This is a genomic window from Rhizobium sp. 01N424, assembly GCF_056399485.1.
The window spans coordinates 114,511-172,181 of record NZ_JBFTRK010000003.1 but is presented as its reverse complement, the minus strand read 5'-3'; the positions used below and the strand labels follow the sequence as shown (position 1 = coordinate 172,181).

The 57,671-nt window shown below is 60.5% G+C and carries 48 protein-coding genes and 1 tRNA gene (2 of these 49 only partly in view); 20 read left to right on the top strand and 29 right to left on the bottom strand.

Annotated features, from left to right (window positions below):
* Together pyc and AC1DNK_RS11280 are read right to left on the bottom strand one after the other, a co-directional pair.
* Positions 1-3,279: the 5' portion of a pyruvate carboxylase gene (gene pyc, locus AC1DNK_RS11285; protein WP_477941109.1), read on the bottom strand. The gene continues 186 nt to the left of window position 1, outside the view; the window shows 3,279 of its 3,465 coding nt (coding positions 1-3,279); its start codon is at positions 3,277-3,279; its stop codon lies off the left edge, out of view.
* A 119-nt stretch (positions 3,280-3,398) separates the two neighbouring features.
* A complete protein-coding gene (locus tag AC1DNK_RS11280; protein WP_477941106.1) occupies positions 3,399-4,139 on the bottom strand; it encodes a LuxR family transcriptional regulator in 741 nt (246 codons plus the stop codon).
* Between the two features lie 315 nt (positions 4,140-4,454).
* Here AC1DNK_RS11280 and AC1DNK_RS11275 point away from each other — a divergent pair, with 315 nt between their 5' ends.
* Together AC1DNK_RS11275 and AC1DNK_RS11270 are read left to right on the top strand one after the other, a co-directional pair.
* Positions 4,455-6,218, top strand: a complete 1,764-nt coding sequence (locus AC1DNK_RS11275; RefSeq protein ID WP_477941104.1) for a glucan ABC transporter ATP-binding protein/ permease — start codon at positions 4,455-4,457, stop codon at positions 6,216-6,218.
* Between the two features lie 281 nt (positions 6,219-6,499).
* On the top strand, positions 6,500-6,853 hold the full coding sequence (locus tag AC1DNK_RS11270) for a VOC family protein (protein WP_112385919.1): 354 nt from the start codon (positions 6,500-6,502) through the stop codon (positions 6,851-6,853).
* Between the two features lie 53 nt (positions 6,854-6,906).
* Here AC1DNK_RS11270 and AC1DNK_RS11265 read toward each other — a convergent pair whose 3' ends face one another.
* The 15 genes from AC1DNK_RS11265 to AC1DNK_RS11195 all read right to left on the bottom strand — a co-directional run bounded on the left by AC1DNK_RS11265 (position 6,907) and on the right by AC1DNK_RS11195 (position 28,823).
* On the bottom strand, positions 6,907-8,115 hold the full coding sequence (locus tag AC1DNK_RS11265) for an OpgC family protein (protein WP_477941101.1): 1,209 nt from the start codon (positions 8,113-8,115) through the stop codon (positions 6,907-6,909).
* A gap of 97 nt (positions 8,116-8,212) precedes the next feature.
* Positions 8,213-16,738 (bottom strand): glycoside hydrolase family 94 protein, encoded by an 8,526-nt coding sequence (locus AC1DNK_RS11260; RefSeq protein ID WP_477941099.1) that lies wholly within the window; start codon positions 16,736-16,738, stop codon positions 8,213-8,215.
* Positions 16,739-17,069: 331 nt separating this feature from the next.
* Complete coding sequence (locus AC1DNK_RS11255) at positions 17,070-17,231, bottom strand: DUF1328 domain-containing protein (RefSeq protein ID WP_112386069.1); 162 nt, start codon at positions 17,229-17,231, stop codon at positions 17,070-17,072.
* Positions 17,232-17,385: 154 nt separating this feature from the next.
* Entirely contained in the window at positions 17,386-17,895 is a 510-nt protein-coding gene (locus tag AC1DNK_RS11250) for a Dps family protein (RefSeq protein WP_477941097.1), read from the bottom strand.
* 182 nt (positions 17,896-18,077) lie between these two features.
* A complete protein-coding gene (locus AC1DNK_RS11245; protein WP_310296505.1) occupies positions 18,078-18,242 on the bottom strand; it encodes a hypothetical protein in 165 nt (54 codons plus the stop codon).
* A 136-nt stretch (positions 18,243-18,378) separates the two neighbouring features.
* A complete protein-coding gene (locus AC1DNK_RS11240; protein WP_112385923.1) occupies positions 18,379-18,567 on the bottom strand; it encodes a hypothetical protein in 189 nt (62 codons plus the stop codon).
* A 158-nt stretch (positions 18,568-18,725) separates the two neighbouring features.
* Positions 18,726-19,475 (bottom strand): ABC transporter ATP-binding protein, encoded by a 750-nt coding sequence (locus AC1DNK_RS11235; RefSeq protein WP_112517966.1) that lies wholly within the window; start codon positions 19,473-19,475, stop codon positions 18,726-18,728.
* Positions 19,472-20,305 (bottom strand): ABC transporter ATP-binding protein, encoded by an 834-nt coding sequence (locus AC1DNK_RS11230; RefSeq protein ID WP_477941095.1) that lies wholly within the window; start codon positions 20,303-20,305, stop codon positions 19,472-19,474. The genes AC1DNK_RS11235 and AC1DNK_RS11230 overlap by 4 nt, the downstream gene beginning before the upstream one ends.
* Positions 20,302-21,237 (bottom strand): ABC transporter permease, encoded by a 936-nt coding sequence (locus AC1DNK_RS11225; protein ID WP_477941094.1) that lies wholly within the window; start codon positions 21,235-21,237, stop codon positions 20,302-20,304. Before AC1DNK_RS11225 ends, AC1DNK_RS11230 begins: the two co-directional genes overlap by 4 nt.
* Entirely contained in the window at positions 21,234-22,301 is a 1,068-nt protein-coding gene (locus AC1DNK_RS11220; RefSeq protein ID WP_477941092.1) for an ABC transporter permease, read from the bottom strand. Before AC1DNK_RS11220 ends, AC1DNK_RS11225 begins: the two co-directional genes overlap by 4 nt.
* 18 nt (positions 22,302-22,319) lie before the next feature.
* A complete protein-coding gene (locus tag AC1DNK_RS11215; protein WP_477941091.1) occupies positions 22,320-23,963 on the bottom strand; it encodes an ABC transporter substrate-binding protein in 1,644 nt (547 codons plus the stop codon).
* Between the two features lie 47 nt (positions 23,964-24,010).
* Positions 24,011-25,069 carry a dipeptidase gene (locus tag AC1DNK_RS11210; protein ID WP_477941088.1) on the bottom strand — a complete coding sequence of 353 codons (1,059 nt, stop codon included), beginning with the start codon at positions 25,067-25,069 and terminating at the stop codon, positions 24,011-24,013.
* 156 nt (positions 25,070-25,225) lie between these two features.
* Positions 25,226-26,251, bottom strand: a complete 1,026-nt coding sequence (locus AC1DNK_RS11205; protein WP_112385930.1) for an ABC transporter permease — start codon at positions 26,249-26,251, stop codon at positions 25,226-25,228.
* A 34-nt stretch (positions 26,252-26,285) separates the two neighbouring features.
* Entirely contained in the window at positions 26,286-27,827 is a 1,542-nt protein-coding gene (locus tag AC1DNK_RS11200) for a sugar ABC transporter ATP-binding protein (RefSeq protein WP_477941085.1), read from the bottom strand.
* A gap of 66 nt (positions 27,828-27,893) precedes the next feature.
* Positions 27,894-28,823 (bottom strand): sugar ABC transporter substrate-binding protein, encoded by a 930-nt coding sequence (locus AC1DNK_RS11195; RefSeq protein WP_112540410.1) that lies wholly within the window; start codon positions 28,821-28,823, stop codon positions 27,894-27,896.
* 324 nt (positions 28,824-29,147) lie between these two features.
* Between AC1DNK_RS11195 and AC1DNK_RS11190 the strand changes: the two genes are divergently transcribed.
* The gene (locus AC1DNK_RS11190) at positions 29,148-29,657 is read left to right on the top strand and encodes a DUF1993 domain-containing protein (protein ID WP_477941083.1); all 510 of its coding nucleotides are present in this window, start codon (positions 29,148-29,150) and stop codon (positions 29,655-29,657) included.
* A gap of 5 nt (positions 29,658-29,662) precedes the next feature.
* Here the strand turns inward: AC1DNK_RS11190 and AC1DNK_RS11185 are convergent, their stop codons facing one another.
* The 5 genes from AC1DNK_RS11185 to AC1DNK_RS11165 all read right to left on the bottom strand — a co-directional run bounded on the left by AC1DNK_RS11185 (position 29,663) and on the right by AC1DNK_RS11165 (position 34,513).
* Positions 29,663-31,183 carry an alkaline phosphatase family protein gene (locus tag AC1DNK_RS11185; protein ID WP_477941081.1) on the bottom strand — a complete coding sequence of 507 codons (1,521 nt, stop codon included), beginning with the start codon at positions 31,181-31,183 and terminating at the stop codon, positions 29,663-29,665.
* 8 nt (positions 31,184-31,191) lie between these two features.
* Positions 31,192-32,175, bottom strand: coding sequence for a UDP-glucose 4-epimerase GalE (galE, locus tag AC1DNK_RS11180; RefSeq protein WP_477941078.1), 984 nt, complete (start codon positions 32,173-32,175; stop codon positions 31,192-31,194).
* 240 nt (positions 32,176-32,415) lie between these two features.
* Entirely contained in the window at positions 32,416-33,327 is a 912-nt protein-coding gene (locus tag AC1DNK_RS11175; RefSeq protein ID WP_477941076.1) for an EAL domain-containing protein, read from the bottom strand.
* Positions 33,263-34,159: a GGDEF domain-containing protein gene (locus tag AC1DNK_RS11170; protein WP_477941075.1), complete on the bottom strand. Its 897-nt coding sequence runs from the start codon at positions 34,157-34,159 to the stop codon at positions 33,263-33,265. Before AC1DNK_RS11170 ends, AC1DNK_RS11175 begins: the two co-directional genes overlap by 65 nt.
* 264 nt (positions 34,160-34,423) lie before the next feature.
* A tRNA-Ser gene (locus AC1DNK_RS11165) sits at positions 34,424-34,513 on the bottom strand.
* Positions 34,514-34,814: 301 nt separating this feature from the next.
* Here AC1DNK_RS11165 and rplU point away from each other — a divergent pair.
* The 4 genes from rplU (at position 34,815) to AC1DNK_RS11145 (ending at position 36,805) form a co-directional block, all read left to right on the top strand.
* Complete coding sequence (rplU, locus tag AC1DNK_RS11160) at positions 34,815-35,132, top strand: 50S ribosomal protein L21 (protein WP_112385937.1); 318 nt, start codon at positions 34,815-34,817, stop codon at positions 35,130-35,132.
* 37 nt (positions 35,133-35,169) lie between these two features.
* A complete protein-coding gene (gene rpmA, locus AC1DNK_RS11155) occupies positions 35,170-35,439 on the top strand; it encodes a 50S ribosomal protein L27 (protein ID WP_112385938.1) in 270 nt (89 codons plus the stop codon).
* Between the two features lie 125 nt (positions 35,440-35,564).
* Positions 35,565-36,221, top strand: coding sequence for a GNAT family N-acetyltransferase (locus AC1DNK_RS11150; RefSeq protein WP_112385939.1), 657 nt, complete (start codon positions 35,565-35,567; stop codon positions 36,219-36,221).
* Positions 36,222-36,256: 35 nt separating this feature from the next.
* The gene (locus AC1DNK_RS11145; RefSeq protein ID WP_477941405.1) at positions 36,257-36,805 is read left to right on the top strand and encodes a GNAT family N-acetyltransferase; all 549 of its coding nucleotides are present in this window, start codon (positions 36,257-36,259) and stop codon (positions 36,803-36,805) included.
* A gap of 41 nt (positions 36,806-36,846) precedes the next feature.
* On the opposite strand, the gene AC1DNK_RS11140 is transcribed toward AC1DNK_RS11145, so the two are convergent.
* Positions 36,847-37,710 (bottom strand): endonuclease/exonuclease/phosphatase family protein, encoded by an 864-nt coding sequence (locus AC1DNK_RS11140; RefSeq protein WP_477941072.1) that lies wholly within the window; start codon positions 37,708-37,710, stop codon positions 36,847-36,849.
* Positions 37,711-37,793: 83 nt separating this feature from the next.
* Here AC1DNK_RS11140 and obgE point away from each other — a divergent pair, with 83 nt between their 5' ends.
* From obgE to AC1DNK_RS11120, 4 genes are read left to right on the top strand one after another with little or no spacing between them, the layout of a single operon-like run.
* Positions 37,794-38,876, top strand: a complete 1,083-nt coding sequence (gene obgE / locus AC1DNK_RS11135) for a GTPase ObgE (RefSeq protein WP_112385941.1) — start codon at positions 37,794-37,796, stop codon at positions 38,874-38,876.
* Positions 38,863-40,032: a glutamate 5-kinase gene (gene proB, locus AC1DNK_RS11130; protein ID WP_477941071.1), complete on the top strand. Its 1,170-nt coding sequence runs from the start codon at positions 38,863-38,865 to the stop codon at positions 40,030-40,032. Before obgE ends, proB begins: the two co-directional genes overlap by 14 nt.
* Positions 40,025-41,308, top strand: a complete 1,284-nt coding sequence (locus AC1DNK_RS11125; protein ID WP_477941070.1) for a glutamate-5-semialdehyde dehydrogenase — start codon at positions 40,025-40,027, stop codon at positions 41,306-41,308. The genes proB and AC1DNK_RS11125 overlap by 8 nt, the downstream gene beginning before the upstream one ends.
* A gap of 37 nt (positions 41,309-41,345) precedes the next feature.
* Positions 41,346-41,930, top strand: a complete 585-nt coding sequence (locus AC1DNK_RS11120) for a nicotinate-nucleotide adenylyltransferase (protein WP_310296530.1) — start codon at positions 41,346-41,348, stop codon at positions 41,928-41,930.
* A gap of 266 nt (positions 41,931-42,196) precedes the next feature.
* Here the strand turns inward: AC1DNK_RS11120 and AC1DNK_RS11115 are convergent, their stop codons facing one another.
* Positions 42,197-42,982: a class I SAM-dependent methyltransferase gene (locus AC1DNK_RS11115; protein ID WP_477941069.1), complete on the bottom strand. Its 786-nt coding sequence runs from the start codon at positions 42,980-42,982 to the stop codon at positions 42,197-42,199.
* Between the two features lie 312 nt (positions 42,983-43,294).
* On the opposite strand from AC1DNK_RS11115, the gene modA reads away from it, so the two are divergent.
* From modA to modC, 3 genes are all read left to right on the top strand, one after another.
* Positions 43,295-44,086 carry a molybdate ABC transporter substrate-binding protein gene (modA, locus tag AC1DNK_RS11110; protein WP_477941067.1) on the top strand — a complete coding sequence of 264 codons (792 nt, stop codon included), beginning with the start codon at positions 43,295-43,297 and terminating at the stop codon, positions 44,084-44,086.
* A gap of 90 nt (positions 44,087-44,176) precedes the next feature.
* Positions 44,177-44,878: a molybdate ABC transporter permease subunit gene (gene modB / locus AC1DNK_RS11105; protein ID WP_477941065.1), complete on the top strand. Its 702-nt coding sequence runs from the start codon at positions 44,177-44,179 to the stop codon at positions 44,876-44,878.
* Positions 44,875-45,942, top strand: a complete 1,068-nt coding sequence (gene modC, locus AC1DNK_RS11100) for a molybdenum ABC transporter ATP-binding protein (protein WP_477941064.1) — start codon at positions 44,875-44,877, stop codon at positions 45,940-45,942. The genes modB and modC overlap by 4 nt, the downstream gene beginning before the upstream one ends.
* Here modC and AC1DNK_RS11095 read toward each other — a convergent pair whose 3' ends face one another.
* A complete protein-coding gene (locus AC1DNK_RS11095; protein ID WP_310296539.1) occupies positions 45,943-46,320 on the bottom strand; it encodes a winged helix-turn-helix domain-containing protein in 378 nt (125 codons plus the stop codon).
* 199 nt (positions 46,321-46,519) lie between these two features.
* Between AC1DNK_RS11095 and rsfS the strand changes: the two genes are divergently transcribed.
* The 6 genes from rsfS to AC1DNK_RS11065 all read left to right on the top strand — a co-directional run bounded on the left by rsfS (position 46,520) and on the right by AC1DNK_RS11065 (position 52,243).
* Positions 46,520-46,966 (top strand): ribosome silencing factor, encoded by a 447-nt coding sequence (gene rsfS, locus AC1DNK_RS11090; protein WP_112385950.1) that lies wholly within the window; start codon positions 46,520-46,522, stop codon positions 46,964-46,966.
* 118 nt (positions 46,967-47,084) lie between these two features.
* Positions 47,085-47,567, top strand: a complete 483-nt coding sequence (gene rlmH / locus AC1DNK_RS11085) for a 23S rRNA (pseudouridine(1915)-N(3))-methyltransferase RlmH (RefSeq protein ID WP_112517861.1) — start codon at positions 47,085-47,087, stop codon at positions 47,565-47,567.
* Positions 47,568-47,696: 129 nt separating this feature from the next.
* Entirely contained in the window at positions 47,697-49,112 is a 1,416-nt protein-coding gene (locus AC1DNK_RS11080; RefSeq protein ID WP_477941403.1) for a murein hydrolase activator EnvC family protein, read from the top strand.
* Positions 49,102-50,424, top strand: a complete 1,323-nt coding sequence (locus AC1DNK_RS11075) for a S41 family peptidase (RefSeq protein ID WP_112385952.1) — start codon at positions 49,102-49,104, stop codon at positions 50,422-50,424. Before AC1DNK_RS11080 ends, AC1DNK_RS11075 begins: the two co-directional genes overlap by 11 nt.
* 79 nt (positions 50,425-50,503) lie before the next feature.
* Positions 50,504-51,700 (top strand): divergent polysaccharide deacetylase family protein, encoded by a 1,197-nt coding sequence (locus AC1DNK_RS11070; protein ID WP_477941062.1) that lies wholly within the window; start codon positions 50,504-50,506, stop codon positions 51,698-51,700.
* Positions 51,701-51,709: 9 nt separating this feature from the next.
* Positions 51,710-52,243: an RNA pyrophosphohydrolase gene (locus AC1DNK_RS11065; RefSeq protein WP_477941060.1), complete on the top strand. Its 534-nt coding sequence runs from the start codon at positions 51,710-51,712 to the stop codon at positions 52,241-52,243.
* Between the two features lie 606 nt (positions 52,244-52,849).
* On the opposite strand, the gene bfr is transcribed toward AC1DNK_RS11065, so the two are convergent.
* The 4 genes from bfr to AC1DNK_RS11045 form a co-directional block, all read right to left on the bottom strand.
* On the bottom strand, positions 52,850-53,341 hold the full coding sequence (bfr, locus tag AC1DNK_RS11060) for a bacterioferritin (RefSeq protein WP_148194370.1): 492 nt from the start codon (positions 53,339-53,341) through the stop codon (positions 52,850-52,852).
* On the bottom strand, positions 53,307-53,699 hold the full coding sequence (locus tag AC1DNK_RS11055) for a (2Fe-2S)-binding protein (RefSeq protein WP_477941059.1): 393 nt from the start codon (positions 53,697-53,699) through the stop codon (positions 53,307-53,309). Before AC1DNK_RS11055 ends, bfr begins: the two co-directional genes overlap by 35 nt.
* A gap of 91 nt (positions 53,700-53,790) precedes the next feature.
* Positions 53,791-57,246 carry an error-prone DNA polymerase gene (locus AC1DNK_RS11050; RefSeq protein ID WP_477941058.1) on the bottom strand — a complete coding sequence of 1,152 codons (3,456 nt, stop codon included), beginning with the start codon at positions 57,244-57,246 and terminating at the stop codon, positions 53,791-53,793.
* Positions 57,243-57,671, bottom strand: the final stretch of a protein-coding gene (locus tag AC1DNK_RS11045) for a Y-family DNA polymerase (RefSeq protein ID WP_477941402.1). It continues 1,011 nt past the right edge of the window; the window shows 429 of its 1,440 coding nt (coding positions 1,012-1,440); its start codon lies off the right edge, out of view — the gene reads right to left on this strand; its stop codon occupies positions 57,243-57,245. Before AC1DNK_RS11045 ends, AC1DNK_RS11050 begins: the two co-directional genes overlap by 4 nt.

Genomic DNA, 57,671 nt, shown 5'->3' with positions numbered 1-57,671 from the left:
ACCCGGCATCGGCGCGCCGACATGGGCGGCATTGCCCGGCTCCGCCTTGCGGCGGGCAGCAGCACCCGATGCGCCATGGGCGCGATCCGGAACCTTGATGCGGCGCGGCTGGCCGTTGAGTTCGAAGAACACGGTGACCATGCCCTGGCTGTCGGTGCCGCTCATCGCCTGATTGACGACGACGAGCGTCTTGCCCTTCTCGATATCGGCAAACAGCTCCTCGCCATCGCCAAGACCGTAGAAATAGGCAGGCGTTGGTAGTACCGAAACCGGGCCGTAAGTGTCCGACGCCAGCGCAAAGTCGGTGAAGACCTTCGGATACATCAGATAGGAGGCAAACTCGAAGTCGGTGACCTCGCGCTCCAGCTTGGTCTCGATCGTCTTGCGCTCCGCATCGAGATCGGCCTCTGCAAGCAGCGAGCCCGGGCGGACCGTATACGGCTTGTCGCCCTTCAGCGCCTTCTTCTGCAGCGCTTCAGGCCAACCAGACGGCGGCTGGCCGAGATCGCCCTTCAGCATCGAAACGACAGATTCCGGGAAGGAGACTTCCTTGTCCGGGCTGACGACATCGGCGACCGTCAGATCCTGCGAGACCATCATCAGCGCCATATCGCCGACGACCTTGGAGGACGGCGTCACCTTGACGATATCGCCGAACATCTGGTTGGCGTCGGCATAGGCCTGCGCCACGCGATGCCAGCGGGTCTCAAGCCCGAGCGAGCGGGCCTGTTCCTTGAGATTGGTGAACTGGCCCCCCGGCATCTCGTGGAGATAGACTTCCGATGCCGGTCCCTTGAGATCGCTCTCGAAGGCCGCGTACTGGTGACGCACCGCTTCCCAGTAGAAGGAGATGCGGCGGATCCATTCGGGATCGAGGCCCGGATCGCGCTCGGAACCACGCAGCGCTTCGACGATCGAACCGAGGCAGGGCTGCGAGGTATTGCCCGACAGTGCGTCCATCGCCGCGTCGACGGCATCGACACCAGCATCGACGGCCGCAAGAACGGTCGCGGCAGCGATACCCGACGTATCATGCGTGTGGAAATGGATCGGCAGGCCGGTCGCTTCGCGCAGCGCCTTGAACAGCACCTTGGCAGCAGCAGGCTTCAAGAGGCCCGCCATATCCTTCAGCGCGATGATATGCGCGCCGGCCTTTTCGAGCTCGACGGCCAGATCCGTATAATATTTCAGGTCATATTTCGGGCGCGCCGAATTGAGGATGTCACCCGTATAGCAGATCGCCGCTTCGCAGAGCTTGTTCTCTTCGGCAATGGCATCCATCGAGACGCGCATGTTCTCGACCCAGTTCAGGCAGTCGAAGACGCGGAACAGATCGATGCCGCCCTTTGCCGCCTGACGGACGAAGTATTTGACGACATTGTCAGGGTAGTTGGTGTAGCCGACGCCGTTGGCGCCGCGTAGCAGCATCTGCAACAGCAGGTTAGGCGCTGCTTCGCGGACCTGCGAAAGCCGCTCCCATGGATCTTCGGTCAGGAAGCGCATGGAAACATCGAAGGTCGCGCCACCCCAGCATTCCAGTGAGAGCAGATTCGGCAGCGCATGCGCATAGGTGCCGGCAATGCGGGCGATATCGTAGGTGCGCATACGGGTCGCCAGCAGCGACTGATGGCCGTCGCGCATCGTCGTATCGGTCATCAGCACGCGCTTTTCATTGCGCATCCATTCGCCGAACTTCTTCGGCCCGAGCTTGTCGAGCAGCTGCTTGGTGCCGTCAGGGATACCACCGCCATTCGTGTAGGGCACGACGGGCTCGGCAATGTCGGCTGATGGCTTCGGCCGGTCCTTGGCCTCAGGATGGCCGTTGACCGTCACATCAGCCAGATAGGTGAGCAGCTTGGTGGCGCGGTCCTGACGCTTGACCTGCTGGAAGAGCTCCGGGGTCGAGTCGATGAAGCGCGTCGTGTAGCTGTTATCCTTGAAGCTCGGATGCGTGATGATCGCTTCGAGGAAGGTCAGGTTGGTGGCGACGCCGCGGATACGGAACTCGCGCAGCGCGCGGTCCATGCGGGAAATCGCTTCCGACGGGTTCGGCGCCCAGGCCGTGACCTTCACCAGCAGCGGATCGTAAAAGCGGGTGATGATGGCGCCCGAATAGGACGTGCCGCCATCGAGGCGAATACCGAAGCCCGATGCCGAACGGTAGGCAGTGATGCGGCCGTAATCCGGGATGAAGTTATGCTCCGGATCCTCGGTGGTGATGCGGCACTGCAGCGCGTGGCCGTTGAGCTTGATGTCTTCCTGCTTCGGAACGCCAGACTCCGGCGTGCCGATCGCGAAGCCATCGAGGATATGGATCTGCGCCTTGACGATATCGATGCCGGTGACGACTTCGGTGACCGTGTGCTCGACCTGGATACGCGGGTTGACTTCGATGAAGTAGAATTTGCCGGTATCGGCATCCATCAGATATTCGACGGTGCCGGCACCGATATAGTTGGTGGCCTTGGCGATCTTCAGCGAATAGGCGGCCAGTTCCTGGCGCTGCGCTTCGGAGAGATAAGGTGCGGGCGCCCGCTCGACGACCTTCTGGTTGCGGCGCTGGATGGAGCAGTCACGCTCGAAGAGATGCACGACATTGCCATGCGTGTCGCCGAGAATCTGGCTTTCGACATGGCGCGCGCGCTCGACGAGCTTTTCCAGATAGACCTCGTCCTTGCCGAAGGCGGCCATTGCCTCGCGCTTGGCTTCCGTCACTTCGCGGGCAAGATCCTTCGGATCGCGGATGGCGCGCATGCCGCGACCACCGCCGCCCCAGGAAGCCTTGAGCATCACGGGATAGCCGATTTCCTCGGCCACCTTGGCGACAACCTTCATGTCGTCTGGCAGCGGCTCGGTTGCCGGAACGACGGGAACACCGACGGAGATCGCGAGATTGCGGGCCGCGACCTTGTTGCCGAGCTGGCGCATCGTATCCGGCTTCGGACCGATGAAGATGATGCCGGCGGCATTACAGGCATCGACAAATTCGGGGCTCTCGGACAGCAGGCCGTAACCCGGATGAATGGCATCGGCGCCGGACAGCTTGGCAACACGGATCACTTCGTCGATCGACAGATAGCTCTCGATCGGCCCGAGATCACGGGCAAGATGCGGCCCGCGGCCGACCTGATAGCTTTCGTCGGCCTTGAAGCGGTGCAGCGCGAGTTTGTCTTCCTCTGCCCATATCGCGACCGTTTTTATCCCGAGCTCATTGGCCGCGCGGAATACGCGAATGGCAATTTCGGAACGGTTGGCGACAAGAATCTTGGAAATGGGCAATGCACTCTCCTCAAAGCACGGATCACGCGGGCAATGCTGCACCCGCGAAGAGAATTCTTAACGTGCTGTTACAGAAAGTTCAATTTCCCTTGCCGCCACGAAATAGAATTTCTCCGTCATTAGGTAATTAAGCCGTACCTAAAAGCCAGAGCGACGGCCTGTTGACGGTTTTTGGCCTTCAGCTTGTCCTGAATGCCGTTCATGTACCAGTCGACGGTGTGGTTGGAGATGCTGAGCAGCTTGCTGATTTCGATCGAGGTCATGCCGTCGGCGAGATAATGCAGGATCTCCAGCTCGCGCCGCGTCAGCGGTGTCTCCATCAGAGTCGGGCTATCGAGTGCATCGGCGTCGCCACGCAATTCGAGCAGCCGCCAGAATGCCTTGTGGGTCACGCCGCRGAACAGCGACATCTCCACCGGCGACAGATCGACCGGAACGCCGCCGATGCTGAGGCTCCCCAGCAGGCCACTACGGCCGTGAACCGGGAAGACGTAGCCGTCGCCCAGCCCATGCTGTGCGGCGTCGGCCATCATCTGCTCCATGCGGCGCTGATGCGGATCGCGCCGGTAGGCAGCAAGTCCTTCGCGCCAGCGGAACGGCCTGTGCGTCTGGCCGAGATAACGCATGGTCGGGTCGATGAGGAAATATTTCTTGGTTGCATAGACCTGTGTCCATGTCTCCGGCCAATCGCCGGCCAGCACTGTGCCCCAAGGATCGACGCTGCGTTTCGGATGGCGCAGAAGCACATAATATTGGAAGCCGTAGGAATGCAGGACATTCTCCAACTCCTCGACGACACGCTCGACCTTCTTGCATTCCTCTAGAACGACAAGCAATTGAATCAACGAATGAATATTCACAAATGCCCCCTGCCCGAAAAGGGCGTGCGGTTGAGGGCCGTCGACCGGCACTAACGCAGCCGGCATCCCAACGGTCTTCGGTTCAATGATTTAACCCGTATGAGTTTAAGGTGCGACGTACCGCCTTCCAAATGCAAGCGAAAATTGTCACAACCGTTCTCGGGTGAACAACTTTCGGCCCATGTCATCTCGTCGCACCCTGCTTTTGACGCCTCCTGAAAAGTCCCGGGTGAACACGGTGTTAATCGCCGGTTCAGGTAGATTTTAGTAGCGTCGCAATATCCCGTTTTGCAGATGCACAAAAGAGGTACTGCCGTGTCGCTATTCAAGGTCTATGCAAGAGCCTTGCGCTACCTTGGCGCATACAAGCTCCGCGTATCCCTGGTGGTCGTCGCCAACATTGTTCTGGCTGCCATCACCATCGCGGAACCGATCCTCTTCGGCCGTATCATCGATGCCATCTCCGGCAAGGGTGACGTGAAGCCGATCCTCTTCATGTGGGCAGGCTTTGCCGTCTTCAACACCATCGCCTTCGTGCTTGTCGCCCGCGAGGCTGACAGGCTGGCGCATGGCCGCCGCGCGACGCTTCTGACCGAAGCCTTCGGCCGCATCATCTCCATGCCGCTCTCCTGGCACCACCAGCGTGGTACATCGAATGCGCTGCACACGCTGCTGCGCGCCTGCGAAACGCTGTTCGGCCTCTGGCTCGAATTCATGCGCAATCACCTGGCAACTGCCGTCGCCATCATGCTCTTGGTTCCGACCGCCATGATGATGGACCTGCGCCTGTCTGCAGTGCTCGTCGTGCTCGGCGTTGCCTACTGGCTGATCGGCCGCCTCGTCATGAGCCGCACCAAGGATGGTCAGGCTTCTGTCGAAAACCACTACCACACCGTCTTTTCGCATGTCAGCGACTCGATCAGTAACGTCTCGGTCCTGCATAGCTACAACCGTATCGACGCCGAAACGCGTGCCCTGAAGGGCTTCACTGACCGCCTGCTGCAGGCGCAGTATCCGGTTCTCGACTGGTGGGCTATCGCCGGCGCGCTGAACCGCATGGCGTCCACCATCGCAATGATGATCATTCTGGTCATCGGCACGCTGCTGGTCCAGGCTGGCGAACTGAAGATCGGTGACGTCATTGCCTTTATCGGTTTTGCCAACCTGCTGATCTCGCGCCTCGACCAGATGCGCCAGTTCGCAACGCAGATCTTTGAGGCCCGCTCGAAGCTCGAAGACTTCTATGTCCTCGAAGACTCCGTCCGTGACCGCGAAGAGCCTGCCGGCAATGTGGATATCAAGGACGTCAAGGGCGAAGTCGAATTCCGCGACGTCTCCTTCGGCTTCGGCAATTCCTCGCAGGGCCTGCACAGCGTCAACTTCAAGGCCAAGGCCGGCCAGACGATCGCGATCGTCGGCCCGACCGGCGCCGGCAAGACAACGCTCGTCAACCTGCTGCAGCGCGTCTACGACGCTGACAGCGGCGAGATTCTGGTCGACGGCCAGGACATCACCAAGGTCACCCGCAAGTCGCTGCGCCGCTATATCGCAACCGTCTTCCAGGATGCTGGCCTGCTGAACCGTTCGATCAGCGACAACATCCGCCTTGGCCGCGAAGGCGCCAGTGAAGAAGAGATGCGTCAGGCAGCAGAAGCCGCAGCCGCAGCCGACTTCATCGAGACGCGCGAAGACCAGTATGACACCCATGTCGGCGAGCGCGGTAACCGTCTCTCCGGTGGTGAGCGTCAGCGCATCGCGATCGCCCGCGCCATTCTGAAGGATGCGCCGATCCTGGTCCTTGACGAAGCGACCAGCGCGCTCGACGTGGAAACCGAAAATCGCGTGAAGGCCGCTATCGACAACCTGCGCCAGAACCGCACCACCTTCATCATCGCCCACCGTCTCTCGACAGTCCGCGAGGCCGACAAGGTGCTGTTCCTCGACAACGGCCGCATCGTCGAGCAGGGCAGCTTCGACGAACTGAGCCAGAGCAATGGCCGCTTCGCCGCCCTTCTCCGCGCCAGCGGCATCCTCACGGACGAAGAAGTCCGCAAGGCGCATGCGACCGAAGCCGCATAAACTAGCGGCCTCATAGAACTTGGATATCAGGCCGGAGGGTTCGCCCCTCCGGCCTTTTTCTTATGTGGCCAGTCGAGCATGAACCTGCTCGCACTCTCAACACCGGACTTCTGCGGCCCATCGCTTAAGCGACGCCTGTGTCTGCAGCTTAGAGGCAGATTGATTGGGGCGGAGCCAGACGGCAGCAGCGGATCGTGGGACATCACCAGCCAAGGATGAGAGCTTTAATCTCCCACTGGAAGGCTCTAGCATCGCCCCTTCAGAACCAGGGAGGATCCATCATGGCCGTACGCCGCATCATTGCCAATCTGCCGGCAGCCGATCCGGCACGGACGCAGCGCTTCTATGGTGAAGTGCTTGGGTTGGATGTGCTGATGGACCATGGCTGGATCATTACCTATGGCAACGCCACCGCGATGCAGGTTCAGCTCAGCATTGCCAGCGGGGGCGGCTCAGGCACGCCTGTTCCGGATATCTCCATGGAAGTCGATGATGTCGATGCCGTTCTCTCGGCGATGCGGCAAGCAGAGTTCGAGATCGTCTACGGCCCCGCCGACGAGCCATGGGGCGTCCGGCGCTTCTATGTCCGCGATCCCGCGGGCAAGCTCGTCAACATCCTGCAGCACATAAAATAAGCCGGCGGGCTCGTGAGCCGCCGGCTTGATACCTTCGAACCTGTAGGGCGCCGCTACTTTCGCCCGTCATTGATCCGCACGGGAACCGGCATGGCGCCGCGTCCGATCGCCGGCTTAGCCTTCTCATCCAGACGCTTGCGCTCCAGATGGTAGGCATAGGCGAACTGCGCGGCGATACCGGCAACCACGAACATCGGGCCGATAAACTGATCGCGGTTGGTGACATAGAGCAGGACCTGACCCGCCATCGCCAGGATCGTACCGGCAACGAAGATGTTCAGCGAATGCCGGCCAAGGATCGTCAACGGATGATCCGCCGGGCGGCGCAGCATGCGCGACAGCGCCGGGATGTTGATGACGAGATAGGTCAGGGCCAGCACATGCAACAGACGCGGCAGCGACAGGAAGGTCTTGTCGAACCCGGTCAGAACGCTTGGGAGACCCAGTGCCGCCAGCGCATTGCCGAGATCCCAGAGGTGACCGACAACCCAGGCGAAGGACAGGGCCACATAGCCGGATGCCAGCACGAACAGGATCGGGTGCTGCGGCAGCGAGCCGCCGCGCTTGACGTGCATCATCCCGACGATGCCGATGTTGAAGATGAACTGCCAGGACAGCGGGTTCAGAAACCAGTAGTCGGCAATGATCATGTTGTGCGGGGCGATCTGATAGATGCCGGCGATCAGCCACACAGCGCCCGATAGGCTGAGCGCCAGCAGTGGGTGCCAGGAATTCAGCAGCAGGATGATCGGCACCATCAGCATCAGCGCGCCATACATCGGCAGGATATTGTTGTAGCCAATCTGGTGGCCGAGCAGCAGCAGCGCCGGAATGCCCTCTTTCAGATTTGTCAGCACGGCAAGAATATTGATTTCCACCAGCAATCCAGGCCGGTGGAAGAGCCAGGCGCCGCAAATGAACAGCGCCAGCGTCATGAAGGTGGTGATCATATGGGCAAGATAAAGCGTGAAGGCACGCTTCACGGCCTTCTTCGCCATTTCCAGCCTGCGGCCGAACTTGAAGCCCGATCCATAGGCCAGGCCGACAGCGATACCTGAGATCAGGACGAAAGCCTCGGCTGCATCGGAGAAGCCGAAATTCTTCGTCGTCACATATTCGAAAATCTGCCCGGGGACGTGGTTGATGAAGATCGTGATCAGCGCCAGCCCGCGCAACACGTCTAGTCTTGTGTCACGTTGCGGCCGGGCCGCAGATCGGGAAACGCGCTCAGCGCCGATGGCTTTTTCCGGCGTAGTCGCCATTATTCTCTCCTGGTTCCGATTTGCAAACGCGGTTGCGGCCAAAAGGTTTCCCTTTTGGCCGCAACGAATCGCCGGAGTGTGAGCTTAGGAAATGCTGCTATCCGACCGGATATCCCTCAGAGGGATTGGCGATGTCGTTGCCATTGATAACAACACTGTAGCCGCCGGGTTGGGACGATTTTGAGACCGAAATACGGTATTTCACACCGGAATGTTCGACCTCCGCCGAGAAGCCATCCCAGGTGCTCGGCAGCGCCGGACGGACAAATAGACGCCCGTCCTTCAGCCGGATTCCGAGGATGCCTTCGACGGCGGCGCGATAGAGCCAGCCGGCCGATCCCGTGTACCAGGTCCAGCCGCCGCGGCCCTTGAGAGCGCCTTCGCCATAGACGTCGGCGGCAATCGTGTAGGGCTCGACGCGATAATGCTCGGCCGATCCCTTGTCCCGCGAATGGGTGATCGGGTTCAGCAGTTCGAAGCAGGCGAACGCATCGTCGCCCCGGTTCATCTCGGCAAGCGCCATGACCACCCAAGTCGCCGCATGCGTATACTGGCCACCGTTCTCGCGAACGCCCGGAGGATAGGCCTTGATATAGCCCGGGTCCTTCGCCGAGGTGGCGAAGGGCGGCGTGAACAGGCGGATGATCCGGGTATCGCGATCGACGAGGCGGTTCAGCACCGCATCCATCGCCGTCTTCGCATGCTCGGGATCGCCTTCGCCCGAAAGCACGCTCCAGGACTGCGCGATCGAATCGATCTGGCATTCCAGGCTTTCCTTTGATCCCAGCAGGCTGCCGTCGTCGAACGTGCCGCGGCGATAGTAGCCGCCGTCCCAGCCTGCACTCTCCAGTGCCGCCTTCAGCTCGCCAAGGTGCTTGGTCCAGCGCTCGACGCGAGTCGTGTCGCCACGCTCCTGCGCATAAGGTGTGAACGAGCGAAGTGCACCGGCAAGGAACCAGCCGAGCCAGACACTGGTGCCCTGGCCATGGATGCCGACGCGGTTCATGCCATCGTTCCAGTCGCCACCGAGGATCAGCGGCATGCCGTTCGAGCCGGTCCGCTTGATCGCCAGATCGAGGGCGAGAGCGGCATGTTCGTAGATGCTCGCCTTGTCCTCTGAAATCTCCGGCTTGTAGAACGAGTCGTGCTGTCCTTCGAGAAGCGCCGGCCCTTCGAGGAACGGCAGCTCTTCGTCGAGCACGGACTTGTCGCCGGTGACGCTGCAATAGTGATGGATGCCATAGGCAAGCCAGACAACGTCGTCGGAGATCAGCGTACGGACGCCCGCACCCGTTCCCGGCAGCCACCAATGCTGAACGTCGCCTTCGCGGAACTGACGCGAAGCGGCGTTGACGATCTGGTTGCGCGCCAGCGACGGATCCTGCAGCACGAAGGCCAGAGTATCCTGCAGCTGGTCGCGGAAGCCGAAGGCACCGCTCGCCTGATAGAAGGCCGAGCGCGCCATGATGCGGCAGCCGAGGCTCTGATAGGGCAGCCATGCGTTGATCAGGTTGTTCATGCCCTGATCAGGCGTGGAAATCTGCACCTTGCCGGTAAAGCCCTGCCAGAAATCGCGGTTTGCCTGAACGGCATCGTCGATGCTTGCAGAACGGATATCCTTGACCAGAGCAGCCGCCTCGTCCTTCGAGCCGGTATCCCCGAGGAAGAACGTCACGTCGCGGCTTTCGCCGGGCGAAAGCGTGATATCGATCGCGAGCACCGCGGCCGGATCGCCGTCGAGTTCCTTCGCGCCCGAAAGCGGAACGGAGGGCTTCAACGCCTGCGGCGACTGGATCGTACCCGCCTTGCCGATGAATTCGCGGCGGCTGGTCGCGAAGCTCGATGGTTTCTCGCTCGCCGCGAAGAACGATACGCGCTTCGAAAAATCGATGCTGTACTGGTTGGCGGCGAAGAGAGCGCCCGTCTCCTCATCTGCCGATGATAGGATGAAGGGTGCGGTACGCTGCGGATTATTGCCAAGCACCCACTCGACATAACCGTAGAGCCGGAGCTTGCGGGCGCCGGATCCGTTGTTGCGCAGGCGCACGCGCTGCATCTTCACCGGCTTTTCGCGATGAACAGTCTGGGTAACTTCCATGGCGATATCGTTCTGCTCGCTGGAGAAGACCGAGTAGCCGAGACCATGGCGGGTTTCGAAACGCGCGTCGGCGCGCTGCGACAGACCGGCATAGGGCGTCAGGATGGCGTTGTTGTCGAGGTCGGCGACATAGATGGCCTCGCCTGACCGATTGACCACGGCATCGTTCGACCAGCTGGTCAGCTGATAGTCACGCGAGTTCACCGACCAGGTGAAACCGGCACCTTCAGCGGAAACATGGAAGCCGAACTTGTCGTTCGAGATCACGTTGATCCACGGCTGCGGCGTTGCGGTGCCGCCGGCAAGGCGGACGACATATTCGCGGCCGTCGCGGGCAAAGCCACCAAAGCCGTTCCAGAAGTCGAGATCGCCCTGCTCTTCGATATCGGCAGCAACCGGACGCGGCTTGATGACAGGCGCGATGCGCTTCGGCGCTGCCGCCTTGGCGCGTTCGGCCGCCTTCTGCATCTCTTCCTGCTCTTCCTTCGAAGGCGAGGTCAGAGCAATGGCGCGATTGATCTGATCGATCACCTTGCCATTCTTCGCGTGGAAGGTGACGCGGGCAGCGGCCAGCAGCGCGTGATAGGTCGTCTCCTCCATCAGATCCTTGCGGACGGCAAAGATATGCTGGCGTAGACCATCGGCCTGGCCCATGCGGCGGACGTTTTCGCACATCTGGTCGACAGCGTGCTGCATGTCCTGCGCATAGGAGGAGGCGCGCTCATTCATGATCACCAGATCGGCGGTGACGCCGCGCGAGCGCAGATATTCCTGCGTCAGCAGCGCTTCACGAACGATATCGAGATCCAGATCATCGTTGATGCGCAGCATGAAGATCGGGAAATCGCCCGAGATCGCCAGCGGCCAGAGCGATGACTGCGAGGCCATGCCCGCCTGAACGGCAGCGGCATCGGCGCGCAGATCCATATCGGGATAGACCAGATAGCGGCCGAGATGCTGGAAGGCGGCAGCCTGCTGCGAGGTGACGCCGACATGGCGCATCTGCACCTGCGTGCGCGTCCAGGCCTGAACCAGCTCGTGCTGGAAAGCATCGGCGTGGCGGTAGCGTTCGACGGCCTTGTCCACCTCATCGCGGCTTGGTGCGGCGATGGTCCAGAAGATTACGCTGACCTTCTTGCCTGCCGGCACCCGAACCGTGCGGCGCAGCGACAGGATCGGATCGAGCGTGAAGCCGTCGGTACCCGACAGCGTCGCACCCGGATCGAACGCAGCAGCATCCGAAAGGCTGCGGCCGCGGCCGAGGAACTTGCGGCGATCGGTTTCGAACTCGGTCTGACGCTGCGGACCGGCGCTGTCGACGATCAGATGGGCGATGCTCATGTTCGCTTCGTTCGGATCGCGCTTGTTGCGTTCCGCTCGGATGACATCGCCGCGCTTGCCGAAGTCGGTCTTGACGAACATGCGGGCAAAGGCCGGATGGGCATTATCCGTGTCGTCGCTGGTGAGCACAGGTTCCATATAGGAGGTCACTTCGATGAAGCGATCTTCCGAACCCATGTTAAGCAGCGTCAGGCGGCGGCCATCGGCATCGTGCTCGGTGGCGACGATGCATTCGACTTCACTCGTCAGATCACCAACGACCTTGGTGAACTCCGCCTTTTCATCTGCGAAGAGCACGTTGACTTTTTCGCCTTCGACACTCTTCGGCTCCGCGGTCGCCGACCACCATTCATTGGTGACGGTGTCGCGCAGGAAGATGAAGCTGCCCCAGCGGTCTTCGGTCGGATCGGGCTTCCAGCGGGTGACGGACTGGCCGTTCCAGCGGGCATAGCCGGCGCCCGTCGCCGTCAGCATCATCGAGTAATGGCCATTCGACAGGAAGACGAGTTCGCGGTCGCGAGACAACGGATCGGCAATCTTGCGCAGTTCCGGACGCAGAAGATCGTCCTGGATGCTGGCAGGCGTGTCGGACTCGTGCTTGCCGCTCATCACCGGAATATCGCGCGGCGCCTTTTCCTGCAGCAGCAGTTCGGCCGCTTCGATCACCGGATCGGAGTGGAAGAGTTCGCGCAGGTGGCCGTTGAAGGCGACGTTGGCGACGGCTGCGATCGACATGCCATGGTGGTGGGCATAGTAGTTGTAGACCACCGCACACTTCTTGCCCTCGGGCACACGGGTCGGCGTGAAGTCGACGGCATCATGATAGCCGTATTTACCGAGTGCGCCGAGCGCACGCAGGCGGTCGAGGTTCTCGAGCGCAGCCTTCGGATCGTACTGGCTGGCCAGGATCGATGCATAGGGCGCAATGACGGCGTTGTGGCCGAGGCCACGCTTCAGGCCAAGCGTCGGCACACCGAAGTTGGTGTACTGGTAGTTCATGTTATGGTCGCGGGCATTGAAGGCCGCTTCCGAGATGCCCCACGGAATGCCGAGCTTGCGGCCATAGTTCATCTGCTCGACGATAACGAGATTGTTGGTCTGGTTGAGAATACCGCCACCGCGCTCCTGCATGACCAGAGGCGGCATCAGATATTCGAACATCGAGCCGGACCACGAGACCAGTGCGCCCCGCGAGCCGACCGGAACGACCTGACGTCCCAAGCGGTACCAGTGCTCGGTCGGCAGATCGCCCTTGGCGATGCCAAACAGCGAGGTCAGGCGGCATTCCGATGCCAGGAGGTCGTAGCAGGCCTGATCGAGTTCGCCGCTTTCGACGCGGTAACCGATCGACAGCAGGCGGCGCTCCGGACGGAACAGGAACGAGAAGTCCATCGAGAAGGCGAGGTCGCGCGCCTTGTCACGCAGCGCAATCAGGCGCGGACGCAGCGGATGGATATTCGACAGATCGTAGGTGCTGTCGGAAATATGCGCTTCGCAGACCTTAACCAGCTGCTCGGCCCAGCGGGTCAGCTCGCCGCTCAGCGACGACTTGACTTCGTGGTCGAGATTGGCAGCCAGCTTCTGGATATCACGGGCGAGAACAGCCAGGTTGATGACGCGGATCGAGGCGAACTCGTGCTCACGCTTGACCGCGGCCAGTGCGTTCTGGAAGCCGATGATGCGTTCTTCCAGGCGACGGCGCAGCGGGCGGACGGTCTTGCGATCGTCAGGCAGGTCGGCAAGCACTTCGCCGAGAATGCCGGCAGTATCGCCGACACCATCGAGATTGCCCTGCATATGCGCCGACGGCGCTTCCGCCCAGTTGCGGCAGGCCGACGAAACGGCGATCAGGTGACCGGCCAGGTTGCCGCTATCGACGGCCGAAACATAGCGCGGGCCAAGCGTCTGCAGCGTGTCGGTATGATACCAGTTGAACAGGTGGCCACGATACTTCTCCATCTTGTCGATGGTGGCGATCGTCTTTTCCAGCCGGTCGATCGTCTCCTCGAAGGAAAACCAGCCGAACTGGCGGCCGGAAACGACCGAGAGAAGATAGACGCCGATATTGGTCGGCGACGTCCGTGTTGCCACGATCACGTGCGGCGTTTCCTGCACGTTGTCAGGCGGAAGATGGTTCTGCTCGGCCGTCGTGAACGTGTCGAAATAACGCCAGGTGCGGCGTGCGATCTTGCGCAGTTCGGTGGAGTCGGACTCTGCCACTTCGAGCCGGTCTTCGGTTTCCGCCGACTGGCTCACATAATAGGCAACGAGCGGCGAAAGGATCCAGAGAACGGCGAAGGGAATGCCGACGAGGAATGCCTTGTCGCCCGAAAGCGCCGCGAAGGCGAGTGCAAGCAGTGCCAGCACCGGCGCATGCCACATGGCCTTGTAGTAGGAGGCGATCGTTCCCTGTTTGCCTGCCTGAACGCTGGCGGCTGTGCGCCACTGCAGCATCAGCTTATGGCTGAAGAACAGGCGGTACAGCGAGCGGCCGATGGCATCGGCCATCATGCAGGCGGTATCGGCAATGAAGACGATCCGCAGTGCCACCTGGGCGTTCGCCGCGCGGATATCCGACCAAACCGTATAGAGATGGGCACGCGCGACGATATCGCTGGTGCGCGGAATGATGCCGTTGATCAGCGACAGCGTCGGAGCGACGAAAAGGCAGAAGATCAGCAGGATCTGCCAGACCAGCGCGCCGAGCGGACCCATGAAATACCAGCCGAGCACGGACGCGAAGAACCATGCGATCGGTGTCAGCGAACGGCGCAGGTTGTCGAACATCTTCCAGCGGCCGAGCGCGGTGACGCCGTATTTCGGGTTGAACATGTAAGGCAGCAGCTGCCAGTCGCCGCGCGCCCAGCGATGCTGGCGCGAGGTTTCGACTTCGTAGCGGATCGGGAAGTCTTCGACGAGCTCCAGATCGGTGACGAGCGCGCAGCGCGCCATGGAGCCTTCGAGAAGGTCATGGCTGAGAACCGAGTTCTCGTCGATACGGCCCTTCAGCGACGCCTCGAAGGCATCGACATGATAGAGACCCTTGCCGGTGAACGTGCCCTCGCCCGCCAGATCCTGATAGACGTCGGAGACGGTGAAGACATAGGGGTCGAGACCACGGTTGATCGAGAACACGCGCTGGAAGACCGAGGCATCCTTCCCGGTCGTCAGCGACGGGGTGACGCGCGGCTGCAGAACGCCGTAGCCGCTTTCGACGCGGCCGGTCTTCGGGTTGAGCACCGGGCGGTTAATCGGGTGATAGAGCTTGCCGACGAGCTTGGTCACCGCATCGCGCATCAGGCGCGTGTCGGCATCGAGCGTCATCACATACTGGACATTCTCCGGCACGATGTTGGCGCCCGGCAGATAGGTGGTGTCAGCATCGCCGCGCAGCAGCATGTTCAGCTCATGCAACTTGCCGCGCTTGCGCTCCCAGCCCATCCACGCGCCTTCCGAAGGATTGTAGAGGCGGCGGCGATGCAGCAGATAGAAGCGGGTCTTGCCATCGGACGCGTAGCGCGCCGAGAGGTTCGCCACTTCGCGGCGGGCATAATCCAGCACTTCGAGATCGTTGGCGGTTTCCTCAACCTGGCTGTCCGGCCAGTCGCTGAGCAGCGAATAGTAGATCTCACCGCGCGGGTTCGCGAGATAGTGAACCTCGAGATTGCGGACGAGCTCATCGACGCTATCGCGGTTGGAAATCAGGCAGGGCACGACAACGAGCGTGCGCGCGTCCTCCGGAATGCCTTCCTTGAACTCGTAGCCAACGAGACGCGATGGCGTCACGAAGAACGACAGCACGGTGTTGAATAGCCCCGTCGCGCCTTCCGAAGCCGGCAGCGAGAACATGATCAGGAGAACGATGATCTCTGCAGGGCTCATGCCGGCATTCGCCATGAACTTGCCGACAATCACCATCGCCAGGATCGTCAACAGAGCGACGGGTACGGCGATCGACAGCCAATTGAACTTGCGGACGGTGCGAACGAAATGCTGCACGAGCGTCGGGCGATAGTTCGCGCGCGCCTCGAACTTCGGGCGATGCATGCCCGCGAGGAAGCCGCCGACATTCGGCTCGTGCGGCTGCGGCTCGTCGGAGGCCTTGGCCTCCTCGGTCATATCCAGCGCCAGCTGCGCCACTTCCATTTCACTGAGCGGCGAACGCTTGGCGAGCTTTTCGATCTGCTTGCGGTATTTGTTGCGCGAGCCGGAATCGAGAATGCCGTAGTCCGACTTGTCCCAGAGCAGCTGATCGACATGGCTCACCTGCTCGACCCAGACCGACCATTCGGTGTCGTCGATCTCGCGCAGACTGCGGATGATGTTGCCCATCGTCACGTTGCCGGAGGACAGGCGGCTGTGCTCCGCCATCGTCGCTTCTTCGGTATCGCGGCCGAGCGAGGCGAGACGGTCGTCGAGCCAGGCAATCGCCAGGCTCGACGATTGCGAGCCGTCGCGCATGCGATAGAGGAACTGTGTCGAGAACGTATTGTCCTCGGCAAGCGTCTCCAGCGTCTTCAGGTATTCGGCAGCCTTCGCCGGATCGGCCAGACGCACCAGCTCGTCGGCGGCCTCGTTGGCGCGGCGGCGCATCCGGCGGCTGCGTTCAACGCGGCTCGAAATGCGGCGCAGATTTTCGACGAGCACATACCTGACGAGCGACGGAACAGCCCAGAGCTCCCCGATCTTCAGCGTCTCGGTCTGCTGGAAGCCATCGACGAGAGCCGTCAGGCTTTCCTGCGAGACGGTGCTGTGCGTATGCGCCACGTAGAGCCAGGCGAGAACCAGCGTCCGGGGGATCTGCGCGCCGCCAACGCTGACGGTCGGCAATTCGCGATAGAAGCGGCGCGGAAAGTCGCGGCGGACTTCCTGGATCGCCTCTTCGACGATGTAGTGATTGTCGAGCAGCCACTCCGCGGCAGGCGTAATTGTCTCGCCCGATTCCACATCTGCGGCGGTCGTGCGATAGACGCGCAGGATCTCCTTTTCGTTCTCCTTGTGCCGCGCGAAGAAATCGAAAGGCGCAAAGGCGGGAAGCGATTCCGCCCCGCTGCGGGCGACCATTTCGCCCATCGCCTTGATGTCTTCGATGGAGAGGTATGTCGAACGGATCGAGTCGTTATGATCGATCTGCTTCGTTTCGGAATCGCGCGACGGGGTCGGAGACGGATTGGAAATTGACATGGGTTCGGTTCTGGATCCAAACAAAGTTATGGTAATTTTGGCTAGCCTTTTGCACCGGCAAATATGACTGCCGCATGAACGGCAGAGCACTGTTGCTCAAAGATACTACGGCAGCCGATTTTTCGATGCGAAACGGTTTAAGCCCTGCTTTATCGCACAGCTGTAACCATGATGGCAGTGCTTCTTGTCCCTCCCGCAAAGCCATTTCCTCAAAGTTGGACACTAAGCGGATAATTCAAGTCAAGAGCGAAGAATTGGCACTGAAGACATGAAAAATCCGGCGCCGCTCCGGCACCGGATTTTCATCATCGCAACGATGCTTTCAGCGCCGTCAGCGCCGCATCAGACGCATGAACAGCGAGACGACGAACAGCACCAGGAACAGGAAGAACAGAACCTGAGCGATCGAGGCCGACGCGCCGGCAATACCACCGAAACCGAGAAGGCCGGCGATCAGGGCGACGACGAGAAATACCAGAGCGTAATAAAGCATGCCCATCTCCTTGTTTGCTGGCAGATAAACGAAGATATGCGGCCAAGGTTCCGCGAGATTGAGAAAATCTTTCGATATCAATGAATTATGAAAAAGGGCGCATGGAAATGAGCATGCGCCCTCGCGGCGGCGGTAAGGCGCAGAGCGCCCACGCCTACTTTGCAATGATGGCTTTCAGCATCCAGAGCGCCTTCTCGTGGAACGTCAGGCGGTCCGTCAGCATGTCGGTGGTGACAAGATCATTGTTGTCGTCGGCAGCGGTGCCGGCTTCGCGCATCGCTCTGCAGGCCGCCTCGTGGTCAGCGATCAGGTCGCGTACCATATCTTCGGCCGTCAATTGGCTGAAGTCGCCATTATCAGGCGCGAATTTCGCAGCGTCTCCGACGCGGGCCGGCGCCAGGTGACCGAGGGCGCGAATACGCTCGGCGATGATATCGGTCGCCTTGAAAAGCGTGTTGTAGTGCTCTTCCGTCAGCTCGTGCAGCGGCTTGAACAGCGGGCCGACGACATTCCAGTGATAGATGTGGCTCTTGATCACCAGATGATAGGTGCTTGCCAAGATCGCCGACAGGCTCTTTGCCATGTCTGCGCAATATTTGTCGGTCAGTCCGGTTTTCACCGAGACGTCACGCGATTTCGGTTTCAGTACGGCTGTATTTGCCATCGTCCTCAACTCCTGACTGGGAACGCCAGACAGCGCGGAATGGCAGGAGAAGGATAATGACCGGGGTCCGGTACACTATGCCTTTTACGTCCATTCCCGGCACGCTGAATGCGTAAGCAGAGAATGCCGCGGCTGGCACATTGTTCCGAAGGAATGGCACCGGCAGAGCGCCGGTGCGAAGATCAGCCGATCAGGCCGAATACGAACGCAGCGACGAATGCGAAAGCTGCGGTCAGCAGCACGGCGTGAACGCCAAGCTGCAGCTTGCCGCGCACGGAGAGCGGCTTCTTTGCCGGCACGGAACCATAATGGTTCGCGTGAGTATGCGATATACCCAGGTCTGCCATGTGTTGCCTCCGTCTGTTCTCTTTGGTGCGGCTTTGTGCCTGCACCTTTATTCTTATATTCTCTATCAGGTAGGTAGAGATAAAATTCCTTCCAGAGGCAGCCGGATAGAAAATCCGACCGTCACAGGAAGAAAGCTCAGCAGAGAGTGCGCCAGGCCCAGATCAACGACCGTTCGATCGCATTTTCCTCGCGCTGCGCGGCAGCGGAGACATCGATGAAGCGGCGGTCCTTTTCGGCAGGAATAGAAACGACTGGCTGCTCGCTCCGCTCGGCCTTCACCGGCGGCTCGAGATATCCCATGGTCATGCCACCGAGAAAGAACATCCTTACCTCCATGATCACGAAAACTAACAATCGTTAACGGGATCATGACAGATGAAACGGGCCTGTCAATAGTCTAGTCGAATGGTCGTCTTTAACGCTACGTTAACCTTAACCGCGCGCGTGGAGCAGCCTTTTCAAACACTTGAAAAACCTGCATTTCAGCTTTTGACGAAGCCTTTGCTCGCGACCATCAGATTGCGGGTGTATTCTTCCTGGACATCGGCGCGGGCAAGCTCAGCCGAGCTCAAGCGCTCGACGACCGCGCCATTGCGCATCACCGCGAGCTGCTCGCACATATGGGTGACGACGCCGAGATCGTGGCTGACCATCACGAAAGTCAGCTTTCGATCGCGCCGGATCTGCTCCAGCAGGTTCAGCACTTCGGCCTGAACGGAGGCATCGAGTGCCGAGGTCGGCTCATCGAGCAACAGCACCGACGGCTCGACAATCAGCGCCCGGGCGATCGCCACGCGCTGACGCTGGCCGCCGGAAAGCTGATGCGGATAGCGGAAACGGAAACCATTTCCGAGGCCGACTTCGTCAAGCGCGCGGGCAATACGCGTTTCACCATCGCCGATGCCGTGGATCGCCAGAGGTTCGAGCAGCAGCCGGTCGATCGTCTGGCGGGGATGAAGCGAGCCATACGGGTCCTGAAACACCATCTGGACGCTGCGATAGAAGGCCTTGCTGCGCTTGGCGCCCTGCAACGCCTCGCCATGAATGCGGATCGTGCCGGAGCTGACGGGCGCAAGCCCCGCGACGGCCCGCAACAGCGTCGACTTCCCCGACCCGGATTCCCCGACCAGCCCGAAGGACTCGCCCGTTCCGACCTCGATGCTCACATCCTTCAGGGCGTGGAAATCGTCGTAGATGACGCCGAGTTTTTCGACAGAGAGTGCTGCGCTCATGCGGCCCACTCCGGCTTGCGGTCGAGAACCGGCAGCGGATGGCGGCTCTGGCCGATCTCCGGCATGCAGTTCAGCAGACCCTGCGTATAAGGATGTTGGGCATTCTTCAGATCGGATGCCTTCAATTCCTCAACGATCCTGCCCGCATACATGACGATGACACGGTCACAGAAGGACGAGACGAGACGCAGATCGTGCGATACGAAGATCAGCCCCATGCCGCGTTCGGAAACGAGTTTGTCCATGATCTTCAGCACATCGAGTTGAACGGTCACGTCGAGCGCCGATGTCGGCTCGTCGGCAATCAACAGCTCCGGCCCGGCGATCAGCATCATCGCGATCATCGCCCGCTGCCCCATGCCGCCGGAAACTTCGTGCGGATAGAGATCGAAGACGCGCTTGGGATCGCGGATCTGCACTGCCTCCAGCATCGCAAGTGCCCGTTCCTTGGCCTCCGCCCGGCCGACCTTTTCATGGGTCTTCAGCGTCTCGCAGATCTGCCGGCCGATCGACATGACCGGGTCCAGCGAATATTTCGGATCCTGCAGCACCATGGCGATCCGCTTGCCGCGCAGAAGACGCCGCTGCTTGGCGGAGGCGGACAGGAGATCGAAGCCGTTGAAGTCGAGTTTGTCAGCACTGACGACGGCGTGTTTCGGGGTGAGGCCCATGATGGCGCGGCCGGTCTGGGACTTGCCGGAGCCGGATTCACCGACGATGCCGAGGCGTTCCTTGCCGAGCGTGAACGACACCCCACGCACGGCCTCGATCACGCCTGTGCGCGTCGGATAGCTGACGCGCAGGTTCTTGACGTCGAGAAGCTCGGTCATTGGCCGCTCTCCTTCGGATCGAGCGCATCGCGCAGTCCGTCGCCAAGCAGGTTGAAGCCGAGGCTGACGATCAGGATAGCGATACCGGGCATGGCCGCAACCCACCACTGGTCGAGAATGAAGCGGCGGCCCGAGGCGATCATAGCGCCCCATTCCGGCAGCGGCGGCTGGGCGCCGAGGCCGAGAAAGCCGAGACCGGCCGCCGTCAGGATGATACCCGCCATATCGAGCGTCACCCGGACGATCAGCGACGAGATGCAGAGCGGCATGACATGGCGGATGATGATGCGAATAGGCGAGGCGCCCATCAGCTTCACCGCAGAAATATAGTCCGACCGCCGCACCGTCAGCGTTTCGGCGCGGGCGATACGCGCATAAGGCGGCCAGGAGGTGATGGCGATGGCGATGACCGCGTTCTGGATCCCCGGCCCCAAGGCCGCGACAAAGGCAAGTGCCAGCACCAGCTTCGGAAAGGCCAGAAAGATATCGGTGATCCGCATCAGGGTCGCATCGACCCAGCCGCCGGCATAGCCGGAGACGGTGCCGACGATCAGCCCGATCGGCGCCGAGATGATCGCGACGAGAACGACGACGAAGAGCGTGAGCCGCGAGCCATAGATCAGACGCGAATAGATATCCCGGCCCTGATCGTCGGTGCCGAGAAGATAGCCGGCAGTGCCCGGCGGCATCAGCCGCGCGTTCTTGAGATCACCGATGACAGGCGAATGCGTTGCCAGGAGATCGGCAAAGGCCGCGACGAACAGCAGCCCGATGATGATCACCAGGCCGACGACGGCGAGCTTGTTGGCGGTGAACTGCCGCCACGTGACATAGGCGCGCCCGAGACGCGCCTGCATGCGTGATTGCGGCCGGTCGGAAAGCAGCCATTCGCGACGGCTCATCGGAGGTGTCTGGTTGACCGGAACCGTCATCGGCTTCGCGTCCTTGGATCGAGGGTCCGGTAGAGAAGGTCGGACAGGAGATTGATACCGATGAAGACGGTGCCGATGACGATCGTGCCGCCGAGCACGGCGTTCATGTCGGCGCTCTGCAGCGAGTTGGTGATGTAGAGGCCGATGCCCGGCCAGGAGAACACCGTCTCCGTCAGCACCGAACCTTCAAGCAGCCCGGCATAGGAAAGCGCGATGACGGTGACCAGCGGAACGCCGGCGTTGCGCAGCGCATGGCCCCAGATCACCCGTGTTTCGGACAGCCCCTTGGCGCGCGCCGCAACGATATATTCCTGGCTGAGCTCGTTCAGCATGAAGCTGCGGGTCATGCGGCTGATATAGGCGAGTGAGAAATAGCCGAGCAGCGAGGCAGGCAGGATGATGTGGCGGAAGACGTCGTAGAAGACGTCCCACTGTCCCTGCCAGGCGCTGTCGAGCAGATAGAAGCCGGTGATCGGCGTGAAGGTATATTCGTAGACGATGTCGATACGGCCGGGGAACGCCACCCAGCGCAGCTTCGCATAGAAAACGACGAGTGAGATCAGGGCCAGCCAGAAGATCGGCACCGAATAGCCGATAAGCCCGATGACGCGCACCACCTGGTCGGCCAGACTGCCGCGGCGCACCGCAGCCAGCACACCGAGCGGAATGCCGATCACCGCGCCGATGATCGTGCCGCAGGTGGCCAGTTCGATGGTCGCGGGAAATGCGCGGCGGATATCGGTCATGACGGGGTTGGTCGTCAGAACCGAATTGCCGAAATCCCCGGAGAGAATGCCCTTCAGATAGATATAGAACTGCTCGTAGAGCGGCAGGTCGAAGCCCATTTCGCGGCGCACGCGCTCGACCACATGGGTCGGCGCCCGGTCGCCGAGAATGGCAAGAACCGGATCGATCGGCACCACGCGGCCGATGAAGAAGGTGACGGCCAAGAGGCCGAGATAGGTCGTGACCGCGGCAATCAGAAAACGCCCGAGTGCCTTGGCGAGCGGAAGTGCGCGGCCCTTCGCTGGCCGCGCCTCCACCTTTGTTTCAACGATGCTCAATGAACCAATCCTACCGGATTATTCCTTGGCGATCGGACCGACATAGTTGGTGTCGAAGCTCGGGCCGAGCTTGAAGTCTTTCAGGCTCTTGCGGTAACCGGCCACTTCGATCTGCTGGAAGATGAAGACGAAGGGGCTGTTTTCCAGATATTTCTTCTGGATGTCCTGGTACATGGCGGCGCGCTTGGCACCATCACGCTCCAGCAGAGCAGCCTTGGCTTCCTTGTCGAGATCCGGCGCCTCGAACGTGTTGCGCCAAGCGAGCGTCTTGTTGGTGCCGGCATCCGAATTGTCGGGGTTCGAGGTGAACGTATCGGCATTCGAATTCGGATCGAAATAGTCCGAGCCCCACTGGCCGATGTAGATATCGTGCGTGCGGGCGCGATATTTCGTCAGCGTCTGCTTGCCGTCACCCGGAACGATTTCGAGCTTGATACCGGCCTGTCCCAGCGTCTGCTGCATGGATTCGGCAATGCCCGTGACCGGCTGCGTGTTGCGCACGTCCATGGTGACGGAGAAGCCATCCGGCAGGCCTGCCTTTGCCAGCAGCTCCTTGGCCTTGGCCACGTCGAGCTTGAACGGATTTTCGTCCAGCGCACCAAGCTGGCCCTTCGGCAGGAAGGTCTGGTGAACTTCGCCGATACCCTTGATGAGCGTCGAGCTGATCGCATCGTAATCGACCAGATACTTGAAGGCCTGCTGCACTTCAGGCTTTTTCAGGTTCTCGTTCTTCAGGTTGAGGCTGACGTAATAGATCGTGCTCTTCGGCGCGTCCGTCGTCGCCAGATCGGCATTCTTTGCGACGGCGTCCAGATCGCCTGGCTCGAGATTACGCGCGATATCGATGTCACCCGCCTCAAGTGCCAGGCGCTGTGCCGAGCTCTCCTTCATGTAGCGGTAGATGACGCGGTTCAGCTTTGGCTTGTCGCCGTAATAATTGTCGTTGCGCTCGAGAACGACGACTTCATTGGCGCGCCATTCGCGCAGCTTGAAAGCGCCGGAACCGGCATAGCCGGTCTTCAGCCAATCGTTGCCGAAGTCGTTGTCATACTTGTGGTCGGCATCGACGTTGACAGGTTTGACGTGATCGAGCACCAGCTTCTTGTCGACGACTGAAGCAACCGTTGCCGTCAGGCAGTTCAGCACGAAGCTCGGCGCATAGGCCTTGTCGACGGTGAAGACGAACGTATTCGGATCGGCAGCCTTGGCCTTTTCCGTGACGTTGTCGCCGGTGAGGCCGAACTGGGTGAGAATGAAGGCCGGGCTCTTGTCGAGCTTGACGGCGCGCTCGAAGGACCATGCGACGTCTTCTGCGGTGATCGGATTGCCGGAGGCGAACTTGAGGCCCGGCTTCAGCTTGAACGTATAGGTCAGGCCATCATCGGAAACGGTCCAGCTTTCGGCAAGGTCGCCCTTGACCTTCGAGGTGTCGGCCATGTCGAGGCGCACCAGCAGGCTGTAGCTGTTGCTGGTCACTTCAGCAGTCGAAAGCTCGAAGGCTTCGCCCGGATCCATGGTGATGATGTCGTCGATGGCAAAGCCTTCGACCAGCGTGTCCTTCGGCGTTTCAGCAAAGGCGGCAGGCGCTGCCATCATGAGAAGCGAAAGAGCAGCACCGGCAGAAAGGGCACGGAAGCTGCGGTTCAGTTTGGTAATCATCATTGGTTCTGTTCCCCTGTTTTTGATTGATTACAAAGCAGTTCTGAGGCTCAGACGTCCTTCTCCCTCCACGCCGAAGCCAGGATTCTCAGCCAGTTCTCGCTGGCAAGTTTCTTGAGATCGTCCTCACCATATCCACTGTCCCGGAGGGCGGCAATCAGCTTCTGGTTGCCTGCAGCGTCACCGATTTCGTCGGGAATCGTCGCCCCGTCGAAGTCGGATCCGAGTGCCACGCAATCGATGCCGACTCGCCCGACGAGGTGGTCGATATGGCGGATCATGTCGGAAAGCGGCGTCTCGCCATCGGAACGTCCATCCGGGCGCAGCATGGCCGTCGCATAGTTCAGACCGACGAGCCCCTTGCATTCCCTGATGGCGTCGAGCTGCTTGTCGGTCAGGTTGCGGGCAACGGGCGTCAATGCATGCGCATTGGAATGGGTGGCCACCAGCGGCTGATCGCTGGTCTTAGCAACATCCCAGAAGCCCTTCTCGGTGATATGCGACAGATCGATCATGATGCCGAGGCGATTGCACTCGCGCACCAACTCGAAACCGGCGTCGGTCAGACCGGGCGCCGTATCCGGGTTTTTTGGAAAGGCGAACGGCACGCCATGCCCGAAGACGTTATGGCGGCTCCAGACGGGGCCGAGCGAGCGCAAGCCGGCGGCGTAGAAGACTTCGAGCGCAGCCAGATCCGGCCCGATCGCCTCGCAGCCCTCAATGTGCATGACGGCGGCAAAGATCCCGCTCGCCATGGCCGCGCGGATGTCCTTGACGCTGCGGCAAAGGCGCCAGCCACCGGCGGTGTCGAGACGCAGCGCAATCGCCGCCATCTCGGTCGCGATCCCCAGCGAGGGGAGACGGTCGAGCGGTGCGGAAAGCGGGGTTTCGTAGTGACCGTTTTCATCGGGATCCGCAAAGACGAGATCGCCGGACGGGATGTAGATGGCGCAGAGGCCGCCGGCCAGGCCACCCTTGCGGGCGCGGGGCGCATCGATATGGCCCTGGGTCGTTCCGTTCAGAAATTCGGCGACCGGATCGTTGCCGTCTCTTTCATGTGTCCAAAGCCTGAGGAGAACGTCGTTATGGCCATCGAATACGAGCTGCATCTGTCTTCCTGCTCTACCCTTCCGGGCAAATATCAAGCGACAACAATAGAAAGGCTGGAAAAATAGGCCAGCCCCTTTTTTAGAAATTTGCGGCACCGCTGAAATCAGCGTCAAACGTGAAAACGGGGCCAGATGGCCCCGTCATTTTTTCATGTTTCAGTGCTTTGCACGTTTCTTCTGCCGGTAGACGTCGACGACGACGGCGGCAACGATGATCACGCCCTTGACGATTTCCTGGTAGTAGGCATCCACCCTGAGGAAGGTGAAGCCTGAGGTCATGACGCCGAGAATGACCGTGCCGATCACGGTACCGGTGATGCGCCCGACACCGCCCGTCAGCGACGTGCCGCCGATGACAGCCGCAGCGATCGCATCGAGTTCGTACATCACGCCCATGCCGGCCTGCGCCGTCTGCGCACGGGCTGCAGTCACGACACCGGCGAGACCGGCAAGCAAACCCGCGATAGCGTAGACCTTGATCAGATGCGCTTCGATATTGATGCCCGAAACGCGCGCCGCCTGCATGTTGGCGCCGATCGCATAGGTGAACTTGCCGTAGCGGGTATAGCGCAGCGCGATGTGGAAGATCAGCGCGACGACGAGGAAGACGATAACAGGCCAGATACCGGTGCCGATGAAGTTGAACTGATCGGTCAGGCCGGAGACCGGCTGGCCCTTCGTGTACCACTTCGAGATGCCGCGCGCCGACACCATCATGCCGAGCGTGGCGATGAAGGGCGGTATCTTGGTCTTGGCGATCAGCTGGCCATTGATATAGCCGGCCAGAAGGCCGATCAGCAGGCCAACACCAATCGGCACGAAGAACGGCATGTCGGTCAGCGACGGATAGAGCGCACGTGGCCAGGTGGAGGCCTGGGCAAAGCTCGCCGCGATCATCGCCGTCATGCCGACGACCGAACCCGAGGATAGATCGATGCCGCCGGTGATGATGACCTGCGTCACCCCGACCGAAATGATACCGATCACCGAGACCTGCAGGATCATGATCGTCAGGCGCTGCGGGTTCATCAGGAAGCTCTGGCCGATGAAGATCCAGCCGAGAATCTCGTAGACGAGGGCGATGCCGATCAGCACCAGGAAGATGCTGAGTTCCGGCGGTATCCGGCGGCGGCGGACTCGGGCTGCGAGCGGCGCATGGCCTTCTGCTGCATCTGTGTTCATGTTCAAACCTCCCTTTGGCAATCGAGCGGCGCGTTTACTGCGCGGCGAGCTCCATTACCTTCACCTGTGTTGCTTCGGCGCGATCGAGGAAACCGGTCACCCGCCCTTCATGCATGACCATGATGCGGTCACTTATGCCGAGCACTTCCGGCATTTCCGACGAAATCATGATCACCGCGACGCCGTTTCTGGCCATCTCGGTCACCAGCCTGTGGATCTCGGCCTTGGCGCCGACGTCGATGCCACGCGTGGGTTCATCGAGGATCAGGATCTTCGGATTGGTGAGCAGCCAGCGACCAATCAGTACCTTCTGCTGGTTGCCGCCCGAGAGATTTTCGACGCGCTCGTCGAGATTGGGTGTCTTGACCCTGAGCCTGCGCGCCATGTCTTCGCAGGTCTTCTCCAGCGCCCGCTCCTGCACGAAGCCGCCCTTGACGAACTTGTCCTGCAGCACGGCGATCTGCATGTTTTCGAGCACGTTGAGGATCAGAAGACAGCCCGTGTCCTTCCGGTCTTCGGTGAGGAAAGCCATGTGGTTCTGGATGGCGACGGTCGGCGAGTTGATATCGACCTTCTTGCCGAACAGCTCGATCGTGCCGGCGCTGGCCGGCGTCACACCGAACAGCGTTTCAGCGACATTCGAACGTCCCGAGCCAACCAGACCGGCCACACCTAGAATTTCGCCTGCGCGCACATCGAAGGAGACATCGCGAAAGACGTTGTTGAGCGTCAGATCCTTGACCGACAAGACGACGTCGCCGATCGGAACCTCTTCCTTCGGAAACATCTGGGTAATCTCGCGGCCGACCATCATCTTGATGATGTCGTCGCGTGTCACGTCGGTAGACGCATGCGTGCCGATATACTTGCCGTCGCGGAACACCGAAAACTCGTCGGCGATCGCAAACAGCTCGTTCATCTTGTGGGTGATGTAGACGATGCCGATGCCCTGGGCTCTCAGGGCGCGAATGATATCGAACAGGTGAGCGACTTCACGCTCGGTCAGTGCCGAGGTGGGCTCGTCCATGATCAGAACGTCTGAATTGTAGGAAACCGCCTTGGCGATCTCGACCATCTGACGGCTGGCAACCGAGAGATGCCTCACTTCGATATCCGGATCGATATCGATGTTGAGCCGCTGAAACAGCTCCTCGGTCATGCGATACATCTCGCCATGATCGACGAACCCGAAACGGCTCTTCGGCTCGCGGCGGATCCAGATATTTTCCGCAACCGTCATGAACGGCATCAGGTTCAGTTCCTGATGAATCATGGCGATGCCGTTTTCCAGCGCATCGAGCGGCGACTTCAGCTGGATGTGAACGCCCTTGAGACGTACCTCGCCCTTGTCAGGCGTATAGATGCCGGCAAGGATCTTCATAAGCGTCGATTTTCCGGCGCCATTCTCGCCCATCAGCGCATGCACCGAACCGCGCTTCAAGCGGAACTGAACGTCGTCGAGTGCGACGACACCTGGAAATTCCTTGCGGACGCCCTCGGCACTCAGCAGGAATTCCGCATTCGGAACGGCCCCGCTGGCGCGCACGGCAGCCATGGTGGACGGGCTGATAGCCATCTTCTTCTCTCCGGATACGGCAGGAACTGGATGCGGGCATAAAGCCCGCATCCGTGACACGGCGCCTTAGTTCTTGGCGACGAAATCCTTGACGTTTTCAGGGGTGACGAGCTGGAAGGGAATGTAGACCTTCTTGTCGATCTTTTCGCCCTTGGCGAGCTTCAGAGCCGCATCGAGCGAGCCCTTGCCCTGACCTGCCGCGTCCTGGAACACGGTCACGTCGAGATCGCCGGCCTGCATGGCGGCAAGCGCGTCCTGCGTGGCGTCAACGCCGCCAACGACATAGTCCTTCATGTCCTTGCCGGCGGCCTTGAGGGCCTGGATCGCGCCGATCGCCATTTCATCGTTGTTGGAGATGACAGCATTGAACTCAAGACCACTGGAGAGCCAGTTGGTCACCAGGTCGGAGCCCTGGGTACGATCCCAGTTTGCGGTCTGCTCTTCCACGATCTCGATGCCCTTGCATTCGTCGGTCTTGATGACGTCATGAACGTCCTGGGTGCGCATGCGGGCAGCCTGGTTCGACAGTTCGCCCATGATGACCACGGCCTTGCCCTTGCCACCGAGGAGACGGCAGACTTCCTTGGTTTCCAGCGTACCGGATTCCAGTTCGTTGGAAGCGACGAATGCCTGATTGTCAGGCAACGTATCGACGTTCACAGGCTGGCGGTTGACGTAAACCAGCGGAATGCCGGCATCGGCGGCGAGCTTCGACATCGCAGCCGTTGCGTCAGTGTCGACGGGGTTGACGATGATCGCATCGACCTTGGAGGCGATGAAATTCTGGATCTGGCTCTGCTGCTTCGACACGTCGTTCTGCGCGTCTTCGACCTGCAGCGTCACGCCGCTCAGCGTCTTCGAGTAATCGATCATGCCGTTGCGCAGAACGGTCAGGAAGTTGTCGTCGAACTTGGCCATGGAAACGCCGACCGTTTCCGCATGCGCGGCCGTCGACATGACAAGCGCCATCGCGGTGCCCAGGATAAACTTCTTCATTTTATTTCCTCCACAAAGCGGTGTCCGGCAGCACCCTCCTCACGCCGGAACTTCGGGCCCAGCCCAAAAGCCTTAATTCCAGTTGACCGCCACTCCCGTGAGGCGGCTCCGTCAAAACGGAACAAACAAACCGTAAAATTTGCCTGACGGAATATTCATTCCATTTTCCTGCGACGGCGTCAACTCTTTTTAAAGCAATGCCGAACGCAGCTGCTGGCCGGAAAAATCTGCGATGGCATGCGACGTGCTGATGCAATCGTCATCAGCCGCGCCTAGATATGCGGCCTCAGCATCACGCTGATCCCTTTGCCCCAGGAGATTTCCATGTCCGTTTCCATGTACACGCTTACCGTTCCAATCTTTCAGCGCGGCCTGAAGACGCTGAGCACCTATCTCGACAAGGCCGAAGCCTACGCTACCGAAAAAGGGATCGATTCCAGTATCTTGGTGAACGCGCGGCTGGCCCCGGACATGCTGCCGCTGTCAGGCCAGTTTCAGCGCGCCACGGATAGCGCCAAATTCGGCATCACCCGCCTTACATCGACGGACGCACCGAAATTCGAGGACAACGAAACGACGATTGCCGAGCTGCGCGAACGCCTGGAAAAAGCGGAAGCCTACCTCGCCACGGTCACGCCCGAGATGCTTGAAGGCACGGAGAAGAGCGAAGTGACGCGCTCACTCGGCGGCAAGACGATAACGCTGAGCGGCCAAGAATATCTTGCTGCTTTCGCACTGCCGAACTTCTATTTCCACATTGCCATGGCGCACGCCATCCTGCGCAACCAGGGCGCGCCGGTCGGCAAGATGGATTATCTCGGCAGCTTCGGCTGAGGCACTCAGGGCCGGTAGGACACCGGCCCTTTTTCCGTGAGCTCGGTAAAGGCGAGCGTCTGGTCGAGGTGGCTCGCCCGCAGCGACAGCAGGCGCTCGGCATAGGCGAGCTGCACCTGCGCGTAAGCCGGATCGCCGGCCAGATTGCGAAGCTCCATCGGATCGGCCTTCAGATCGAAGAGCAGGGGCGGCAGGGCGGTAAAATGCACATACTTGAAATGATCGTCGCGGATGACGGCAAGATTGCACCGGTTGGGCGCCAAGCCGAAATGCGCCTGCGCATCGCCGCTGGCGATCTCCCGGAAATCGAACTCCCAGAAAGCCGCATCGCGCCAGTCCGAGACCGGTTTCTCATCAAGAAATCGGCGAAGCGATCTGCCGTCGAGGCTGTTTTTCGCGGACGCGCCGAGCGTCTCGCACAGTGTCGGGAAAATATCGGCCGCACTGGTGAAATGATCGACCGACATGCCTTTCGCAGCCGCCCGCGGATCGCGGATCACAAGCGGGATATGATAGCTACCGTCGAAGAAGCCACCCTTCCCCAGTGTCCAGTGATCGCCCATCATCTCCGCATGATCGGAGGTGAAGACAATGACGGTATCCTCCCACGTTCCGGCGTCCTTCAGAGATTGAAAGATACGTCCAAGCTGCGCATCGACCTCTGAAATCATTCCGTAATAGATCGCCCGGATGGCATCGAAATCCTGAGCACCCCAGTCATTCACCGCGCCTTCGGCACCGGAAATGAAACTGCCTTTCGAGGCCCGCGGCATTGCATAGTCGAGATAGGGATGCGCCTGCATCTCATCCTGCGCCGACGGTCCGCGCGAAAAGACCGGCCCGTCCCCGGGCTTGTACATCGCGCCATAAGGTTCCGGCACCGAAAAGGGCGGATGCGGCCTGAGGAAGGAAACATGCGCGAACCACGCACTATCCTGCTCACCCAGCCAGCGGATGAATTCGCCAGCTAAAAACGCTGTCTGGGTCTCATCCTTCGAATAGGACGTGCCCGCGGCCGAAATATCCCCTGCCCCCGCGCCGACTGGAATATGAATGTCGCGGCTGACGGCATCGGCATGGCCGCGCGACCGCAGCCAGGACAACCACTGCTTCTCATGCTCCGGCAGCAGTTGGCGCGCGGTAAATCCGGGCAGCAGCCCTTCGTAGCTGGTCAGATGCGGATCGCCGGCCTCGAGCGCTCGCGGGTCAGGAGCCGTATCGGTATAGCCGAACAGCGTCGGGTCGTAGCCCGCGCGCCGCGCCGCTAGCGCCAGATTGTCGAACCGCCGGTCGAGCGGCGAGCCGTTACGGCACACCCGGTGGTTCATCTGGTAGAGACCGGTATAGAGTGTCGCCCGCGCTGGCGAGCATGGCGCGGCCCCCGCAAAGTGATTGCGAAACAACACACCCTCAGCGGCGAGCGCATCAACGTTCGGCGTCCTGACAACAGGATGGCCGGCCGCCGCAAGGCAATCGCCACGCCATTGGTCAGCTGTGATCAGCAGGATATTCGGACGTTTCGGCAAGGCACGCCTCAGTGCTGATTGGTTCGGGAATGCCAGCGCCAGGCTGACTGGATGATATCGGAAAGATCATATTGCGGCACCCATCCGAGCACATCCCGCGCCTTGTCGTTATTGGCGACCAGCGTGTGCGAATCGCCCTCGCGGCGGCCGATATATTCAACCGGGAAAGGCCGTTTCGAGACATCCTCGATCGCCCCAAGCAGCTCCTTCACCGTCGTGCCGGTCCCGGTTCCGAGATTGAGCGCCACGGAATCGCCGCCACGCAGCAGATATTCGACCGCCCGGACATGGGCGTCCGCAAGGTCGAGTACATGGATGTAATCGCGTACACAGGTGCCGTCGCGGGTCTCGTAGTCGCTGCCGAACACCTTGAACCCCTGGCGGCGGCCGAGTGCCGCATCGATCGCCAGCGGGATCGCATGGGTTTCCGGATCGTGCCATTCGCCGATGCGGCCGTCGAAATCGGCACCCGCCGCATTGAAATAGCGCAGAATGACGGAGCGCAGGCTCTTGTACTGGTCATAATCCGCCAGGGCCTGCTCGACGATATATTTGGTGCGCCCGTAGGGATTGATTGGCACCTGCCGGTGCGTCTCATCCAGCGGCACGCTCTGTGGCAGGCCATAGGTCGCGCAGGTCGAGGAAAAGACGAAGGCATTGATGCCTGCCGCCTGCGCGGCCGACAGCAGCGTCAACGTACCGATTACATTATTTTCATAGAAGGCAACTGGATCTTTGACCGATTCACCCACCTCGATCAGTCCCGCAAAATGCAGGATCGCGGAAGGTTTGTGCTTGGCGAGCACCTCGTCCAGCCGGGCCCGGTCGCGAATATCGCCCTCCTCGGCCGGCCCCCATTTGACGAATTCCCGATGCCCGTTCGAGAAATTGTCGAAGACGACGGGCTTGTAGCCCTTGTTGGCCAGATCCAGGCACGTATGCGAGCCGATATAGCCGGCGCCGCCGACCACCAGAACAGTTTCACCAGCCATTCACCACCTCTATTGCCGTCTCGGATGAGGGAACCCTAGAGGAGATAAACGGCGAGAAAAAGGRGAATTGCAAAACCGATGCTGCAGGGCAGCAAAACAGGCATAACAAAGCTCTGCGCAGGCGCGTCGTGCGGTAACGTTTTGGGATTTTCAGCGGAGGAGCGAGCTCGCTCTCAGCGATTCCAGAGCGAAAATTGGTGGCGCGCACGGCATTGGCAGGCAATCCGTACACAGCGGAGATTATAGCGCTTTCCGGCGCGGAGTTATTGCAGCGTTTTGCAGCAGTGATGTGATGGCAGAAACCGGCTGCGGCCTGCCGAAGGCATAGCCTTGCAGAATGTCGGCACCGAGTTTCGCCAGCACTTCTGCATGGGCGATCGTCTCGACACCCTCGGCAACGATCTCGACATCGAGCGACCGGGCGATATCGATCAGCGAGCCGATCAGCCGCCGCTGGGTCTCGTTTTCCAGAACCGGAAGCACCAGCTGGCGATCGATCTTCACTCGGTTGGGACGCAGTTCGACCAGACCGAGCAGCGAGGCGTGGCCGGAGCCCAGATCGTCGATCTCGATGTCGATGCCGCACTCCCGGATCTTGTCGATATTGCGCTTCACCTGGCCGCTCAGGCTATCGAAGAAGATCGTTTCAATGAGCTCGAAACTGATGCGTCCCGGCGGGATCTGCAGCTGCTTGACCTTGGCCGGCAGGTTCGGATCGGCGAGACGCTCGGCCGACAGATTGACGGAAACCCGCGGCACGTCGAGGTCCGCAAGCGACCAGCGGTTAATGTCGAACAGGGCGCGCTGCAGAATCGCGTCGTCGATTGCCTCCATCAGGCCGTGAGCGGCCGCCAGCGGCAGAAACTCCGCCGGGCTTCTGACACCCTTGGCGCTTTCCCAGCGGGCGAGCGCTTCCAGGCCGCAGATCTCATAGCTGCGCGCATCGACCTGAACCTGATAGAAAGGAACGACCTCGCCGGCCCTGAGGCCCGTCTTCAACTCCTGCAGCAGCTGCTTTTCAGCGTTTATCTTGTTGGCAAGCGACGGCGAGAACAGCTCATCGCGATTGCGGCCGCCACGCTTAGCCTCATAGAGCGCGAGGTCCGAGGAAGCGAGCAGCGAGCAGCGATGCCAGCTGATCAGAGGGCGCACTAGCCAAGCCGATCGAACATTCGATGACAAAGGGCTCGCCGTCTATGTCGAGCGGGCGTCGCAGAGCCTGGCGCAGATCGCGGACGATCCCGGTATCCCTGCCTGGCGAAAGATGATGCGAGACGATGACGAACTCGTCGCCACCAAGCCGGGCGGCGATCTCGCCGTCTCCCACACAGGCCGTCAGCAGCGAACCGACATGGCGAAGAACCTGGTCCCCGCCGGCATGACCGAAACGGTCGTTGATATCCTTGAAGCGATCGATATCGATATGACAGACGGACACGATCCGGCCCGCCTCCCGCCCGAGAGCTGCAAAGGCCTCGTCGAATGCCCGCCGGTTCAAAAGCCCGGTCAGATAGTCGTGATCGGCAGCGTAGCGCGCATCGGCGCGGCTGCTATCGGCGGCCTCGCGCTCGCGCGCAAGCTGCTCGTTGCGCAGAACATCGTCAGTGACGTCCCATTCCGCCCCTATGAAACACGGCTCTCCCTGGCCATCGACGAAATACTTTGCGCGCGACCGTATATGCCGTACGGCGCCATTCGGCCGGATGATGCGAAATTCGGAAGCATAGTCGCTCCTATTCCTGATCGCTTCCTCGAACAGTGCGCTGGCACGGCTACAATCGTCGGGATGAACGCTTTCGAGCCAGACGACGTCGAGCAAACCCTTGTTGATGCCATAGATACGCTGCAGCTGCTCGTCCCAGCGCGTCTGATTTTTCAACAGGTTATGCTGCCAGATACCGATGCCGGAGGCTTCGAGCGCAATATTGAGCTGCCGAACCAGATCTTCCAGTTCGTTGTTCGTCCAGGTTAGTTTCGTTTCCACTGCGTTCCGGCCTCTTTTGCAGCACTATGCCGGTTATTGCTTAGGAAATACTGAAGCCATTCTCCCGAGTTCCACCCTCGATTTTTTGCAACCGTCTGCAATTCTTGAGCGAGTGATCGCCAGGATTTCAAAGATTATGAGATGGTATGGCTTCGTCCGGACAGGCAATTGGAACGCTGCCTTGTAAGGCAAAATGCCCTCGTCGCAGCGAACAGTAAGTTCACGCGTGTAATCGCAAGGCCAAAACTGAATGTAGAGAAATGATGGCGGAGAGGGTGGGATTTGAACCCACGGTGCCCTTGCAGGCACGCCGCATTTCGAGTGCGGTACATTCAACCACTCTGCCACCTCTCCGCGGTCTGGTTGACGCCGTTAAGCGCGGGCTGTCTCTTAGCGATAGAATCACGGGCTGGCAAGACGAAATTGCGACGCTTTTTCATCCTTCTGCCTTGACAGATTTTTGACACTCGTCTATCCCGCCTCCGCAATAGGCGTGGGAAAGTCCGTGCCTTGCCCGCCTCACGCTCGCGTGAGGTTTCACCGGCAGACAGAATTTGGGGTTCAGCCCCGAAATCCCTGCTTAACACAGACTGATAAGAAGACAGCCACCTGCGGTTTGCAGGGAGAGCTGGATCGAACATGAAAGGATTAAAAAATGTTCGCAGTCATCAAGACCGGCGGTAAGCAGTACCGTGTGGCAGCAAACGACGTGCTGACCATCGAGAAGCTTGAAGCATCCGCTGGCGACTCCATTGAATTCACCGAAGTACTCGTCATCGGCGAAGGCGCCGATGCAGCGATCGGCGCACCCTTCGTCAAGGGCGCATCCGTCAAGGCCGAAGTGGTCGAGCAGAACCGTGGCAAGAAGGTCATCGCCTTCAAGAAGCGCCGCCGTCAGAACTCGAAGCGCTCGCGCGGTCATCGCCAGCATCACACGGTTGTCCGCATCACGGACATCCTGGCAGCCAAGTAATCGGTTTCGGGCAACTAAGGTTTAAAGGAGAAATCCAATGGCACACAAAAAAGCTGGCGGTTCGTCGCGCAACGGTCGTGACTCTCAGTCCAAGCGCCTTGGCGTGAAGAAGTTCGGCGGCGAAGCCGTCATCGCAGGCAACATCATCGTGCGTCAGCGCGGTACGCAGTGGCATCCGGGCGCCAATGTCGGCCTCGGCAAGGACCACACCATTTTTGCGCTTACGAACGGCAATGTAGACTACCGAACGAAGGCCAATGGTCGCGTGTACGTATCTGTAATGCCGAAAGCGGAAGCAGCGGAATAAGCCGGTAGCGCTCTAAAACAGCCGGCGTCTCATCGACCCGGCTGAGCGTATCAGGTTCAGTCCAGAAAACAGGGGAGATGGGGCGCCATCTCCCCTTTTTTCTTTGTCCATAAGGAGGACTGAACATGCAAGGCGAACTGATCAGGGTCGACCAATCAAGGTCACCCCGGGAAGACCAGAGGTCTCCCAAGGAGCGGCTGAGGCCGGAGCGGTTAAGGACCGATTGCCCTGTCTTGTTATCGGAAAGGCTCGTCATGCGCGCGCCTCACGTGGAAGACATTGACGCCCTTTCCCATCTCGCCAACAACGCCAAAGTCGCCACAATGGTATCGCGCATGCCGCACCCGTATACCGCCAATGATGCCGCCGACTTTGTACGTCGAACGGCGAATGGCGAGATCGGCAAGTGCGTCTATGCGATTACCAAAGCCGAAAACGGCGCGTTTATGGGCTGCTGCGGCGTGGAACCGCATGCCGATGGACGCACCGTCGAGATCGGTTACTGGCTCGGCGAACCTTTCTGGGGGCAGGGCTACACCACGGAAGCCTGCCACGCGCTGGTCGATATGGTGTTCCGCACCCGCGAAAGCGTCGACCAGATCGACGCCCGTTGCCGGGTGACCAACGTCGCGTCGCGCCGCGTCATCCAGAAGTGCGGCTTCCAGTTCCAGGGCTCGGGTCTTGCCGCGTCGCTGGCGCTCGGATCCAACGTCCCGGTCGAATGGTACAGGCTCGACCGCAAGACTTGGATGTCGCTGAGAAGCTGGGGGGCGCTGTCATGAGTGCAGCCCTTCTCGACCGCCAAAAGGTGCAGCCGATGACACCGGGCGCTGTTCCCGTCATTGGCACCGCTAGGCTTTCGCTTCGCCCGCACCGGCTGAGCGATGCCGATGCCATCGCCGGATCGCTCAGCGATTTCGCAGTAACCAGGATGCTGGCCCGCGTGCCGGCACCCTACCACCGGCAGGACGCCCTGGATTGGCTGGTTCCAGTCACCTCGGGGCGGCTGCAGGATTGGCATCTGGCGATCACCAGCGGAGACGATACCCATATCGGGATGGTCTCCGTCGAGCTTCGCCACGGGCGCTGGCACCTTGGCTACTGGCTGAACCGCTACTACTGGCGGCGCGGCTATATGAGCGAAGCGGTCGCCGCCGTGCTGGAGCGGTTTTCGCGCCGGATGCCGGAGATGCCCGTTCACTCCGGCGTCTTTGCCGATAACCCCGCCTCGCTGCGGCTGCAGGAAAAGCTCGGCTTCCGCATGAGCGGGTGCTCGGAGATCTACAGTTTCGCCCGCAACACCATGGTGTCGCATGTCGAAACCGTCCTCCAGCCCGGTGCGCTGCAAAGCGTCAAGGCCGCCTGACTGAGACTGAAACGCCGCGGCAGAGATGCCGCGGCGTTTCTCTAGACTTCGATCTCGACCCAGACCGGGAAGTGATCCGAACCGACCGAATCCGTATCGACATGGGCGGCCTTGAGGCTGCCTGCCAACCCGCCGCTGACGAAGCAGTAATCGAGATGCATCCGCTTTCCGTGATCCTTGGGATCCATCCAGCTGTAGCTTTTGGGGTGATAGCCATCGAGCGCCGCCAGCGCATCGACAGGCGTGCCGATACGCGGGACACGCCCGTAATATCCGTCCTTTGCGCCGGCAAGCGCGCAATATTCAGGCGATTCCGGCACCATGTTGAAATCACCCATGACGACGTAATCCTCCGGCAGCGGCAGCTCCTCGAAATCGAGCTCGCCTGCACCGCTGACGGCACCGCCTTCGAGGCAGAAACGATTGATCCGGTCGTTGAGATGGCGGATCTGGGCAATGCGCTCATCGACCGAAACGTGGTCGAGATGTACCGAATAGACGCGCAGCGGCCGGCCGGGAATGTCGATCAGCGCCTCCGTCGCCCCCCGCTGCAGATTGAGTTTCGACACCGTGCGGCTGCGCGGCAGGAGATGCGTGCGCGAGGACAGGATTGGAAAGCGCGACAGGATCATGTTGCCGAACTGGAAGCGTGTGCCGCGGGGCGGAAAGCCGCTTTCACCAGCTGCGACATGCAGATCAAAGGGCGCGCCATAGACCCAGAAATAGTCGGGAAACAGCGCCGCGAGATCGGCGACCATGTCGGCAAAATCGTTCGATTCCGAGCCTCTGGTCACTTCCTGCAGCGCGATGACATCAGCCCCTTCGAGACTATCCGCAATGCGGCCAAGGTCGTAAATCCCATCAAGACCGAAGCCGTACTGTATGTTATAGCTCGCAAACTTCACGATATTCTTTGACCTCCGCATGAACCGCCTATATCGAAAGCGGCGAATAAGGCGCGTTAATAGCCACCGGTACTGGAAGTAAAATGAAATTTCTCGACGAAGCAAAGGTCTATATCAAGTCCGGAGACGGCGGTGGCGGCAGCGTGTCGTTCCGTCGCGAGAAATTCATCGAATTCGGTGGACCGGATGGCGGCGACGGCGGACGCGGCGGCGATGTCTGGGCCGAAGCGGTCAACGGATTGAACACGCTGATCGATTTCCGCTTCCAGCAGCATTTCAAGGCGCAGATCGGCACCCACGGCATGGGCCGCAACCGCACCGGCGCCAACGGCAGCGACGTCACGCTCAAGGTACCAGTCGGAACGCAGATCTTCGAGGAAGACCGGGAGACGCTGATCTGCGACCTCACCGAAGAAGGCCAGCGCTTCCGCATCGCGGCAGGCGGCAATGGCGGCTTCGGGAACGCGCATTTTAAGTCTTCGACCAACCAGGCGCCTGACTGGGCCAATCCTGGCCTCGAAGGCGAGGAAAAGACCATCTGGATGCGGCTGAAGCTGATTGCTGATGCCGGTCTGGTCGGCATGCCGAATGCCGGCAAGTCCACCTTCCTGGCGTCTGTCACCCGTGCACGCCCGAAGATCGCCAATTACCCCTTCACCACGCTGCACCCGAACCTCGGCGTCGCGACGGTCGATGGACAGGAATTCATTCTCGCCGATATCCCGGGCCTCATCGAAGGCGCCCATGAGGGCGTCGGCATCGGCGACCGCTTCCTCGGCCATGTCGAGCGCACCCGCGTTCTCTTGCATCTTGTCTCCGCGCAGGAAGAGAAGGTCGGCAAGGCTTACAAGACGGTGCGCCATGAGCTTGAAGCCTATGGCCAGGAGCTCGGCGAAAAGGTCGAAATCGTCGCGCTATCGCAGATCGACGTGCTCGACGACGAGACGCTGAAGAAGAAGACCAAGGAACTCGCCAAGGCCTGCGGCCGCACGCCGTTCCAGATTTCGGCGGCGACCGGCAAGGGCATGACCGAGGTGCTACGCGCTTTGCGCGAGATCATCACCGAGGCCAATGCCGGTTCGGCTGAAAAGATCGCCAAGGCCCCGAAGCTTCGTCACCGCGATATGGCCTCCGACGAGGAAAGCGAAACGGATGACAACGCGTAAGTCTCTGGATCGCCATCGCCGCATCGTCATCAAGATCGGCTCGGCACTGCTCGTCGATCGCAAGACGGGTTTGAAGAAGGCTTGGCTGGACGCCATGTGCGCCGATATCGCGGCGCTGAAGAAAAAGGGCGCCGATGTTCTCGTCGTCTCGTCTGGCGCTATCGCCCTTGGCCGGTCGGTTCTCGATCTTCCCTCTGGCGCCCTGAAGCTCGAAGAGAGCCAGGCAGCCGCAGCAGTCGGCCAGATTGCGCTGGCCCGCGCCTGGTCCGAAAGCCTCTCCCATGATGAGATCGTCGCCGGGCAGATCCTTCTGACGCTTGGCGATACCGAAGAGCGCCGCCGCTATCTCAACGCCCGCGCCACGATCAACCAGCTGCTGAAGATCGGCGCCGTGCCGATCATCAACGAAAACGACACGGTCGCCACCAGCGAAATCCGCTACGGCGACAACGACCGGCTCGCCGCGCGCGTCGCGACCATGACCGGGGCCGACCTGCTGATCCTGCTCTCTGATATCGATGGCCTCTATACGGCGCCGCCGCATCTCGATCCGGACGCGAAGTTCCTGGAAACGATAGCCGAAATCACCCCGGAGATCGAAGCCATGGCGGGCGGAGCGGCTTCCGAGCTGTCGCGTGGCGGCATGCGAACCAAGATCGACGCCGGCAAGATCGCGACGACCTCGGGCTGCGCCATGATCATCGCATCGGGCAAGACCGATAGCCCGCTATCCGCCATCGAAAACGGCGCGCGCTCCTCCTGGTTCGCGCCGTCGGGAACGCCCGTCACGGCCCGCAAGACATGGATCGCCGGGCAGCTTCAGCCTGCCGGCGAACTGCATATCGATGAAGGCGCCATGACCGCGCTTGGCGCTGGCAAGAGCCTGCTGCCCGCCGGTGTCCGCAAGATCAATGGCATTTTCAGCCGCGGCGATACCGTGGCGATCATCGGCCCCTCCGGACGCGAGATTGCCCGTGGCCTTGTCAGCTACGATGCCGACGAGGCCCGCCAGATCGCCGGGCGCAAATCGGCCGAGATCGAGAAGATCCTCGGCTATCCCGGCCGCGCCGCCATGATCCACCGTGACGACATGGTGATGACGGGACAGATAAGTTCGAAATCCGAAAGGCAGAAGAAGGACGCAAGCTATGCTTGATACGGTTGCGCAGAGCCCTGACATTGACGTGCTGATGAACGACATCGGCCGCAAGGCAAAGGCTGCAGCGCGACCGTTGGGCTTTGCCTCGACGGACAGCAAGAACAAGGCCTTGAACGCCATGGCCGATGCGATCCTCCGGAACAAGGCGCATATCCTTGCGGAGAACGCCAAGGACCTGAAGGATGTCGAGGGCGGCAGCCTGCTGGCTTCCTTCGTCGATCGCCTGACGCTCAATGACAAGCGCGTCACCGAGATGGCTGAAGGCATCCGCACCATTGCCGCACTCAAGGATCCTGTCGGCGAAATCATCGCCGCCTGGAACCGGCCGAACGGTCTGAAGATCGAACGTACCCGCACGCCTCTCGGCGTCATCGGCGTGATCTTCGAAAGCCGCCCGAACGTGACCGCCGATGCCGGCGCGCTGTGCCTCAAGGCTGGAAACGCCGTCATCCTGCGTTGCGGTTCGGATTCGCGCCGTTCCTCGCAGGCAATCCACGCCTGCCTGGTCGAGGGATTGAAGGAAGCGGGACTGCCCGAACACGCCATCCAGCTGGTCCCGGTCACCGACCGGGCGGCCGTCGGCGCCATGCTGCGTGGCCTGGAAGGCGCGATCGACGTCATTGTGCCGCGCGGAGGCAAGAGCCTTGTCGCGCGCGTCCAGAACGAGGCCCGCGTGCCGGTTTTCGCCCATCTCGAGGGGCTCTGCCACGTCTATGTCGATAAATCTGCCGATCTCGCCATGGCAAGAGACATTATCGTCAACGCCAAGATGCGCCGCACCGGCGTCTGCGGCGCTGCGGAAACCCTGCTGGTCGATAAGGCGGTTGTGGGCACCCACCTGAAGCCGTTGCTGGAAGCGCTGGCTGCCGCCGGATGCGAGATTCGCGGCTCCGCGGCAGTGGTCGATGCTATCCCCGGCACCAAACCGGCAACGGAAGAAGACTGGTCGACGGAGTATCTCGACGCGGTGATCGCCGTTGCCATCGTCGATGGCATATCGGGCGCGATCGGCCACATCCAGACTTACTCCTCGAACCACACCGAGGCAGTGCTTGCCGAAGACCCCGAGGTCGTCGAGCGCTTCTTCACCGAAATCGATTCCGCCATTCTGCTGCACAATGCCTCGACCCAGTTTGCCGATGGCGGCGAGTTCGGCATGGGCGCGGAGATCGGCATCGCCACCGGCAAGATGCACGCCCGCGGCCCCGTTGGCGTCGAACAGCTGACCTCCTTCAAATACCGCGTTCGCGGCACCGGACAGACGCGGCCCTGACGTGATTCCAGAAGGACTAGACCGGCACTATCTTCGCATGCCGCACACCGAGCGCGGCATGGTCGTCGGTCTTTTCGGAGGGTCCTTCAATCCGCCGCACCAGGGCCATGCGCTGGTGGCCGAGATCGCCATCCGCCGTCTCGGCCTCGATCAGCTCTGGTGGATGGTGACGCCCGGCAACCCGCTGAAGAGCCGCAATCACCTGGCACCGCTGGCGGAACGCATAGCCCTCAGCGAAGCGATCGCGCCGGATCCGCATATCAAGGTCACGGCCTTCGAACAGGCGCTCGGCATCAGCTATACGGCCAACACACTGGCGAAGGTGAAAGCCCGCAATCCGCATGTTCACTTCGTCTGGATCATGGGGGCCGACAGCCTGCAGACATTCCACAAGTGGCAGAAATGGCAGGACATCGCCAAGACCTTCCCGATTGCGGTCATCGACCGTCCGGGATCGACGCTGTCTTTCCTGTCGTCGAAGATGGCGAAGACCTTCGATTACGCACGTGTCGATGAAGACGATGCAAGAGCGCTCTGGAAAAAGCCGGCGCCCGCCTGGACGTTCATTCACGGACCACGTTCGGCGCTGAGCTCCACCGCGATCCGCAAGGCCGCCGAATAATCCGAATTGTGAGAAGAGCAGAAATGAAAAGCCCGACGGGGGAGGATCCGTCGGGCTTCATAAACTTGATCGACAACTGGGAGGAGGAGTGTTGTCGATCCATATCGAACGGCCTTGGGAGGAGGAGTGGCCGTTTCGATGTTTAAGTTCTATCATAATCGATTGAAAAATGAACATCGTATATCGCAATGCAGCAATGCATCTCACGCAAGGCTAAGCTAAGCACTTCGGATGATCCTGCTCGTTTTTCGGGCAATCCAAACGGGCTATCGGTAGACCCGCTCCGAAAAGGCGCTCATTCCGGACCTGATCATCAGTTCGTAGACCATTCGCCTGCTGATTGGATTATGGAGCCTTGCAACTTTGGATCCGAGAAACTCCGTCTCCGTGTGGTCGAAGGCGGTCAGATCCGCTGCGTTGGCGATGGCGTCATAGTAGAACTGATGGTGATCCCGGCGGCAGACATAGGTCTTGTATTTGGTCATGCAGAAAGCCGAGAACTCCGCACCGTTTTCCCGCAGGAAATCGGCAACGCCGACGGTAACCTCCGGCCAGGCCGGATTGAACGTGTCGTCGAAGGCGATGATGCCGTGTGGCGCGAGGCTATCCTTCGCCAACCGGCTATCGGCGACGATATGCGGCAACATGTGGCCGCCATCGATGCTGAAGAAACGGACTTCGCCGATCTTGTCCTTTATCTCGCTTGCCGAGAGCCGGGTACTGTCGCCGGTGACGACCAGCGCCTCGTCAACGGCAAGCCCAAGCCGCCGTCCGTTATCCAGGAAACGCCCGTATTGCGGCGAAGCGCCGTCGCCGGTCTGGCCGATGTCGAACAGATCGATCGCCAGCAGTTTTTGATCCGGCCCGCAGATCTTCCGGAACAGATAATAGGAGCGTCCGTAGAAGACGCCGATCTCGGCTATGCCGCCGTCAAGGTTGTCGCTGTTTTGTCTTTGCAACAGCGAGAGGAACACAAGTGCGTCGGGCGGATCGATATATCCTTCGATCGTCTGTAAATCATGGAAGATGAATTTCCGTGTCGCCGAGTTCATCAAACCTGCAGATCCTCTTCGCCTGTGATTTCATAGCGTTTTCCGTATCTATAGGCACGAAGTAAACAGCAGATCAGGCAGGATTATCAAGATTAACGTAGAGAATTTCGTATTTTACTTGGAATTGCAGCACGATAGGCAAGAATATCTGCAATTTATACGCGATAAATTTTAAATTTATCGATTCATTTGTGGCAATACTTGGGCAGGAAATGCCGCGGCGTATCAATATGTTTGTGAAAATATATCCCTAGCAAAGGCGAGGCAGATCGATATATTCGCTTCGATATTTCGAACTGGGGAGTGAATTTTATGCAGAACCGCCGTCATTGGATGAAACTGGCTATTGCCGCTATTTCCGCCGGCTTTATCGGCCTCGGCACACTGCCGCAGCCGGCTGCGGCCGCCGAAAAGGTGACCGTCTTCGCCGCCGCGAGCCTGAAGGACGCCCTTGATGCCGCAAACGCCGCCTGGGCCAAGGAAAGCGGCAAGGAAGCCGTGGTCTCCTATGCTGCCAGCGGCGCGCTTGCCAAGCAGATTGAAAACGCCGCACCGGCAGACGTCTTCATTTCCGCCGATCTCAACTGGATGGATTATGTCGCGGGCAAGAAGCTGATCAAGGACGACACCCGCTCGAACCTTCTCGGCAACCGCCTCGTGCTGGTCGCCGCCAAGGACAAGGCAAAGCCTGTCGATATCAAGCAGGGCTTCGACCTTGCTGGCCTTATCGGCGACGGCAAGCTGGCAATGGGCGAGCCGAAATCCGTTCCGGCCGGCAAATACGGCCAGGCCGCCCTCGACAAGCTCGGCATCTGGAAGTCGGTTGAGCCGAAGGCTGCCTTCGCAGAGAGTGTTCGCGCCGCACTGGCGCTCGTCTCGCGTGGCGAAGCCCCCTATGGCATCGTCTACCAGACCGACGCAGCCGCCGATAAGGGTGTTGCGATCGTCGGCACCTTCCCGGCCGATTCCCACCCGCCGATCATCTATCCGGTGGCGCTGCTCGCCGAAAGTAAGAATGCCGATGCGGCCGCCTATCTCGACTTCCTGAAATCCGACAAGGCGGCAGCGTTCTTCACCGCGCAGGGTTTCACGATCCTGAAGTGATCGAACTGAAATGATTGCAGAATTTCTTTCTGCAGCTTAGCGTGAAGGCTCGCATTTCTGCGAGCCTTCTATTTTTGGAGAAGACGGATCTTGGATGCCCTTGGCCTGAGCGCGGAAGAATGGACGGCGATCATGCTCAGCCTTCGCGTCTCCATCGTGGCGATGATCGCCAGCCTGCCTTTCGGTATCGGCGCAGCGCTGCTGCTCGCCCGCGGCCGCTTCTACGGTAAGTCGATTCTGAACGGCATCATCCATCTTCCGCTCATCCTGCCCCCTGTCGTCACAGGCTTCATCCTTCTCGTCCTGTTAGGCCGACGTGGGCCGATTGGCAGCCTGCTCGACCAATATCTCGGCATCGTCCTCTCCTTCCGCTGGACGGGCGCTGCGCTGGCCTGCGCCGTGATGGGCTTCCCGCTGATGGTGCGCAGCATTCGCCTCTCCATCGAAGCGGTCGACCGCAAGCTCGAAGAAGCCGCAGGCACTCTCGGCGCAAGTCCGCTCTGGGTATTCCTGACTGTCACCCTGCCGCTGACATTGCCTGGCATCATCGCCGGCATGATCCTGTCTTTCGCAAAGGCCATGGGCGAGTTCGGCGCCACGATCACCTTCGTCTCGAACATCCCCGGCGAAACCCAAACGCTGTCCGCCGCGATCTACACCTTCACGCAGGTGCCGGGCGGCGATGCCGGCGCCTTCAGGCTGACGCTGGTAGCCGTCGCTATCTCCATGGCGGCGCTACTGGCATCCGAATACATGGCCTATCTCGCCGGCCGGAAAGTGGATCCGGCATGACACTGACCGTTGACGCCCGCCACCGCCTCGGCGCCTTCAGGCTCGACGGCGCCTTCAGCTCCGAGAACGGCGTGACTGCGCTCTTCGGCCGTTCCGGATCCGGCAAGACCTCGATGATCCGTATCATCGCCGGCCTGACACGCCCGGAAGAGGGCAGGGTGCTTCTCGATGACGAACCGTTGACCGATACCGCCAAGGGCATCTTCGTTCCGCGCCACCGCCGCCGCTTCGGCTATGTCTTTCAGGAGGCGCGGCTTTTCCCGCATCTGAGCGTCCGCAGCAACCTCACCTATGGCCGCTGGTTCGCGCCGAAAGCCGGGCGCACTGATAATTTCGATCGCATCGTCGACATGTTGGGGATCGAGCCTCTGCTGACCCGCGCACCGGCAAAACTCTCCGGCGGTGAAAGGCAGCGTGTGGCAATCGGCCGGGCGCTGCTGTCTTCCCCGCGCCTGCTTCTGATGGACGAGCCGCTGGCAGCGCTCGATGAAGCACGCAAGGCCGAAATCCTGCCTTACCTCGAGCGTTTGCGCGACGAGACGCAGATCCCGATCGTCTATGTCAGCCACTCGATCGCCGAAGTCGCCCGCCTGGCGAACCAGGTCGTCGTCATGCGCGACGGCAGGGTGGAAGCGATCGGCAGCGCCGCCGACATTCTGAGCCGGCCATCGAGAAGCGAGGGACGTCGGGAAGCCGGCGCGCTTCTGGAGGGGACGGTGACAGGCGTCGATCCGAAACACCAACTGGCGACGGTGGCGCTGAAGACAGCCGAGCTGCAGCTACCAGGCGCCGCGGCCGAGCCGGGCAAACGGGTGCGCATCCTGATCCCGGCTCGCGACGTTATGCTGGCGACGGTGAAGCCCGAGGGCTTGAGCGCCCTCAACATCATTGACGGCACGATCCGTGAATTGGCGCCTGCCGACGATGGCACGGTCGAGGTCCAGGTTGATTGCGGCGGCGATGTCATCCTGTCGCGCATCACGGCGCTATCGGTGGAAAAGCTCGCGCTGGCGCCGGGAAAGGCCGTCTTTGCCGTGATCAAGACGGTTGCGCTGCAGCCCTGATCATTCCGTGGCGCCGTCGGTGGGGCTGCGGTTTCCCTCAAGCCAGGCAAGGTCGCTCGCCAGCGTCGCGCGAACCGTCTCTTCCATTCGGCGGAAACGGGCGAGCAGCTCTTCTCCGAACGGCGTCAGTGCAGCACCGCCACCCTTCTGCCCGCCGCGTTGTGATTCGACCACCGGCTGCTTGAACATCCGGTTCATGTCGCTGACCAGCAGCCACGCGCGCCGGTAGGACATATCCATCGCCCGGCCGGCGGCCGAGATCGAACCGGTCTCGCGAATATGCTCAAGAAGCTCCATCTTGCCGCGCCCGAGCCGGTCCTCGTGCGGAAAGCTGATGCGCAGCACTGGAATGAGATTGGGTCTCGCGGGATCAGGCATGAAGTCAGTATTTTCCGAATGAACCGCCGCACTTTACGCGTGGCCTTGGCCGCTGTACACAGCCGCCGGAAATACCGGCCTGTCATAATTGTTGATCGCGCAGACAAGTCTTCGCGCCATGAAACCACGGCCGTGTCTTGAAAGATTAATTGTTTGATGCCTATCTCAACTATGATTTGGAACGACCAAATCAGTTGATGTGCATGTCTGTTATTCCAGGAAAGGGAAAGCACTGACAACAGTACACGCCAAGGGAAGAACGCTCGCCGTTATCCCGAAGAGCCCGGAACGTGGCGCCGATGCCGCTGCCCGCGCCCTGCAAGCCGTCCTCGTGAGCCTCGAGGACTCGAAAGCTGAAGATATCGTCACCATCGACATTGCTGGGAAATCTGCGCTGGGCGACCATATGGTCGTTGTCTCAGGGCGATCGACCCGTCATGTTATGGCGATTGCAGACCATCTCCTCTCCGACCTCAAGGACGACGGCTTCGGTGCCGCGCGTGTCGAAGGCCAGGATGCAGGCGATTGGATCCTGATCGACACCGGCGATATCATCGTGCACGTTTTCCGCCCCGAAATCCGCGAGTTCTACAACATCGAAAAGATGTGGGCTGCGCCGGACCTGGACGAGGAAACGCTGCACTAACTGGCGCCACGCCTTCACCGGCGCCTGAGACGCGGCATGCAAGCAAGGCCGGAAACATTGGACACCGGCCAGCAGGCCGGTTTTGCGTTCTTCGGAATGCTGAACAGGAGCGGGTGAGATGCGTATTGGTCTTTTTGCCGTGGGGCGGCTCAAATCCGGCCCGGAGAAGGATCTTGCGGCCCGTTATTTCGACCGTTTTTCCAAGGCGGGCCCGGCGGTCGGCCTCGAATTCTCCCGTGTTGCCGAAGTGGCCGAAAGCCGCGCCTCGAATGCCGAAACGCGCAAGCGCGAGGAGGCGGGGATGCTTTTGAAGACCCTTCCCGAAGGTGGCGTCCTCATTCTGCTCGACGAGCGCGGCAAGGCGCTCGACAGCGAGGCCTTCGCCAACACCCTCGGCACCTATCGCGACAATGGCAAACGCGATCTGACGATTGCCATCGGCGGCGCCGACGGGCTGGATCCGGCGCTCTACGACAGGGCCGACATGACGCTCTGTCTCGGCAAGATGACATGGCCTCACCAGATCGTCCGCACCCTGATAGCCGAGCAGCTCTACCGCGCCGTTACCATTCTTTCCGGGCATCCCTATCACCGCGTCTGAGAGTCACGCAGCCGTGTTATCAGGCATGCCGATCTTTCTGGTCAAAGCCGCCAAATCAGCTTAGTCTCCGCGCGATTTTGAGAGTTGCCCCGAACACGCATGACAAGAAGCGCCCGCAAGCGAACGAGCCTGATTTTGCCTCTGCTTGCGGCTGGCATTGCTGCGGCAAATCCACCTTCCGGCTCGTTGATCGAGGCGCAGGCACAGGACGCGCCCGTCCAGAATGTGCAGGACGCCGCCCCCGCTGCCGCAGCACCGTCTCCGCAGGCCGTCACGCCACCGCCGGACCCCGCAGCCGAGCTGGCGAGGAAGCGCGATGAGACTCGCGCAGAGCTCGATGCGCTATCGAAGACGATCAATCTTTCGTCAGATAAAGTGAACGAGCTTGAGAAGAGCATCGCCGATCTCGACAAGAGCAGTTCGAGCATCCGTCAGGCACTGATCGATTCCGCCGCCCGCCGCAAGACGCTGGAAAAGCAGATCCTCGACAGCGAGAAGAAGCTCGCCGATCTGGGCGTCAAGGAAGATGGCATCCGCCGCTCACTGCACGACCGCCGCGGACTGCTTGCGGAAGTACTGGCGGCCCTTCAGCGCATGGGCCGCAACCCGCCACCGGCGCTGCTGGTCACTCCCGACGACGCCCTCGCTTCGGTTCGCAGCGCCATCCTGCTCGGTGCTGTCGTGCCGGGAATGCGCAAGGAAACCGATAGGTTGGCGGCCGATCTCAACAATCTCGCAGCTCTGCAGACCGCAAGCGCCAAGGAGCGCGCCGGTCTGACGGCGACGATGACCAACAGCATCGAGGAGGAGCGCCGTATGGATCTCCTGCTCGCCGAAAACGACAAGCACAGCCGCAGCAGCGCTGCCGAACTCGACGCCGAAAAGAAGCGCTCGGAGGAGTTGGCAGGAAAGGCGACGACGCTGGAAGGCCTCGTCGCCTCGATGGAATCGGAAATCTCTTCCGTGCGCGAAGCTGCCCAAGCGGCACGGCGCGAAGAGGAAAATCGCAAGCTCCTGACCGACGAGCAGCGGGCCCAGGCGAAGGCCCTGGCGGACAGCGGAGTGCCCGATAAAAACCGCATTGCGCCCGCATATCCGTTCGGAGAATTGAAAGCGAAATTGGAGCTGCCCGTAGCGGGCGATATTCTGCGTCAGTTTGGCGATGCCGACGGCACCGGCCACGAGGCGATGGGCATGACGCTGGCGACCAATCCGGACTCGGTGGTCACCGCACCTGCCGACGGACTGGTGGTTTTTGCCGGCGCTTTCCGCAGCTACGGCCAGATGATCATTCTCGATACAGGCGACGGATACCACCTCGTTCTATCCGGCATGGATACGATCAGCGCCCGCCAGGGCAAGTTCGTTTTTGCCGGTGAGCCGCTTGCGGCAATGGGCGCGAAAAGAGTGGCAAGCGCGACAGCATTGGCGCTGGAAACAGACCGGCCAACGCTTTACATTGAATTTCGAAAGGACGGTAAACCGGTCGATTCCCGGCCGTGGTGGACCGCCAAAGACACTGGAAAGGCACGCAATGATTCGTAGGGCTTCTCTTGTTCTGGTCGGCGCATTGATGGGTGCGACCGCGATGAGCGTCATTTATTCGGCCGGCGTGCCTGCCGAGGCGGCCGGTGCTTCCACCTACAAGGAGCTATCGGTCTTCGGCGATGTCTTCGAACGTGTCCGCGCCCAATACGTGACGCCGCCGGCTGAAGACAAGCTGATCGAAAATGCCATCAACGGCATGCTCTCCTCGCTCGACCCGCATTCCAGCTACATGAATGCCAAGGACGCCGAGGATATGAGCACCCAGACGAAGGGTGAGTTCGGCGGCCTCGGCATCGAAGTGACGATGGAAGACGAACTCGTCAAGGTCATCACGCCGATCGACGACACGCCTGCTGCCAAGGCCGGTGTTCTCGCCGGTGACTATATTTCCGAGATCGATGGCCAGTCCGTTCGAGGCCTCAAGCTCGAGGACGCCGTCGAAAAGATGCGCGGCGCCATCAACACCCCGATCAAGCTGACACTGATCCGCAAGGGCGCCGACAAGCCGATCGAACTGACGATCGTTCGCGATGTCGTTGCCGTCCAGGCCGTGAAGTCCCGCGTGGAGGATGATGTTGGCTATCTGCGCATCATCTCCTTCACCGAGAAGACCTATCCGGATCTCGAGAAGGCGATCACCAAGATCAAGGAAACCGTTCCTGCCGACAAGCTCAAGGGTTATGTCCTCGACCTGCGTCTTAACCCGGGCGGTCTGCTCGATCAGGCGATCAAGGTATCGGACGCCCTGCTGCAGCGCGGCGAGGTGGTGTCCACCCGCGGCCGCAATCCGGATGAAACCCGCCGCTTCAATGCCGGCCCGGGCGACCTGACGGATGGCAAGCCGGTTGTCGTGCTGATCAATGGCGGTTCGGCCTCGGCTTCGGAAATCGTAGCCGGCGCCCTGCAGGATCTGCGCCGCGCGACCATCCTTGGCACCCGTTCCTTCGGCAAGGGATCCGTCCAGACGATCATCCCGCTGGGCGAAAACGGCGCGCTGCGCCTGACAACGGCGCTCTACTATACGCCATCGGGCCGCTCGATCCAGGGCACCGGCATCACGCCTGATATCAAGGTCGAAGAGCCGCTTCCTGATGATCTGAAGGGCAAGATGGTAACCGAGGGCGAATCCAGCCTGCGCGGCCACATCAAGGGCCAGAGCGAGACGGATGAAGGCTCGGGCTCGGTCGCCTATGTGCCGCCGGATCCGAAGGACGACGTCCAGCTGAACTACGCACTTGATCTGCTGCGCGGCAAGAAGACCGATCCGGCCTTCCCGCCGAACCCGGACAAGGCGGTTTCCGCAAAGTAATTGAGAAAATGCATCAGGCCGGAGTAACATCCGGCCTGATGATTCTGACTGTTTCCCGGTTTTGGGGCGGGCGAGGAAATTGGGAACGGATTTGCATGCACCACTCGGCCAGAACCGTAAACCTGGCCCGAAGCGGCCAGGTATCCTGCGGATCGGCCGGATCATCGCCAGCCTTTGCCTGATCGGCATCGGCGGCTTTTCCCTCTATACGGCAATGCGCGATGACGGTCTGCAACAGCCGAAACCGGCGCCCGAAACGCAAGCCGCTTCACCCGCCACAGATGCGGTCCCGACACCAGCGACACCGGATCAATCGGCTGCCAACGGCATGACACGCTCCGATCCGCACTCCGGCGCCAATGTCGAGAAAATGGTGACGGGTGACGGCTCTGTCGTCACCAAATACAGCCCACGCCCGCGTGACGGCGACGGCCCGGCTCTGATCGACGCGACCCAGGTCGGTCAGGATCCGCGCATGGCCGCCATGCCGAATGACAGCCTTCTGGAAGACTCGCCCTTCGGCCGTCTGCCTATTGTCGGGCCGGATGGCCGGAGGCCGATGGATCAATATGCGCGGCCCTGGTCCGGCGCCCGCGGCACTCGGATTGCCATTGTCGTCAGCGGCCTCGGTCTCAGCCAGACGGGCACGCAGCGCGCCATCAAGGAACTCCCCGAGGAAATCACCTTCGCCTTCGCAGCCAGCGGCAACAGCCTGCAGCGCTGGATGCAGGACGCACGGCGAGGCGGGCACGAAATCCTCATGCAGGTGCCGCTAGAACCATTTGATTACCCGGCAAACGATCCGGGTCCGGAAACGCTGCTGACATCGAAATCGCCCGCCAAAAACGTCGAAAACCTGCACCGCGCCATGGGCGAGATCACCAATTACACCGGCATCATGAATTATCAGGGCGGCCGCTTCCTCTCCAATCCGGATGCGATGGAGCCCGTGATGCGTGATATAGGCAAGCGCGGCCTGCTGTTTCTCGATGACGGCTCCTCGGCACAATCGAAGACCGAAGCCGTCGCCAGGGGAACTGAACTCCCCTATGCATTTGCCGATCTACAGCTTGACGGCCAGCTCGATGTCAACGCCATCATGCAGAAACTCGACGAACTCGAACGCATCGCCAAGCGCAATGGCCAGGCGATCGGCGTTGCCTCTGCCTTCGACGAGAGCATTGACGCCATCTCCAAGTGGAGCGAAGAAGCCGCCATGCGCGGCATCGAGATCGTCGGTGTCGCCGCGCTGGCAAACGACCCGAAAAAGCCCTGAGGAAACCTGATGACCAAGGCGCCGATCACCGCAGACGAACTGCCCTACCGCCCCTGCGTGGGCGTGATGATCCTCAATCGCGAGGGGTTGGTTTGGGCAGGGCGGCGCATTCCGATCGGCAATTCAGAATATGACGGCTCGGCGCAGCTCTGGCAGATGCCGCAGGGCGGCATCGACAAGGGCGAGGACCCGCTGGAGGCTGCCTACCGCGAGCTCTATGAGGAAACTGGCATGAAGACTGTCTCCCTGCTCGGCGAGGCGAAGGATTGGATCAATTACGACCTGCCGTCGCACCTGATCGGCATCGGCCTGAAGGGCAAGTTCCGCGGCCAGACACAACGCTGGTTTGCCTTCCGCTTCGAAGGCGACGACAGCGAGATCGCCATCAACTCGCCGCCGGGCGGCCATGAGCCGGAATTCGATGCCTGGGAATGGAAGCCGATGGCCGACCTGCCGGATCTGATCGTGACCTTCAAGCGCAAGGTCTATGAACAGGTCGTAGCGGAATTCTCGCATCTCGCAGGATTGAAGGCCGCGGAATAAGCAGTTCATGCCGCGCAATGCCTTTCAGGTGAATTCGCTTGTGCTGGGCAGGGTGCAATCCACCGCGCTCATTACGAGGATCGCAACGGCGCCGAGGAAGGCTTGGAACGACCTGCCGCTGCGCCTTATCGACACGGTCTGAAAAGGCAAGTTTCGCGGCCGATGCAGCGCGGTTTGCCTTCCGCCTCAGAGGTGACGACAGCGAAATCGCCACCAACCCGCCGCCGGGCGCCGATGAGCCAGAATTCGATCCGGGGAATGAAAGCCGATGACCGGCCTGCCGGAACTGATCGGGCCTTCAAGCGCAAGGCTACGAACGGGTCATAGCCGAATTCTCGCATCTGGCAGGATTGGTCGCGGAATAGGGAACACAGGCCGCGCAATGCTTCTCAGGAGGATTCGCCTGTGCCGGCAGCGGTGCGACACACCCCGCTCATCGCCACGATCGCGGCAGCGCGGAAACATAAAGGGCGTCGACAATCTGATGGAAACCCGTTGCAGCTCCAGCAAAGCCTATGAGTATCACGGCCGAGAAGTAGCAAACCCCGCCAGAAGCTGGCGGGGCTGGTCATTATCCGATAGCCGCCCTCGCGGCCATTGCTGAGGTCAGTGGCCTTCCGCGTCGTTGGCGGAATCGGCATTCAGCTGGCCATACTTGGCTTCGCCGATCTTTCCGAGCAGTTCGAGCTGCGTCTCGAGGAAGTCGATATGGCCTTCCTCGTCCATCAGCAGCTCTTCGAACAGCTTCATGGAGACGTAGTCGCCGGCGTCATGACAGATGTCGCGGGATTTCTTGTAGGCCGTGCGGGCGTCATATTCGCCGGCAAGATCAGCTTCCAGCACTTCCTTGACGTTCTGGCCGATGCGAAGCGGCGCCAGCGTCTGGAGGTTGGGATGGCCTTCAAGGAAGATGATGCGGGCAACGAGACGGTCCGCATGATGCATCTCTTCGATGGATTCAGCACGTTCCTTCTTGGCAAGCTTGGTGTAGCCCCAATCTTCGAGAAGGCGGTAGTGAACCCAATACTGGTTGACTGCACCGAGTTCGAGGAACAGTGCCTCGTTAAGCCGCTCGATGACTTTTTTGTCGCCTTTCAATGTCCGCTCTCCTGTTTTCTTCATGGAAATTCTTCAGGCGGGACATGAAATCAAATATTTCGTCTTCCGTCGAGTGGCGACGGGCGTGATAGTCCTCGGTGGTCTGGATGATGATATCGACGACATTGGGGAAGCAACCGCAGCAGCGGCCGCGTTTCTCCATGGCGTGATAGACTTTCGCAGGCACGATCAGCTGCCAACAGTCCTCATCGAGAAGGCTGTTGATAACCTCCCGGATTTCTTTGTCGGTTATGTAATTGCAGCTGCAGACGAGCACGTCATCATTCCAAACATGACATTCATTATCGTGTTTTCTGCTAAAGAAGATGGTGGCTGTCAAGAAAAAATCGACACCCATAAACCGTCGTCGAAGACCCAAAATGTCACATCGGCGTGAGCAAAAGGCAGCGCTCCGGCATATCGATTTGTTCTTACAGGATTTTCCGGCTTCAATGGAAATTGCGCCCTCGCGGCATCACTTTTGCAGTTTCTCCGGTGGCTGGCTCCCGCGTCCGGTCGAGCATGCGTTTTTCCAAGGCCGCCCTTTCGAGATTGGTCATGATCCTCTTCTGCCGCTGATCGACAGTGGGACGTAACGCTTCATCCGATCGGTCGCTGGCGCCGAAACGCCGCGCTTCCTGCTGCAGAATACCGAGAGCCGGCGTCATGTCCTCGATATGCTCGACCACGGTATGGATCACACCGCTCTGGCTCTGAAGCTTCCCGCGGATCTTTACCAGACGCGCACCCATGACGATGGCACGATACTTCTCGAAAATCGCTGGCCAGACGATGGCATTGGCCACCCCTGTCTCATCCTCCAGCGTCATGAAGACGACGCCCTTGGCAGAGCCCGGACGCTGACGGACAAGGACGAGGCCGGCAATCGTCACCCGCCTGCAATTCTCGACCTGCAGCAGGTCGACATTGCGCCAGATGCCAGCCTTGCTGAATTCCTCGCGCAGGAACGAGACGGGATGCGCCTTCAGCGACAGGGACAGATAGCGGTAATCTTCGATGACCTGCTCTCCAGGCAGCATTTCAGGCAGGTTTGTCTCCGGCTCGATCTGAAGATCATCTTCAGCAGCGCGCTCGAACAGCGGCAACCTCTCCGCTGCGCTCTGCGCATCCAGAGCCCGAACAGCCCAGAGTGCCTCCCGGCGCGAAAGTCCGATGGACCCGAAGGCATCGGCATCGGCAAGCCGCTCGATATCGGTTTTCTTCAGGCCCGATCGCCGCCAGAGATCGTGGATCGAACGATAGCCCCCGTCACGCTGCGCCACCAGTCTCCGCATCGCATCTTCAGAAAGGCCTTTTATCTGCCGGAATCCAAGGCGCACGGCCCGCTTGGATCGAATGACGCTGCGCATCGCGGCATGACGAAAATCGATCCGCCGCCGATCAAAAACCGCCGCCTCCAAGAGACAATCCCAATCCGAGCGATTGATATCGGCTTCGCGGATCTCGACACCATGCTCTCGCGCATCGCGCACCAGCTGCGCCGGTGCATAGAAACCCATCGGCTGCGAGTTCAGCATCGCCGCGCAAAAGACGTCAGGATAGTAAGCCTTCATCCACGAGGAGGCGTAAACGAGCAGGGCAAAGGAGGCCGCATGGCTTTCGGGGAAGCCGTACTCCCCAAAACCCTTGATCTGGTTGAAGCACTGCTCTGCAAATTCCTTGGGATATTTCTTGGCAACCATTCCATCGATGAACCGGCTCTCGAACCCTCCGATCGTGCCGGTCCTTTTGAACGTCGCCATGGCTCGCCGCAGCTTGTCGGCTTCAGCCGGTTTGAAGCCCGCCGCGGTAATGGCGATCTGCATCGCCTGTTCCTGAAACAGTGGAACGCCGAGTGTCCTCTCCAGCACCGGTTTCAGTTCTTCGCTAGGATACTTGATCTTGACGCCGCTTTTGAACTGCTCGCGCCGCTTGAGATAGGGATGCACCATATTGCCTTGGATCGGCCCCGGCCGGACGATCGCCACTTCGATGACGAGATCATAGAACCGGTCCGGCTTCAGCCGCGGCAGCATGCTCATCTGCGCCCGGCTCTCGATCTGGAAGACACCGAGCGTATCGGCCCGGCACATCATCTCATAGACGGGCCTGCCCTCATCGCCATGTTCCCTGTTGCCGAGATCGGCAAGGGTCTTCCTGACCTCATAGTGATCCTCAAGAAGCGTGAAAGCCTTTCGCATGCAGGTCAGCATGCCGAGTGCCAGGACATCCACTTTCAGTATCCGGACATTGTCCAGGTCATCCTTGTCCCACTCGATCATGTAGCGGCCGGGCATCGCCGTTTTCATGATCGGCACGATTTCGTCGAGCCGGTCACGCGTGATGACGAAGCCGCCGACATGCTGGGTCAGGTGCCGCGGAAAGGACAGAAGCTCGGAGGCATATTGCAGCACATTCCGGGTCATCGGATCGAACATGTCGAGACCGGCAGCCTTCGCCTCGCGCTCGGATAGGCTATCGTCCGACCATCCCCAGACCAGGCTACCAATTGCAGACTGCACGTCTTCGGAAAGCCCGAAAGCCTTCGCCACTTCGCGCCCTGCCGAGCGCGTCCGGTAGGTGGTCACCCCCGCCGTCAACCCGGCGTGGTTTCGTCCATAGGCCTCGTAGATGAACTGGATGACCTCTTCGCGCCTGTCATGCTCGAAGTCGACATCGATATCCGGTGGCTCATCGCGATCCATGGAAATGAACCGGTCGAAGAGCAGGATGCTCTTGGCTGGATCGACTTCCGTGATCTCCAGACAATAGCAGATGACCGAATTGGCCGCCGAGCCTCGTCCCTGGCAGAGGATATTCTTCTCGTAGCGTGCGTAATGAACGATCCTGTGAACCGTCAGAAAGTAGGCCGCATAGTCTTTCTGTCTGACCAGATCGAGCTCGTAGTCGATCTGGTCCTGGATTTTTTCCGGCACCGCTTCTGGATGATACCGCTTGATCGCGCCCGCCCGCGTCAGCCGGTCCAGCGTCTCATATGCCGTTTCCCCAGGCGCATTTTCTGTCGGATAATTATGGCTGATCTCGTCCAGGGAAAATTCCAGCCCGGCAAAGAACCTGCCGGTATTCTCGATCGCCTCGGGATAGTTTCTGAAGAGCCGCGACATTTCCCTGTTGTCTTTGAGATAACGTTCGGCGTTCGGAGCGAGAAGAAAGCCAGCCTTGGGGATCGCCACGTGCTCGCGAATGGCCGTCACGACATCGGACAGGGGTCTGCGGGTTCTGTCGTGATAGAGGGCCTGATTGGTTGCGATCAAAGGGACGCGGTTTTCCGCCGCGACATTCGAGAAGGTCGCGAACGTCAGCGCATCATGGCCGTTGTAGGCAGGGGTCAGCGCCAGAAACAGGTTTGTACCAAACCGGTCTTTCAGGCGCCCGAGGCAATCCGAAAACTGACCTCTGCAGGCAGAGGCATTCAGAATGGCGGAGGAAGGAACGGCCGCCAGCATCATGCAGTCGCCCCATTCCATCAGATCCGCTTCTTCCAGCAGACACGTTCCCTTGACAGCGCCTTCCTTCAGGTTTCCAGCGCTCAGAAGCCGGCAGAGATGCGCCCAGCCCTGCCGGTTTTTGGGATAGGCCAGGATCTCAGGCGTCTGATCGCAAAAGACCAGACGCGCACCTGGCTGGAAAGGAACGGGCTCCAGAATGTCTTCCGCCTTCTCATCCTTTTCCAGCTTGCCGGCCAGCTTCCGCTCATATTTGCCGCGAAAAACCTTCGTCTGGGCATAGGCGCGCACAACGCCCGCGACCGAATTCCGGTCAGCGATCCCAATACCGGAAAGGCCGAGAATGGCCGCCTGAGTGACGATCTCCTCGGGCCTGGAAGCCCCTTCCAGGAAGGAAAAGTTCGTTCTGGCGCCGATTTCGAAAAAGGCCGGTGTCATGCGAAAACTCCATGCATGAACCATTGCGGCATATCCGGTCCGTAGTGACCTTCGCGATAGATCCAGAAGCGATAGCCTTGCTCGTCCTCGACGCTGAAATAATCACGCTCCTTGGCATCCACACCATCGATCCACCATTCCATGGCGATCCGCTCCGGCCCTTCGCTTTTCAGGATGCGGTGCCGGATACGCCGCCAGCGAAAATACGCCGGAGCTCCGTCAGGCACCTCGGCAGCAAAAGCCTCCATCGGTTCGGGCATGGCAAGCAGGCGAACGGGTCTATCGCCCCTTGCCATCGGAGCGGCCGGCTCCCGGGGCGATTTGTTCAAGGTCTCGATCGCCGGAACGGCAAAGACTGCACGTTCCGGAACGTGACTTTCACGCTGTTCAAAACGGATCAGGCATTCCTCGCCAAGACGGGCCGA

What these genes read in the sequence shown, in the direction of transcription:
- AC1DNK_RS11200 (WP_477941085.1), bottom strand. Translation starts at nt 27,827, where the DNA reads ATGGCTATCAGCCCGTCCACCATGGCTGCCGTGCGCGCCAGCGGGGCC.
- obgE (WP_112385941.1), top strand. Translation starts at nt 37,794, where the DNA reads ATGAAATTTCTCGACGAAGCAAAGGTCTATATCAAGTCCGGAGACGGC.
- AC1DNK_RS11215 (WP_477941091.1), bottom strand. Translation starts at nt 23,963, where the DNA reads ATGATGATTACCAAACTGAACCGCAGCTTCCGTGCCCTTTCTGCCGGT.
- AC1DNK_RS11190 (WP_477941083.1), top strand. Translation starts at nt 29,148, where the DNA reads ATGTCCGTTTCCATGTACACGCTTACCGTTCCAATCTTTCAGCGCGGC.
- AC1DNK_RS11065 (WP_477941060.1), top strand. Translation starts at nt 51,710, where the DNA reads ATGACCAAGGCGCCGATCACCGCAGACGAACTGCCCTACCGCCCCTGC.
- AC1DNK_RS11145 (WP_477941405.1), top strand. Translation starts at nt 36,257, where the DNA reads ATGACACCGGGCGCTGTTCCCGTCATTGGCACCGCTAGGCTTTCGCTT.
- AC1DNK_RS11270 (WP_112385919.1), top strand. Translation starts at nt 6,500, where the DNA reads ATGGCCGTACGCCGCATCATTGCCAATCTGCCGGCAGCCGATCCGGCA.
- AC1DNK_RS11050 (WP_477941058.1), bottom strand. Translation starts at nt 57,246, where the DNA reads ATGACACCGGCCTTTTTCGAAATCGGCGCCAGAACGAACTTTTCCTTC.
- AC1DNK_RS11245 (WP_310296505.1), bottom strand. Translation starts at nt 18,242, where the DNA reads ATGGCAGACCTGGGTATATCGCATACTCACGCGAACCATTATGGTTCC.
- galE (WP_477941078.1), bottom strand. Translation starts at nt 32,175, where the DNA reads ATGGCTGGTGAAACTGTTCTGGTGGTCGGCGGCGCCGGCTATATCGGC.
- AC1DNK_RS11205 (WP_112385930.1), bottom strand. Translation starts at nt 26,251, where the DNA reads ATGAACACAGATGCAGCAGAAGGCCATGCGCCGCTCGCAGCCCGAGTC.
- AC1DNK_RS11115 (WP_477941069.1), bottom strand. Translation starts at nt 42,982, where the DNA reads ATGAACTCGGCGACACGGAAATTCATCTTCCATGATTTACAGACGATC.
- AC1DNK_RS11120 (WP_310296530.1), top strand. Translation starts at nt 41,346, where the DNA reads ATGCCGCACACCGAGCGCGGCATGGTCGTCGGTCTTTTCGGAGGGTCC.
- AC1DNK_RS11075 (WP_112385952.1), top strand. Translation starts at nt 49,102, where the DNA reads ATGATTCGTAGGGCTTCTCTTGTTCTGGTCGGCGCATTGATGGGTGCG.
- AC1DNK_RS11265 (WP_477941101.1), bottom strand. Translation starts at nt 8,115, where the DNA reads ATGGCGACTACGCCGGAAAAAGCCATCGGCGCTGAGCGCGTTTCCCGA.
- AC1DNK_RS11240 (WP_112385923.1), bottom strand. Translation starts at nt 18,567, where the DNA reads ATGTTCTTTCTCGGTGGCATGACCATGGGATATCTCGAGCCGCCGGTG.
- AC1DNK_RS11230 (WP_477941095.1), bottom strand. Translation starts at nt 20,305, where the DNA reads ATGACCGAGCTTCTCGACGTCAAGAACCTGCGCGTCAGCTATCCGACG.
- modC (WP_477941064.1), top strand. Translation starts at nt 44,875, where the DNA reads ATGACACTGACCGTTGACGCCCGCCACCGCCTCGGCGCCTTCAGGCTC.
- rplU (WP_112385937.1), top strand. Translation starts at nt 34,815, where the DNA reads ATGTTCGCAGTCATCAAGACCGGCGGTAAGCAGTACCGTGTGGCAGCA.
- AC1DNK_RS11095 (WP_310296539.1), bottom strand. Translation starts at nt 46,320, where the DNA reads ATGCCTGATCCCGCGAGACCCAATCTCATTCCAGTGCTGCGCATCAGC.
- rpmA (WP_112385938.1), top strand. Translation starts at nt 35,170, where the DNA reads ATGGCACACAAAAAAGCTGGCGGTTCGTCGCGCAACGGTCGTGACTCT.
- AC1DNK_RS11195 (WP_112540410.1), bottom strand. Translation starts at nt 28,823, where the DNA reads ATGAAGAAGTTTATCCTGGGCACCGCGATGGCGCTTGTCATGTCGACG.
- AC1DNK_RS11125 (WP_477941070.1), top strand. Translation starts at nt 40,025, where the DNA reads ATGCTTGATACGGTTGCGCAGAGCCCTGACATTGACGTGCTGATGAAC.
- AC1DNK_RS11250 (WP_477941097.1), bottom strand. Translation starts at nt 17,895, where the DNA reads ATGGCAAATACAGCCGTACTGAAACCGAAATCGCGTGACGTCTCGGTG.
- AC1DNK_RS11260 (WP_477941099.1), bottom strand. Translation starts at nt 16,738, where the DNA reads ATGTCAATTTCCAATCCGTCTCCGACCCCGTCGCGCGATTCCGAAACG.
- proB (WP_477941071.1), top strand. Translation starts at nt 38,863, where the DNA reads ATGACAACGCGTAAGTCTCTGGATCGCCATCGCCGCATCGTCATCAAG.
- AC1DNK_RS11235 (WP_112517966.1), bottom strand. Translation starts at nt 19,475, where the DNA reads ATGAGCGCAGCACTCTCTGTCGAAAAACTCGGCGTCATCTACGACGAT.
- modA (WP_477941067.1), top strand. Translation starts at nt 43,295, where the DNA reads ATGCAGAACCGCCGTCATTGGATGAAACTGGCTATTGCCGCTATTTCC.
- AC1DNK_RS11225 (WP_477941094.1), bottom strand. Translation starts at nt 21,237, where the DNA reads ATGACGGTTCCGGTCAACCAGACACCTCCGATGAGCCGTCGCGAATGG.
- AC1DNK_RS11055 (WP_477941059.1), bottom strand. Translation starts at nt 53,699, where the DNA reads ATGGGTGTCGATTTTTTCTTGACAGCCACCATCTTCTTTAGCAGAAAA.
- AC1DNK_RS11150 (WP_112385939.1), top strand. Translation starts at nt 35,565, where the DNA reads ATGCAAGGCGAACTGATCAGGGTCGACCAATCAAGGTCACCCCGGGAA.
- AC1DNK_RS11255 (WP_112386069.1), bottom strand. Translation starts at nt 17,231, where the DNA reads ATGCTTTATTACGCTCTGGTATTTCTCGTCGTCGCCCTGATCGCCGGC.
- rlmH (WP_112517861.1), top strand. Translation starts at nt 47,085, where the DNA reads ATGCGTATTGGTCTTTTTGCCGTGGGGCGGCTCAAATCCGGCCCGGAG.
- AC1DNK_RS11210 (WP_477941088.1), bottom strand. Translation starts at nt 25,069, where the DNA reads ATGCAGCTCGTATTCGATGGCCATAACGACGTTCTCCTCAGGCTTTGG.